47 protein-coding genes are annotated in these 49,820 nt (G+C 73.0%); 28 read left to right on the top strand and 19 right to left on the bottom strand.

The features are described 5' to 3' along the window. Positions 1 to 17: 17 nt before the first annotated feature. Both ACFWJO_RS12630 and ACFWJO_RS12625 read right to left on the bottom strand, forming a co-directional pair. The gene (locus ACFWJO_RS12630) at positions 18 to 1,742 is read right to left on the bottom strand and encodes a bifunctional 3'-5' exonuclease/DNA polymerase (protein ID WP_386864705.1); all 1,725 of its coding nucleotides are present in this window, start codon (positions 1,740 to 1,742) and stop codon (positions 18 to 20) included. 174 nt (positions 1,743 to 1,916) lie between these two features. Next, entirely contained in the window at positions 1,917 to 3,188 is a 1,272-nt protein-coding gene (locus ACFWJO_RS12625; RefSeq protein ID WP_386864704.1) for a LuxR C-terminal-related transcriptional regulator, read from the bottom strand. A 191-nt stretch (positions 3,189 to 3,379) separates the two neighbouring features. Here ACFWJO_RS12625 and ACFWJO_RS12620 point away from each other — a divergent pair, with 191 nt between their 5' ends. Further along, on the top strand, positions 3,380 to 4,303 hold the full coding sequence (locus ACFWJO_RS12620; RefSeq protein WP_386864703.1) for an NADP-dependent oxidoreductase: 924 nt from the start codon (positions 3,380 to 3,382) through the stop codon (positions 4,301 to 4,303). A gap of 257 nt (positions 4,304 to 4,560) precedes the next feature. Beyond that, complete coding sequence (locus ACFWJO_RS12615) at positions 4,561 to 5,016, top strand: DUF4265 domain-containing protein (protein ID WP_386864800.1); 456 nt, start codon at positions 4,561 to 4,563, stop codon at positions 5,014 to 5,016. Between the two features lie 34 nt (positions 5,017 to 5,050). Here ACFWJO_RS12615 and ACFWJO_RS12610 read toward each other — a convergent pair whose 3' ends face one another. From ACFWJO_RS12610 to ACFWJO_RS12595, 4 genes are all read right to left on the bottom strand, one after another. Beyond that, positions 5,051 to 5,539, bottom strand: a complete 489-nt coding sequence (locus ACFWJO_RS12610; RefSeq protein ID WP_386864702.1) for a DUF1877 family protein — start codon at positions 5,537 to 5,539, stop codon at positions 5,051 to 5,053. Between the two features lie 173 nt (positions 5,540 to 5,712). Continuing rightward, positions 5,713 to 7,773 carry an FtsX-like permease family protein gene (locus tag ACFWJO_RS12605; protein ID WP_386864701.1) on the bottom strand — a complete coding sequence of 687 codons (2,061 nt, stop codon included), beginning with the start codon at positions 7,771 to 7,773 and terminating at the stop codon, positions 5,713 to 5,715. Next, entirely contained in the window at positions 7,767 to 8,753 is a 987-nt protein-coding gene (locus ACFWJO_RS12600) for an ABC transporter ATP-binding protein (RefSeq protein WP_386864700.1), read from the bottom strand. Before ACFWJO_RS12600 ends, ACFWJO_RS12605 begins: the two co-directional genes overlap by 7 nt. 131 nt (positions 8,754 to 8,884) lie before the next feature. After that, the gene (locus ACFWJO_RS12595) at positions 8,885 to 9,697 is read right to left on the bottom strand and encodes an NAD(P)H-binding protein (RefSeq protein WP_386864699.1); all 813 of its coding nucleotides are present in this window, start codon (positions 9,695 to 9,697) and stop codon (positions 8,885 to 8,887) included. 94 nt (positions 9,698 to 9,791) lie between these two features. Here ACFWJO_RS12595 and ACFWJO_RS12590 point away from each other — a divergent pair, with 94 nt between their 5' ends. The 7 genes from ACFWJO_RS12590 (at position 9,792) to ACFWJO_RS12560 (ending at position 16,544) form a co-directional block, all read left to right on the top strand. After that, positions 9,792 to 10,196, top strand: a complete 405-nt coding sequence (locus ACFWJO_RS12590) for a winged helix-turn-helix transcriptional regulator (protein ID WP_386864698.1) — start codon at positions 9,792 to 9,794, stop codon at positions 10,194 to 10,196. Then, positions 10,193 to 11,524 carry a DUF2786 domain-containing protein gene (locus ACFWJO_RS12585; RefSeq protein WP_386864697.1) on the top strand — a complete coding sequence of 444 codons (1,332 nt, stop codon included), beginning with the start codon at positions 10,193 to 10,195 and terminating at the stop codon, positions 11,522 to 11,524. Before ACFWJO_RS12590 ends, ACFWJO_RS12585 begins: the two co-directional genes overlap by 4 nt. Positions 11,525 to 11,764: 240 nt before the next feature. Then, positions 11,765 to 13,810, top strand: coding sequence for an FUSC family protein (locus ACFWJO_RS12580; RefSeq protein WP_386864696.1), 2,046 nt, complete (start codon positions 11,765 to 11,767; stop codon positions 13,808 to 13,810). 87 nt (positions 13,811 to 13,897) lie between these two features. Continuing rightward, the gene (locus ACFWJO_RS12575) at positions 13,898 to 14,488 is read left to right on the top strand and encodes a hypothetical protein (RefSeq protein WP_386864695.1); all 591 of its coding nucleotides are present in this window, start codon (positions 13,898 to 13,900) and stop codon (positions 14,486 to 14,488) included. Positions 14,489 to 14,572: 84 nt separating this feature from the next. Then, complete coding sequence (locus tag ACFWJO_RS12570; RefSeq protein WP_386864799.1) at positions 14,573 to 15,187, top strand: SigE family RNA polymerase sigma factor; 615 nt, start codon at positions 14,573 to 14,575, stop codon at positions 15,185 to 15,187. Beyond that, positions 15,184 to 16,125, top strand: coding sequence for a hypothetical protein (locus ACFWJO_RS12565; RefSeq protein ID WP_386864694.1), 942 nt, complete (start codon positions 15,184 to 15,186; stop codon positions 16,123 to 16,125). Before ACFWJO_RS12570 ends, ACFWJO_RS12565 begins: the two co-directional genes overlap by 4 nt. Positions 16,126 to 16,331: 206 nt before the next feature. Then, positions 16,332 to 16,544: a DUF397 domain-containing protein gene (locus ACFWJO_RS12560; protein WP_164986359.1), complete on the top strand. Its 213-nt coding sequence runs from the start codon at positions 16,332 to 16,334 to the stop codon at positions 16,542 to 16,544. A 101-nt stretch (positions 16,545 to 16,645) separates the two neighbouring features. On the opposite strand, the gene ACFWJO_RS12555 is transcribed toward ACFWJO_RS12560, so the two are convergent. Continuing rightward, complete coding sequence (locus ACFWJO_RS12555) at positions 16,646 to 17,161, bottom strand: ATP-binding protein (RefSeq protein WP_384408518.1); 516 nt, start codon at positions 17,159 to 17,161, stop codon at positions 16,646 to 16,648. A 326-nt stretch (positions 17,162 to 17,487) separates the two neighbouring features. Here ACFWJO_RS12555 and ACFWJO_RS12550 point away from each other — a divergent pair, with 326 nt between their 5' ends. The 7 genes from ACFWJO_RS12550 to ACFWJO_RS12520 all read left to right on the top strand — a co-directional run bounded on the left by ACFWJO_RS12550 (position 17,488) and on the right by ACFWJO_RS12520 (position 24,475). Continuing rightward, on the top strand, positions 17,488 to 18,360 hold the full coding sequence (locus tag ACFWJO_RS12550) for a helix-turn-helix domain-containing protein (RefSeq protein ID WP_386864693.1): 873 nt from the start codon (positions 17,488 to 17,490) through the stop codon (positions 18,358 to 18,360). 93 nt (positions 18,361 to 18,453) lie between these two features. Continuing rightward, a complete protein-coding gene (locus ACFWJO_RS12545) occupies positions 18,454 to 19,950 on the top strand; it encodes an aldehyde dehydrogenase family protein (RefSeq protein WP_386864692.1) in 1,497 nt (498 codons plus the stop codon). Positions 19,951 to 20,081: 131 nt separating this feature from the next. Further along, entirely contained in the window at positions 20,082 to 20,645 is a 564-nt protein-coding gene (locus tag ACFWJO_RS12540) for a DinB family protein (protein WP_386864691.1), read from the top strand. Between the two features lie 34 nt (positions 20,646 to 20,679). After that, positions 20,680 to 21,324: a PadR family transcriptional regulator gene (locus ACFWJO_RS12535; RefSeq protein ID WP_386864690.1), complete on the top strand. Its 645-nt coding sequence runs from the start codon at positions 20,680 to 20,682 to the stop codon at positions 21,322 to 21,324. 97 nt (positions 21,325 to 21,421) lie between these two features. After that, complete coding sequence (locus ACFWJO_RS12530) at positions 21,422 to 22,399, top strand: ATP-binding cassette domain-containing protein (protein ID WP_386864689.1); 978 nt, start codon at positions 21,422 to 21,424, stop codon at positions 22,397 to 22,399. Next, positions 22,396 to 23,160, top strand: coding sequence for an ABC transporter permease (locus ACFWJO_RS12525; RefSeq protein ID WP_386864688.1), 765 nt, complete (start codon positions 22,396 to 22,398; stop codon positions 23,158 to 23,160). The genes ACFWJO_RS12530 and ACFWJO_RS12525 overlap by 4 nt, the downstream gene beginning before the upstream one ends. Before the next feature lie 295 nt (positions 23,161 to 23,455). Further along, positions 23,456 to 24,475 carry an exo-alpha-sialidase gene (locus ACFWJO_RS12520; protein WP_386864687.1) on the top strand — a complete coding sequence of 340 codons (1,020 nt, stop codon included), beginning with the start codon at positions 23,456 to 23,458 and terminating at the stop codon, positions 24,473 to 24,475. Positions 24,476 to 24,510: 35 nt separating this feature from the next. Here the strand turns inward: ACFWJO_RS12520 and ACFWJO_RS12515 are convergent, their stop codons facing one another. From ACFWJO_RS12515 to ACFWJO_RS12505, 3 genes are all read right to left on the bottom strand, one after another. Beyond that, positions 24,511 to 25,923, bottom strand: a complete 1,413-nt coding sequence (locus ACFWJO_RS12515) for a glutamate decarboxylase (RefSeq protein WP_386864686.1) — start codon at positions 25,921 to 25,923, stop codon at positions 24,511 to 24,513. 59 nt (positions 25,924 to 25,982) lie between these two features. Beyond that, positions 25,983 to 27,290, bottom strand: a complete 1,308-nt coding sequence (locus ACFWJO_RS12510; RefSeq protein ID WP_386864685.1) for an ion channel protein — start codon at positions 27,288 to 27,290, stop codon at positions 25,983 to 25,985. An 87-nt stretch (positions 27,291 to 27,377) separates the two neighbouring features. Next, positions 27,378 to 27,746 (bottom strand): YbjQ family protein, encoded by a 369-nt coding sequence (locus ACFWJO_RS12505; protein ID WP_384408500.1) that lies wholly within the window; start codon positions 27,744 to 27,746, stop codon positions 27,378 to 27,380. 262 nt (positions 27,747 to 28,008) lie between these two features. On the opposite strand from ACFWJO_RS12505, the gene ACFWJO_RS12500 reads away from it, so the two are divergent. Continuing rightward, positions 28,009 to 28,722, top strand: coding sequence for a DedA family protein (locus ACFWJO_RS12500; protein ID WP_386864684.1), 714 nt, complete (start codon positions 28,009 to 28,011; stop codon positions 28,720 to 28,722). A gap of 48 nt (positions 28,723 to 28,770) precedes the next feature. Here the strand turns inward: ACFWJO_RS12500 and ACFWJO_RS12495 are convergent, their stop codons facing one another. Together ACFWJO_RS12495 and ACFWJO_RS12490 are read right to left on the bottom strand one after the other, a co-directional pair. Further along, positions 28,771 to 30,429, bottom strand: coding sequence for a threonine/serine exporter family protein (locus tag ACFWJO_RS12495; RefSeq protein ID WP_386864798.1), 1,659 nt, complete (start codon positions 30,427 to 30,429; stop codon positions 28,771 to 28,773). Positions 30,430 to 30,582: 153 nt separating this feature from the next. Further along, positions 30,583 to 31,074, bottom strand: a complete 492-nt coding sequence (locus ACFWJO_RS12490; protein ID WP_384408496.1) for an inorganic diphosphatase — start codon at positions 31,072 to 31,074, stop codon at positions 30,583 to 30,585. Positions 31,075 to 31,179: 105 nt separating this feature from the next. Between ACFWJO_RS12490 and dacB the strand changes: the two genes are divergently transcribed. The 6 genes from dacB (at position 31,180) to folE (ending at position 38,729) form a co-directional block, all read left to right on the top strand. After that, on the top strand, positions 31,180 to 32,721 hold the full coding sequence (gene dacB, locus ACFWJO_RS12485) for a D-alanyl-D-alanine carboxypeptidase/D-alanyl-D-alanine-endopeptidase (RefSeq protein WP_386864683.1): 1,542 nt from the start codon (positions 31,180 to 31,182) through the stop codon (positions 32,719 to 32,721). A 94-nt stretch (positions 32,722 to 32,815) separates the two neighbouring features. After that, positions 32,816 to 33,955 (top strand): zinc-dependent metalloprotease, encoded by a 1,140-nt coding sequence (locus tag ACFWJO_RS12480; protein ID WP_386864682.1) that lies wholly within the window; start codon positions 32,816 to 32,818, stop codon positions 33,953 to 33,955. Between the two features lie 197 nt (positions 33,956 to 34,152). Further along, the gene (gene tilS, locus ACFWJO_RS12475) at positions 34,153 to 35,226 is read left to right on the top strand and encodes a tRNA lysidine(34) synthetase TilS (protein WP_386864681.1); all 1,074 of its coding nucleotides are present in this window, start codon (positions 34,153 to 34,155) and stop codon (positions 35,224 to 35,226) included. Between the two features lie 42 nt (positions 35,227 to 35,268). Continuing rightward, positions 35,269 to 35,808, top strand: coding sequence for a hypoxanthine phosphoribosyltransferase (gene hpt / locus ACFWJO_RS12470; protein ID WP_384408871.1), 540 nt, complete (start codon positions 35,269 to 35,271; stop codon positions 35,806 to 35,808). A 189-nt stretch (positions 35,809 to 35,997) separates the two neighbouring features. Continuing rightward, positions 35,998 to 38,022, top strand: a complete 2,025-nt coding sequence (gene ftsH / locus ACFWJO_RS12465) for an ATP-dependent zinc metalloprotease FtsH (RefSeq protein WP_386864680.1) — start codon at positions 35,998 to 36,000, stop codon at positions 38,020 to 38,022. Positions 38,023 to 38,123: 101 nt separating this feature from the next. Then, positions 38,124 to 38,729, top strand: a complete 606-nt coding sequence (gene folE / locus ACFWJO_RS12460) for a GTP cyclohydrolase I FolE (protein ID WP_386864679.1) — start codon at positions 38,124 to 38,126, stop codon at positions 38,727 to 38,729. Between the two features lie 65 nt (positions 38,730 to 38,794). On the opposite strand, the gene ACFWJO_RS12455 is transcribed toward folE, so the two are convergent. From ACFWJO_RS12455 to ACFWJO_RS12430, 6 genes are all read right to left on the bottom strand, one after another. Then, positions 38,795 to 39,280, bottom strand: coding sequence for a DUF3180 domain-containing protein (locus ACFWJO_RS12455; RefSeq protein ID WP_386864678.1), 486 nt, complete (start codon positions 39,278 to 39,280; stop codon positions 38,795 to 38,797). Between the two features lie 91 nt (positions 39,281 to 39,371). Further along, positions 39,372 to 39,971, bottom strand: coding sequence for a 2-amino-4-hydroxy-6-hydroxymethyldihydropteridine diphosphokinase (folK, locus tag ACFWJO_RS12450; protein ID WP_386864677.1), 600 nt, complete (start codon positions 39,969 to 39,971; stop codon positions 39,372 to 39,374). Beyond that, on the bottom strand, positions 39,968 to 40,327 hold the full coding sequence (folB, locus tag ACFWJO_RS12445; protein WP_384408479.1) for a dihydroneopterin aldolase: 360 nt from the start codon (positions 40,325 to 40,327) through the stop codon (positions 39,968 to 39,970). The genes folK and folB overlap by 4 nt, the downstream gene beginning before the upstream one ends. Positions 40,328 to 40,448: 121 nt before the next feature. After that, the gene (locus ACFWJO_RS12440) at positions 40,449 to 40,859 is read right to left on the bottom strand and encodes a nuclear transport factor 2 family protein (RefSeq protein WP_386864797.1); all 411 of its coding nucleotides are present in this window, start codon (positions 40,857 to 40,859) and stop codon (positions 40,449 to 40,451) included. Positions 40,860 to 40,921: 62 nt separating this feature from the next. After that, on the bottom strand, positions 40,922 to 41,782 hold the full coding sequence (gene folP / locus ACFWJO_RS12435) for a dihydropteroate synthase (RefSeq protein ID WP_386864676.1): 861 nt from the start codon (positions 41,780 to 41,782) through the stop codon (positions 40,922 to 40,924). 28 nt (positions 41,783 to 41,810) lie between these two features. Continuing rightward, on the bottom strand, positions 41,811 to 43,652 hold the full coding sequence (locus ACFWJO_RS12430; RefSeq protein WP_386864675.1) for a phosphatidylglycerol lysyltransferase domain-containing protein: 1,842 nt from the start codon (positions 43,650 to 43,652) through the stop codon (positions 41,811 to 41,813). A gap of 175 nt (positions 43,653 to 43,827) precedes the next feature. On the opposite strand from ACFWJO_RS12430, the gene ACFWJO_RS12425 reads away from it, so the two are divergent. Beyond that, positions 43,828 to 44,940: an alpha/beta hydrolase gene (locus tag ACFWJO_RS12425; RefSeq protein ID WP_386864674.1), complete on the top strand. Its 1,113-nt coding sequence runs from the start codon at positions 43,828 to 43,830 to the stop codon at positions 44,938 to 44,940. Here the strand turns inward: ACFWJO_RS12425 and ACFWJO_RS12420 are convergent. Next, positions 44,927 to 45,928, bottom strand: a complete 1,002-nt coding sequence (locus ACFWJO_RS12420) for an ABC transporter ATP-binding protein (protein WP_386864673.1) — start codon at positions 45,926 to 45,928, stop codon at positions 44,927 to 44,929. The two genes, ACFWJO_RS12425 and ACFWJO_RS12420, sit on opposite strands and share 14 nt — an antisense overlap. A gap of 175 nt (positions 45,929 to 46,103) precedes the next feature. Here ACFWJO_RS12420 and ACFWJO_RS12415 point away from each other — a divergent pair, with 175 nt between their 5' ends. From ACFWJO_RS12415 to ACFWJO_RS12400, 4 genes are all read left to right on the top strand, one after another. Further along, positions 46,104 to 46,799 carry an ABC transporter permease gene (locus ACFWJO_RS12415; protein WP_386864672.1) on the top strand — a complete coding sequence of 232 codons (696 nt, stop codon included), beginning with the start codon at positions 46,104 to 46,106 and terminating at the stop codon, positions 46,797 to 46,799. A gap of 1 nt (position 46,800) precedes the next feature. Further along, entirely contained in the window at positions 46,801 to 47,472 is a 672-nt protein-coding gene (locus tag ACFWJO_RS12410; RefSeq protein ID WP_386864671.1) for an ABC transporter permease, read from the top strand. Further along, on the top strand, positions 47,469 to 48,461 hold the full coding sequence (locus ACFWJO_RS12405) for an ABC transporter substrate-binding protein (RefSeq protein ID WP_386864670.1): 993 nt from the start codon (positions 47,469 to 47,471) through the stop codon (positions 48,459 to 48,461). The genes ACFWJO_RS12410 and ACFWJO_RS12405 overlap by 4 nt, the downstream gene beginning before the upstream one ends. 131 nt (positions 48,462 to 48,592) lie before the next feature. Continuing rightward, complete coding sequence (locus ACFWJO_RS12400; protein ID WP_386864669.1) at positions 48,593 to 49,651, top strand: hypothetical protein; 1,059 nt, start codon at positions 48,593 to 48,595, stop codon at positions 49,649 to 49,651. Positions 49,652 to 49,820: the final 169 nt, after the last annotated feature.

Here is a 49,820-nt window from a genome sequence, read left to right as displayed (position 1 = left end):
AGCGCGGGACCGGCCCGTCACTTCGCGTCGGCGTACCGCTCGACCGTCGCCGTCGTGAACGGGAACCGCACCGGCGTGTCCCCGAACGCGATCCTCCCCGCCTCGTCGCCCGCCGCCCTGATCGCCTCCGTGACCGCCGCCGCCTCCTCCGCCGGACAGTGCACGATCACCTCGTCGTGCTGGAAGAACACCAGCTCGGCCCGCATCCCGGCGGTGGCGCGCCGCAGCGCCGCCAGCATCAGCAGCGCCCAGTCGGCGGCGCTGCCCTGGACGACGAAGTTACGGGTGAACCGGCCCCGGGCGCGCGCGTCGCTCGACGCGTACCCGGGGACGTAACCCTCGGAGCTCTCCGCGCCACCCGGCCCGGCCCCGGCGAGGCCGTCCTGCGGGATGCCCGCCTCCCCGTCCTCGTCCGCGCCCACCGCGCGCGGGCTGGTCCGGCCGAGCCAGGTGCGGACCAGCCGGCCCTCCTCGCCCGCCTTCGCCGCCTCGTCCACGTACGCCACCGCGCGCGGGAAGCGGCGGCGCAGAGCGGCCAGGTTCTTCAGGCCGTCGCCGCTGGTCTGCCCGTAGATCGCGCCGAGCAGCGCCAGTTTGGCGTGGGCGCGGTCGCCGGAGAAGGCCCGGTCGGACAGGCGGGTGTAGAGGTCGTCGGGGTGCCCGGCGACCTCCATCAGGCCCGGGTCCCGGGAGATGGCGGCGAGCACCCGCGGCTCCATCTGGTCGGCGTCGGCCACGACGAGCCGCCAGCCCTCGTCGGCGACCACGGCCTGCCGTATGACCTTCGGGATCTGCAGCGCCCCGCCGCCGTTGGTGGTCCAGCGGCCGCTGACCGTGCCCCCCGGCAGGTACTCGGGGCGGAAGCGGCCGTCGCGCACCCAGTCGGCCAGCCAGGACCAGCCGTGCGCGGTCCAGATCCGATAGAGCTTCTTGTACTCGACGAGCGGCGCGACCGCCGGGTGGTCGATCTCCTCCAGCTCCCAGCGGCGGGTCGACCGCACCCGGATCCCGGCCTGGGCGAAGGCCTTCAGCACGTCGGCGGGCAGGTCGGGGCGCACCCGGCGGCCGAACGCCGCCGACACCTCGTCGGCCAGCTCCGCGAGCCGACGCGGCTCGCCGCCGCCCGCGTACCGCTCGCCGAGGAGCTCCCGCAGCAGCTCCCGGTGCACGTCCGCCCGCCAGGGCAGCCCGGCCCGGTGCATCTCGGCGGCGACCAGCATGCCCGCCGACTCGGCGGCGGTGAGCAGCCGCATCCTGCCCGGGTGCTCGGCCCGCTCGTGCCGGCGCTGCTGCTCCGCGTACACCTGGAGCAGCGCGTCGAAGGGCGGTGCGGCGGCGGTGGTGGTCGCCGCCGGTTCGAAGAGGGAGTCCTGCGCGGTCGGCTCCGCGGCCCGCGGCGGCGGGTCGGGCGGCACCGGCGCGTTCCGCAGCCGGGCCCAGGCGGCCGCGGCCGAGCGGGGCTCGCCGAGCCGCCCCTCGTGGCCGAGGAGCAGCTGCTCGGCGTCCTCCACGTCGTAACACCGCTCGACGCGCACCCCGGCCGCGAGCAGCCGCGGATACACCTCGGCGGTCGACCGCCACACCCAGCGGTCGACGTCCGGGCGCGAGCGGACCGCCGCCACCAGGTCCGGCTCGCGCCGCACCTCGCCGGTGGGCAGCCCGTCGGCGCCGAGGGGGACGAGCAGCGCCCCGTCGGCGCCCGGCTCGGGCGCGAGTGCCCACCGGCCACGGCATTCGTTCACGGGTGCGAGTCTGACACCTGCCACTGACAATCGGGCGGTTCGCCCGCTTATGGCGGAGCCGGTCCGTTCTGCGCCGGCCTGGCCTGCGCCTGGTGTCGGTCCGGCGGCGAGCCCCCTGTCGGTCCGGCCGTGGGGGCTCCTGCGTCCGCCCGGCGTGTGCCCGGCGCCCGTCCCTCAGGCCGCCTTGTGGAACAGTGCCGCCGCCTCGCCCCGCGACCCGACACCCAGCTTGTTCAGGATGTTGGCGACGTGGAACTTCACCGTGGACTCGCTGATGTGCAGCTCCTGCGCGATCTGCCGGTTGCGGTGCCCGAGCGCCAGCCGCGTCAGGACCTCCACCTCGCGCTCCCCGAGCCCGCTCAGCGGGTCCATCGCCGCGACCGGGGCCTCCGGGGTGGCGAGCGGGACGACCGCCGTCATCGTCGTGCCCCAGCCCGGCACCGCGTCCATCTCCAGGTGCCCGCCGAGCACCTCGAGGCGGTCGGTGACACTGCCCGCGCCGAGCGGGCAGGCGTCGAGCAGGCCCGGGCCGTCGTCGCGGACCGAGGCGCGCAGCTCGTGCTCGGTCAGCCGCCAGCCGACGTGCACGCGGGTGACCGACTCCTGCTCCAGCATCACCAGGAGCAGCGCCCGCACGATCGCCCGGGCGCCGTGCGCCACGTCGCCCGGCAGGCTTCGGGTGGCGTCCGGCCCTTCCGGCGGGCCGAGTTCGAGCCGTACGGGGCTGTGCCGCAGCATCGGGCGCAGCCCGTCCGCGAGCCGGGCGAAGGCCTCGAAGGCCGGCTCCTCGGCGATCGACCTGTCCCGGTCGGACGCGGCCCGCAGCTCGATCAGGGCCGAGACCGCGAGCTCGGTCGCCGTCGCCCGCGCCGCGGAGTCGTCCAGGGAACGGCTGCGCAGCACCCCGAGCACGCCGGAAAGGGCCGCCGCGTGCGCCGTGCTCAGCTCCGCCGTCACCCGCGCCCGCGTGTCGGCCGCCGCCCGCGAACGGGCGAGCGCGCCCGGCAGCGCCTCGCGCGCGAACCGGTCGAAGTGGCTGGTCACCAGGTCCCACAGGAGCTGCGCGACGGCCAGCTCCGGTTCGCCCGCCGGTGCGGCGCCATCCTCCCGTACGAGCACGAGGACCGAGCCGCGGGCCGTGGCGTCACTGCGCACCGCGACTACCTCCCGCGCCGCCCCGCCGACGACGGCCCGGCCCTGCCAGGGCCGGCCCGGCACGCCCTCGGCGAGCAACGGGGCCAGCTCGGCGGCGGTGATCGGCAGCACGGGCGCGTCGGCGTCTGTCCGCTTGAAGGGCGAGTGGGCGCAGTGCGTGGACAGTTCGGCGGCGACCCGGTGCGGGATCAGCTCGTCGAGCACCTCGGAGAGGCGGGGAAGGATCGCGCCCAGCGGCTGCCGGATGACGTCGTGGGCGGCCAACAGGGCGCCGGTCGCGGTGAGTTCCATGGTCGTCAAGGGTACGGACGCGGGCGTCCGGGTGCCCGTCCTTTCGGCCAGGTGCGACTGGCCGTTCGACCGGCGGGGGAAGGGTGGTGCGGGGCGGAGGCTGGTGATCGACCGGCAGCGGCCGGTCAGCGACCGGAACGGCCGGTCGGCGACCGGCAAAGGCCGGTCACGACTTCTGGGGGAGCGGAACCATGGAAGCAATCGTGTACGAGGAGTTCGGCGGCGCCGAGGTGCTGCGCCACGAGGCGGGCGTCGCGGTGCCGCAGCCCGGCCCGGGCGAGGTGCGGGTGAAGGTGGTGGCCGTCGGCGTCAACCCGCTGGACTGGAAGCGCCGTCACGGCTGGGTGGAGGAGTTCTACCCGACCACCTTCCCGGCCGTCCCGGGCCTGGAGTTCGCGGGTACGGTCGACGCGCTCGGCGAGGGCGTGACCGAACTCGCCGTCGGCGACGAGGTGTTCGGCTGGACGAAGACCGGCGCGTACGCCGAGTACGCCCTCTCCGACACCTCCGCCGTCGTCGCCAAGCCCGCCGCCCTGTCCTGGGAGCTGGCCGCCAGTGTGGTGGTCGCCGGCGAGACGGCCCGGCGCGTGCTCGACCTGCTGGCGGTCCGCGAGGGCGAGACCCTGCTCCTGCACGGCGCCGCCGGAGCCGTGGGCGCGCTCGCCGCGCAGCTGGCCGTCGCGTCCGGCGTGACGGTGCTGGGTACGGCGTCGGAGCGCAACCACGCCTTCCTGCGCGAGCTCGGCGTGCACCCGGTGACGTACGGGGACGGGCTCGGCGACCGGATCCGCGCGACGGCCCCGCAGGGCGTCGACGCGGTCTTCGACGCGGCGGGACGTGACACCCTGCCGCTCTCGATCGAGCTGCTCGGCGGGGAGAAGTCCAGGATCGTCACCATCGCCGCCCCGGACGCCGCCGAGCACGGCATCGTCTTCTCCGGTGTCACCGTGGAGGCGCCGCTCGCCCGCCGCTGGCTGACCGAACTCGCCGACCTCGTCGTCGAGGGCCGGCTGCGGCTGGACATCGCGGAGGTGCTGCCCCTGAAGGAGGCCGCCCGGGCGCAGGAACTGAGCGAGGCGGGCCATGTACGGGGGAAGCTGGTGCTGCTGCCGTAAGCGGGCTCCGGCGGCGTGCGGCGGTGTGCGGCGGTGGCGTTCGGCCTGGCCCGGAGTACGGGGGTTTCCGGGCGGCGACGGCGGAGGTGGGGCACAGCCCTGCGGAGGCGGGCTGCGAAGGCGAGGGCTAACCTCGCGGAGTGAGCGACACACTGGCCAACGCCACCGCCGACGCCACTGCCGACGCCGACTCCGACGGCACCGCCGATACCGCAGCCGTCCCTGGCGACCGCGACCGCGACCGCGACCACGACCGTATCAAGATCTGGTTCCGCTTCGTCCCCCGCGAGGGCTGGCTCCCGCAGGACACCGAGGGCCTGTGGGCCGTCCCGGTCGGCGCGGACACCGCCCGGGTGGTCAACGTGCCGTTCCTCCAGGACGGCGTGGCCGAGGGTGACGTCGTGCGGTACGCGACGGACGCCGAGGGCAGGCACTGGGCGACGGGCCGGGCGGAGGCGTCCGGCAACGTCACGATCCGCGTCCTGCCCGAACGCTTCGGCCCGCTCGGCGCCGACGCCCGCGCGGTGCACGAACGGTTCGCCCGATTCGGACTCGGCGGCGAGTCCTTCAGTGCGGCACTCCCGCTGGTGGCCCTGACGGTGCCGGCCGACGCCCCGATGGCGGAGATCAAGGCGCTCCTCGTACGGGGTACGGAGGACGGCTGGTGGCACTGGGAGACGGGCTGCGCGACGGACACGTGGAACGCGGCCTGAACCCGGGCCCGGCGCGCGCTCGAGCGGGCCGGGCCTAGAACCAGCCGGCCTTGACGACGGCGTGGCCCGCGGCGGCGGCCCGGGCGTAGAAGGCCCGCAGATCCTGGTGGTGGCCCTGGAAGATCCGGCGTATCCGGTCGGGGTCGGCGGACCAGCCGGGCCCGAAGGAGCTCAGGATCCGCGCGCCCGCCCGTGACCAGAGGTCGTCGAACGGGACGGCGGCGAGGAAGGCCGCGGCCCGGCCGGCCTCGGCCGGGTCCATCAGCATGAGCGGCGGGTGGGGGAGCCCTCCGGCCGGCGGGTCCGCCGGCTGACGTCCGCCGAACACCGGCAGCCAGGCGTCGGCGTCCTGGCACTCGGCGTACATCTCGTGGAGCAGGCGGTAGTCCTTCTCGATCGAGTGGGCGATGCCCGCCGCGTACTCGACCTCGTGGTGGTCCCAGGCCACGCCCATGAACGCGGTCAGCCACGCGTAATCGTCCCGGATGTCCGTCTCCGCCGCGGCACGCAGATGCAGATGCACGCCGGCCCCCCTTTGCCCGTCCATGCCTGTGCGGGCACGTTATCCGCCACCACTGACAGCCCGCCGGGCCAGGCCGGACCCGCTGGGAGACGGGGCTTGCGACAGGCGGGACGGGACGAGGACCCGGCTCCGACCCCAGTCCCCGTCCCGTCCCGACTTCCCAGCCTCACCCCTCAGCGCGTCCGGCGCCACGCGGGAAGCACCGCGGCCCCCACCGCGACCACCGCGCACGTTCCCGCCGCGGCGGCCACCGTGGCCCACGGGAGGGTCAGCGCGACCGGGGCGGCGAGCGAGGCGAGTGCTGCCGTGAGGCCGCCCAGACACAGGGCGGCGACGCCCAGCCCGAGGACCGTGCCGATGCCCACCGCGAGCAGCGACTCGCCCGCGACCACGCGGAGGATCTGCGCCCGGGTGGCTCCGGCCAGCCGGAGCGAGCGGAGCTCGGGGCCGCGCACCGAGGTGGCCATGAGGAGGGTGTTGGCGAGCGCGATGACCGTGTAGACGAGCGCGATCCCGAGCACGAGCACCAGCCCGAGCCGCGTCTGCGGCGACCCGGCGGCCCAGATCTCGGCACTGGGCGCGACCGCCGTCTCCGCGACGGCCGCCTTCCCGGCCGGCGTCTTCGCGACGGCCGCCTTTCCGGCCGGCGCCTCCGCGACCGCCCCCGGCGCGTTCGCCCAGGTCACGTACGGTTCGTTGCCGCCGGCGCCCAGGGCGAGGACGGCGGCGACGCGCAGGCGGATAGGGCCCTGGCCGTTCGCGAGCCAGACGTCAACCCGGTCGCCGACCGTGTGCCGCTCGAACTCCTCGTTCACGACGATCGACCGGTCGTCCAGGTCCCGCAGGTCGCCCGCGACCACCGGCAGACGGGCCTCCGCCGCCCAGCGGGCCGGGTCGGGGACCGCCCGGGCCGGGTACTTGACCAGGGCGGCGGCTCCGTCCCGTACGAACACCGAGGTCTCCGCGCTGCCCGTCTGCCGGCCCGCCTCCGTCGCCCGGGCGGCGCTCACCGTCGCCGCCGAGCCGAGCAGCGTGCCCGCCAGGGCGACGGTCACCAGGACCGGGGCGGCGACGGCGGCGGTACGGCGTACGGCGGCCGCGCTGTTCTCGCGCACCAGCAGCGCCGTCGCCGACGCGCCGGGAAGCCGTACCGCCCGGGCCAGCGGGCGCACCAGGGCCGGGGCCAGCAGGGCGACGCCCGTGATCAGGAGCATCGGCTGGGTCGTGTACGTCTTGCGCTTCAGGAGCTCGGAGGGATCCGTCGCGTACGTCCACGCCAGCAGCGCGAGGCCCGTGAGCAGGAGTGCCGCGCCGCACAGCGCCCGGCCGAGCGGCAGCGCGTCGGTGTCGACGTCCGCCTCGCGCAGCGCGGCCGTCGGTCCGACCCGCCCGGCGCGCCGCGAGGCGGCGAGGGCGCCCGCCCCGGCGACGGTCACGCCGGTCCAGAACGCCGCGTGGTACGGCCACGAGACCGCGGAGGTCCCGATCGTGAACCACGACGGGGCCACCTCGCCGTCCACCAGCGCCCGGGCGAGCCGCGGCGCGCCCCACGCCCCGAGCAGACAGCCCGCGGCCGAGGCGAGCACTCCGACGGCCGCGGCCTCGGCGAGCAGCAGCCGCCGCACCTGGCCGGGTGTGGCGCCGGCCGTGCGCAGCAGCCCGTACTCGCGGCGCCGCAGCGCCACGGCGAAGGCGAAGGTGGAGGCGACGACGAAGACCGAGACGAAGGCGGTGACGCCGCCCGAGGTGCCCAGCAGGGCGTTGAGGGTGACGAGGGCGCGGGCGTCGCGGGCGGCGTCGGGGTCGACCGCCCTGCGTTCGGCGCCGGTGAGCACCCGGGCCGCCCGGTCGCCGACCGTCGCGCGGACGACGGCCCGTACCTCGTCGGCGGGCCCGTCGACGCCGACGGCGTCAGGGCCGCCGGAGGTGGTGACGGTCCAGCGGGCGCGCAGCTCGCGCAGCAGTTCGGTGTCCACAGGCTGTGGACGGTCGAGCGGCGCGGTCACGACCGCCGTGTCAGGCCCGCGCCGCACCTCCACGGACAGTCGGTCCTGACCCTGTACGACGACGGGCGAGGACGCGAATCGCACCGGCGCGCGCTCCGGCGCGCCGACGGTGGCGGAGAGCCCGAGACCCATGACGGTCAGGAGCCCCACACCGAGGGCGAGTGCGGTGAAACCGCCGAGGAAGGAGGCCCAACGGGTACGGAGCCCGGCGAGGACGACGGTCAGCACGGGGCACCGCCCGTCAGGGTGGTGGGAGCGGCCGGGGACGCCGGCGCGGACGTTGCCGAGGGTGCGGACACCGGCGCGGGCGTGCCCGCCGTTCCCGCGGCCGTACCCGTGGCCGGCCCCGCCATGGTCTCCAGGCCTGCCATCCGGGCCGCCACCGCCTCGACCGTCGGCGCGGGCAGCTCGCCGTGGATGCGTCCGTCGACAAGGAACACCACGCGGTCGGCGCGGGCCGCCGCGACCGGGTCGTGGGTGACCATGACGATCGTCTGGCCGTCCAGGTCGACGAGTTCGCGCAGCAGGTCCAGGACCGCACGGCCGGTGGTGGAGTCGAGGGCGCCGGTCGGTTCGTCGCCGAAGAGGACGGCGGGCCGGGTGATCAGGGCGCGGGCGAGCGCCACGCGCTGCTGCTGGCCGCCGGACAGCTGGCCGGGCCGGTGCCGCTCGCGACCCGCCAGGCCCACCCGGGCGAGGGCGTCCCGCACCTCCGCCCGGGACGGGCGGCGGCCCGCGAGCCGCAGCGGAAGGGCCACGTTCTGGGCAGCGGTGAGGGCGGGCAGCAGGTTGAACGACTGGAACACGAAACCGATCCGGTCCCGTCGCAGCAGCGTCAGCCGCCGCTCGCTCAGGCCCGCCAGCGGGATGCCGTCGATCTCCACGCTGCCCGCCGTCGGCCGGTCGAGGCCGGCCGCGCACTGGAGCAGCGTGGACTTCCCCGAGCCGGAAGGGCCCATGACGGCGGTGAAGGTCCCGGCGGGGAGGTCGAGGTCGACGCCGTCGAGTGCACGGACGTCCCGGTGGAACCGCCGCAGCCCCCGCAGACGTACGGCGACGCGCACGCCGCTGCCGGCGGCGCCGACGCCGGGGAACGCGCCGGAGCCCGCGACGGGGTGGGAGGCGGGGTCCGAGGAGGAAGCCGGAGCCGGGTCCGAGGAGGAAGCCGGAGCCGGAGCCGGAGCCGCATTCGAGTGCGTGGAAGTCATGCCTCCAGCGAACCGTTTCCGCCCGCCCCGATCACGACCACCAGCGGGCGTCCAAGGGGTAGTGCCAGCCCTACCCTCCGCCTAGGCCTCCAGGCCCCCTAGCCCCCAGGCCCCCGTACCGCTACGCCCCCCTACGCCCCCCGCACCGCCACCACGAACACCTCCAGTGCGTCCAGCGGTTCGCGTCCGAGCAGCGCGCGCAGGTCGCTCTTCACGCCGCTGCCGTCCATGAAGCCGAACGCGATCGCCGAGTACGTGCTCGCCAGCATCGGCACCTGGAACGGCTGCGCCCCCGACGCCGCGATCGCGGTACGGGCCTCCGCGAGCGTCACCGGCTCGTACGTGGCGCCCAGCGCCTCCGCCAGTTCGGCACCGCCCAGCGCGCGTTCGCCGACGAGCTCGTAGACGCGGCCCGCGTGCGGCGCCGGGTCGGTGGCGACGGAGACCGCGATGTCGGCCAGGTCGGCGCGGGCGACGACGGCGAGCCGGCCCTCGCCGAGCGGGCCGGTGATCCGGTTGTCGGCGTCAGGGGTGGCGATCCAGGTCAGGAACTCGGCGTAGAGGCCGTTGCGCAGGATCGTCCAGTTCAGCGTGGACCGCTGGAGCCGCCGCTCGGTCCAGCGGTGCGCCAGCGCGTACGTGACGTGGTCGCCGTCGCCGGAGAGGCTGGTGTAGACGACGTGGCCGACGCCGGCCGCCTCGGCGGCGGATATCGCGGCCTCGTGACGGGCGACGACGACGTCGTCCTCCCCGTAACCGGCCGAGATCAGCAGCAGCGTGTCGATCCCGGCGAAGGCCTCGGGCAGCGTCGAGGGGTCGTCGAAGTCGACGAGCCGGGTGCCCGGCAGCCCGGCCCGGGTGCCGAGGACGACGTCGTCGCGGCCGGCGACCCGCTCCGCGACGAGCGAGCCGAGGGCGCCGGAGACTCCGGTGACGAGCAGCATGGTTTTCCCCCTGAGAACCGAGAATGGGTGGTGCAGGCGAGGTGCCTGGGACCATCGTGTCGGTGCGGGCACGATCTTGGAAGGAGGCACATTGATGTCGGAGGGGCACACCGGTGTAACCGCCACCGGCCCGGCGGAACCGCTCGTCAGCTGCGCCGAGGAGTGCGGCGTACGGGACGTCCAGGACCGGCTCGGCGACCGGTGGACGGTCCACGTGGTCGTCGAACTGGCGGCGGGACCGCGGCGGTTCAAGGAACTGCAGCGCCTCGTCGACGGCGTCTCCCAGCGCATGCTGACCTTCACGCTGCGCCGCCTGGAACGCGACGGGCTCGTCAGGCGGGAGGTGTTCCCGACCACGCCGCCGCAGGTCGAGTACTCGCTCACCGAGACCGGGCACAGCATGACGCACCTGATCAAGCAGCTGATCGACTGGTCGCTCGACCACCGTGCCACCATCGCCCGTGCCCGCGCGGAATGGGACGCGAGGCACCCCGCATGAGCGCCACGGATCCGGCGGGCACGGTGGCGGAGGCGCTGAAGGCGCTGTACGACACCTCCACCCACGCGGAGGACGAGGCCGCCGGCGGCAAGGGCGGCAAGGGCGGCGAGGGCGGCAGGGGCAGTAAGGGCGGCAAGGGCCGCAAAGACGGTAAGGGCCGCAAAGACGGTAAGGGCCGCAAAGACGGTAAGGGCCGCAAAGACGGTAAGGGCCGCAAAGACGGTAAGGGCGCCGGGCGTCGGCGCGGCGACGCCGACCACGGCCTCGACGCCGCCGCCTCCCGCCTCGCCGCCGATCCCGCCGCCGACGCCGAACTGACCCGCCAAGGCGAGGAGTTCGTCCGCACCCTGTGGACGCGCGGCTGGCAGCCGGCCGACCTCGTGCGCATGGCCCGGCGCGAACTCGCCGACGAGCACGCACGGTTGCTGACCACCCTGATCAGGTCCGAGACCGCGAGCTACGAACGCCTTCCGCACCGCTGGCAGGCCCAGCTCGACGCGCTGGACACCGACGAGTGGACGGCGCCCGACCGTTTCTCGTACGCCACGGCCGTCCTGGAGCTGTACCGGCTGCTCGTACGGCTGCCCCGCCTCGACGCCGTCGGCGCCGTGCCCGGCGAGGCGCTGCCGCCCCCGACCGCGGGCGAGCCGAAGCTGCTCACCAGGATCAGGGCGCTGCTCGCGAAGGCCGAGGCCACGACGTACGCGGAGGAGGCCGAGGCCCTGACCGCGAAGGCGCAGGAGCTGATGGCCCGGCACAGCCTCGACGAGGCGAGCCTCGCGGCGGGCGCGCCGGCGCCCGAGACGCCGGGCGCGATCCGGATCGGCGTGGACCCGCCGTACGAGCAGGCGAAGGCGATCCTGCTGGACGCGGTGGCGACCGCGAACCACTGCCGGGCGGTGTGGAACGAGGCGTACGGCTTCTCCACGGTCGTCGGCTTCGAGGCGGACCTCGACCCGGTCGAACTGCTCTACACCTCGCTGCTCGTGCAGGGCACGGCGGCGATGACCCGGGCGGAGGCCGAGCAGCGGGCGGCGGGCCGCAAGCGCACCAAGTCGTTCCGCCAGTCGTTCCTGCTCGCCTACGCGAACCGCCTCGGCGCCCGCCTCGCGGCGACCTCCCGTCGCGTCGCCGCCGAGACGCCGACCCTGCTCCCGGCCCTCGCCTCGCGCGAGGTGGCGGTCTCCGCCCGTACCGACGAGCTCTTCCCGGAGACCCGCACGACCCGCGTACGCGCCGCCTGGGACGAGGCGGGCTGGACCCACGGCACCTCGGCGGCGAACCGCGCGGGCCTGGGCCCCCACCCCAAGGGCGAGATCCGGGACTAGAGCAACCCCCACCCCGTCGCCCGACCGCGCCCCCGCCCGCACCCCGCACCTGCCCGCACCCGCCCCCGCACCCCGCGCCCGCCCGCGCCCGCACCCCGCGCCCGCCCGCGCCCGCACCCCGCGCCCGCCCGCACCCGCACCCCGCACCTGCCCGCACCCCGCGCCCGCCCGCAGCCCCGCCGTAACCTCACGCCGCATCGAAATGACCGTTTCGCCCCTTCCCGCCGTTAGGCTCGGCCCATGAGCTGGCTTCGCGCGCTGAAGGAGACCGCGCGCTCCGGGCTCTCCGTCGAGCGGAGGCGGTTGGAGCCCGCCGTGGCCGGGCGGGGAGCGCTCGGGCTCGCGCTGGTCGTGGGCGTGTCGCTCGCGCTGTTCGGGCCCGCGGTCGCGGCCTCGTCGGCGTTCGGCGCGTTCCAGGCGGCGATCGCCACCTTCCAGCGCTCGTACCGCCCTCGCCCCACCCTCGCCCTCGCCTCCGGCGCGAGCCTCGCCGTGTCCACCTTCCTCGGCTATCTCACCGGCGCCCACCTCGTCCTCTTCCTGCTCCTCCTCGCCCTGTGGACCTTCGTCTCCGGCCTCGCCTGGGCCGTCGGCCCCACCGTCGGCATCATCGCCTCCTCCAACGTGGCGATCATGCTCGTCACCGTCACCCTCCCCACCTCGGTCGCGACCGCCGCCGGCCACGCCGCGATGATCGCCGTCGGCGGCCTGGTCCAGGCGGCCCTCATCGTGCTGATGCCGGTGCGCCGCTGGGGCGCGCAGCGCGACGCGCTCGCCGACGCGCTCGCCGCGGAGGCGGACTACGCCCGCCGGCTGCGGCACGACCCGACCGCCTCCTTCGACCCGGTACCGCTGATGACCGCCCGCAGCGCCGCCGCCGTCACCCCGCGCCAGGCCCGCCGCCGCCCCGCCGAGCTCCACGGCGCCCGCGGCCTCGCCGAGCGGATCCGGCCGGTGCTCGCCTCCCTCGCGGATCCCGCGGTCGGCGCGCCCGCCGAAGGGCCGCAACGGGACCGGGTACGGGAACTGCTCGGCGCGGCCGGCGAGGTCCTGGACGCCTGCGCGCACGCCATCCGCCACGGCGAACCGGTCGAGCTGCCCCCGGCGGCCGTCGCCGCCCTCCGCACGCCCGACACCGGCGCGATCCTGTCCGGCGCGCCCCGCCGGGCCGCGACCCGGCTCGCCGCGCTGCTCGGCGACGTCGTGGAGACGGCGGAACCGCGCACGGAGACGGCGGCCGAGGCGCGCAGCCGCCCGACGCTGCTGCGGCTCCTGCCGGTCGCGCTCGGCAGGATGCGTGCCGAGCTGCGGCACGACTCGCCGGTCCTGCGCCACGCCGTCCGCGTCACCGCCGTCGCGACCGCCGGCTACCTCCTCGGCACCGCCCTGCCCTTCGGCCACGGCTACTGGGCGCCGATGGCCTCGGTGATGGTGATGCGCCCGGACTTCTCGCAGACGTACGCCCGCTCCGTCGCCCGCCTCGGCGGCACCCTCGTGGGCGTGGCCCTGGCGACGGGCATCGTGCAGACGGCCCACCCGGGCACCTGGCTCTCCGCCGGCCTCGCCGTCCTCTGTGCCTTCGGGATGTACCTGCTGATGCGCACGGGCTACGCGGCGAGCCAGGTCTTCGTCGCCGCGTACGTCGTCTTCCTGCTCGGCATGGAGGGCGCGGGCGTCACCCAGACGGTGCGCGACCGCGTGCTCCTCACGCTGCTCGGCGGGCTGCTCGCCATGCTGTCGTACGCCGTCTACCCGGCCTGGGAGACCCCGCGGCTGCGCGGCCGGCTCGCCGACTGGCTCGCGGCGGACGGGCGCTACGCGGCGACCGTCGTCGCCCGTTACGCGGAGCCGGCGGGCCCCGTCTGCCCGGACGTCCGCGAGGCCCTGCTCGCCAACCGGGCCGCCAGGATCGCCTGGCAGGAGGGCGTCGCCCGGGCCACCCACGAGCCGGTGCGGCACCGGGGCCTGTCCCACGCGGCGGCCGGCGAGGCCGAGGACGCGCTCGCCCAGTGCGGGCGGGTCGCGATGCTCCTGGAGGCACACCTCCCGGAGCGCGGCGCCCCGCCCGTACCGGAGGCCGCGGCACTCGCCGAGGCGCTGCGCCGGGCGACGGAGCGAGGCGCGAAGGCCGTACGCGAACGGAGGACGCCGCGCTGGGAGGAGCTGCGCGAGACCGTCGAGGCCTGGGAACGGGGCGAGGGCGCGCCGGACCACTTCCTCCTGCGCAAGGGCGCCGTGCTGCTCCTGGCGGCCCTCGACGAGCTGTCGGCGGTCCTCGCGCACTGAGATTTCTCCTACGGCATGTCATCCGACCGGTATCCGGCGGGAGTTGGAAGGAGTGAGGACCGCTCACCGGAAACCAGGAGCAACCGTATGAAGAAGTACCTGCCGGCCGCGGCCGCCGTGGTGGCCGTGCTCGCGGCCGCGGCCGCGTTCGCGACCCCCGCCGCCGCCACCGCCGCGTCCTCCGCGACCGGCGCACCCCACGTGACCTCCGCGTCCACCGCGTCCACCGCATCCACTGCGTCCACCGCGCTCACGGCCGCCCCGTCCTCCGTCCGCGTCGTCGCCTCCGGCGAGCGCGTGGACGCCGGCGACGGCTGGACGGTGTGGCTCACCGAGGAGGGCAAGTACTGGTCGGGCCCGGACGGTTACGAGAACTTCCGCAGCGTCGTCGACGGCAACGTCGACCTGTCCCGGCCCGGCGTCAGCCACCAGTCGGAGGGCTCCGCGGCCGGCGTGTTCCACTCCGGCCTCTACTACGGCACCAAGAAGGCCGGGAAGGTCGTCCTGACCGGCACCGACGGGACGAAGACCACGGCGACCCTGCTCGAACTGCCCGGCCGGCCCGGCTGGGGCGTCTGGTACGCGCACACGGGTCCGGAGAACGACGGCGGCGCCGCCGTCGCGCTCTACGACCGCAACGGGAGGCTGCTGGCCGAGCTTCCGGGCTGGAACGCCTGACCCGTCGTCGTGCGTGTTCCCCTGCAGGGCCCGGCACGGGGCGGGCCCTGCACCTCTCCCTCCGTGAGCCCGAGGTCGGTCACCGTGTCGTCGTACGAGCCCGCCGAGCCGCAGGAGTCCGTCAGCGAGGACGACGGGTTCGCCGCGTTCGCCGTCGGCGCCTGGCCGCGCCTGGTCCGCACGGCCCAGCTCCTCACGGGCGACTTCCACGAGGCCGAGGACCTGGTGCAGACGACGCTGGCCAAGGTGTACGGCCGCTGGCGCCGGGTCCCGCGCGAGGAGGTCGACCTGTACGTGCGCCGCGCGCTGATCAACAACAACCTCAGCCGGCTGCGCCGCAAGCGCGTGGTCCATCTGCTGACGCCGGTGCTCCCGGAGTCGTTACGCCACGCCTCCGCGGGCCACGCGGACGCGGTCGAGCAGCGCACGGCGCTCCTCGCGGCCCTCGCCGACCTGCCTGCCCGGCAGCGGGCCGTGATGGTGCTGCGGTACTGGGAGGACCTGAGCGAGACGGAGATCGCCGCGGTGCTGGAGTGCTCGATCGGTACGGTCAAGACGCACGCCCGTCGCGGTCTCGCCGCGCTGCGCGCCCATCCCGGCCTCGCCCTGCCCGGCCCCGCGCCGGCGTCCGGCACCGCGCCGGCGCCCGGGCGCTCCCGCCCCACCGCCCCCACGACCTCCGCCGGAGCCCGACGATGACCCCCGCATCAGACTCCGAACCCGCCACCGAACCCGCCACCGAGCCGGAGTCCGCGCCGGACTCCGAGCCCGCCACCGAACCGGACTCGGAGCCCGCCACCGTGCCCGCCTCGGAGCCGGACCCCGCCTCCGAGCCGGACCCCGGGCCCGCCGCCGAGCCCGCCTCCCACCCGGACCCCCTTCAGGACTCCGATCCCGACGTCGACGGTCATCTGCGCGCCGTCTTCGCCGAGGCCGCGCACGACGTCACGCCGAACCCGGTGCCGCTGGCGGCCGTCCGCCGCCAGGGCCGGGCGCACCGGCGTCGCCGCGCGGTGACCCTCGCGGCCCTGGCGGTGCTCTCGGTGTCCGGCGCGGCCACGGTGGCGGAGCTGTCGCTGCCCGCCGACCGCACGGTGTCCCTGGCCCCGCCCGTACCGCCGGCACCGCCCGCGTCGCTTTCGCCCTCGGTCCGTACTCCCGCCGCGGTGGCGCCCAGCCGGGCCGAGGCTCCCGAGGTCACCGAGGTGCGTGTGGTGCGGCCGGGGGAGCGGGTGGACGCGGGGAAGGGCTGGACGGTGTGGCTGACCGCCGAGGGCAAGCACTGGACCGGGCCGGACGGCTACGAGAACTCCCGCAGCGTGACGGACGGGAACATCGACACCGCCCGGCCGGGCGTCTCGTACCAGAAGGAGGGGGACGCCAAGGGCGCCTTCCACTCGGGGCTCTACTACGGCACGCGCTCCGTGGGCCGGGTGGAGCTGCGCGAGGCGGACGGCCGCACGGTCCTCGCGAAGCTCCTGGAGCTGCCGGGGCATCCGGGCTGGGGCGTCTGGTACGTGTACACGGCGGTCGCCCCGGGCTCCGCGGAGCAGGATCCGGGGACCGCGGACCTGTATCTGTACGACCGCTCGGGCAGGCGGCTCGCCGGGCTTCCGGGCACCCACGGCAACCGATAGCGCTCACGAACCGTCAGAGTCCAGGGCGGCTCCGCCACCTACCCGCGAGTAGACGCTGAGTCGCGTAGTCACTACACCACCCCTCGTGCACGTGCATCTGCTCATGCAGGCGCATGTGAACACGGCTATGATCCGAGGAAGTTGACACCTGCACCAATCATCTCGGGGAGCTACCAGTGCATCACGCGCACCACGCGTACAACGGCATGGCGGCCACGGAGCTTCGTGGTGTCGTGTGGCAGAAGAGCCGGCACAGCAACTCCCAGGGCGCCTGCGTGGAGTTCGCCAAGCTGCCCGGAGGGAACGTCGCCGTGCGCAACTCGCGCCACCCCGACGGTCCCGCCCTCGTCTACACGCCCGCCGAGATCGAGGCCATGCTCCTGGGGATCAAGGACGGGGAGTTCGACCACCTGGTGTGACCGCGGCCGTGAACCGCGGAACGGGGAAGGGCCCCGGTGGCTGTCGCCACCGGGGCCCTTCCCGTTCCCGTTCGTCACCGCGTGCCGTACGGCACCGCGCGCTACTCCGGCCCCAGCCGGAACAGCGCCCACACCACCTTGCCCTGGAGCGTGCCCGCGAGCGGATGCCAGCCCCAGCCGTCGCTGAACGACTCCACCAGGAACAGCCCCCGGCCCGACTCCGCGGCGAAGTCCTCCTCGTCCTTGCGCGCCTCCGGGCTCGCCTGGCTCGGGTCGCGCACGGCGCAGACCAGGCGCGAGGCCCAGCGCATGAGGTGCAGCCGGACGGGCGGATTCAGGCCTTCCTCGTGCTCCGTCGCCGCGGCCGGATCCGTCCCCGCCGGCACCGCGTGCCGCAGGGCGTTCGTCACGAGTTCGGAGACGACGAGGGCGACGTCGTCGAAGCGGTCTGCGAGATCCCAGTTGCTGAGCGTCTGACTGGTGAACTTCCGTGCGCCGCGCACCGCTTCGTAGCGGGGCGGAAGGGCGCAGGAGGCCGAGTTGGACACCGTCGCGGGGTCGATCGGCGGAAGCCCCTGCCGTAACGGCTCGAGCATGGTCGATCCATTCGGTCCCATGCGAGGCACTCCCGGGAATCGCGGCGGTGGTGCGACAAAGGCGGTGCGACAACGGCGCGTCAGTCCGCGCGAGTACGCGGCTGTGCGAGCACCATGGTTCCGAATGCAACGGAGGGATGCAAGGGCAGATGCACGTGCACGCGCCGGACCTGTCCGCCCGCGACCCGATTCTGTGCATAAGTCGTCCACCGACCGTCGCGAAGGTGCCCGGAACCCGCCCTCTATCCGTAATCGAATGTGTACGCGCTGAAGCGTTTAGTGGCAGAATCCGGGGCTCGACGGGGGCTCGACAGCGAGAGCAGCACCGTGAAGGGGAGGCTGGAGCCGTGACGGCAGGCGAATCGAGCGGGGCGAGCGGGAGCGTGGTGCGCCGCATCCTGCTGGGCTCCCAGTTGAGGCGACTGCGCGAATCGCGCGGCATCACCCGGGAAGCCGCCGGTTATTCGATCCGGGCGTCCGAATCCAAGATCAGCCGTATGGAGTTGGGAAGGGTGAGCTTCAAGGCCAGGGACGTCGAGGACCTTCTCACGCTCTACGGCGTCAACGACGAGGCCGAGCGCGGTTCGCTGCTCCGCCTGGTCCGCGAGGCCAACCTCGCGGGCTGGTGGCACAGTTACGGAGACGTGCTGCCGGGATGGTTCCAGACGTACATCGGCCTCGAAGGCGCCGCCTCGCTCATCCGCATCTACGAAGTGCAGTTCGTGCACGGCCTCTTGCAGACCGAGGCCTACGCCCACGCGGTCGTCACCCGCGGCATGCCCGGCGCCCCGCACGCCGAGATCGAGCGCCGGGTCGCGCTCCGTCTGGAGCGCCAGAAGGTCCTCGTCTCGGAGAACGCCCCGCATCTCCACGCCGTCCTCGACGAGGCCGCGCTGCGCCGCCCGTACGGCGACCGTGCCGTCATGCAGGGACAGTTGAGGCATCTCATCGAGGTCTCCGAGCACCCCAACATCACGCTCCAGGTGATGCCGTTCAGCTTCGGCGGCCACGCGGGCGAGTCCGGCGCCTTCTCCATGCTCAGCTTCCCCGACGACGACCTTTCCGACGTCGTCTACCTGGAGCAGCTGACCGGCGCCCTCTACCTCGACAAGCGCGAGGAGGTCGGCCAGTACGTGCGCGTGATGGAAAGGCTCCAGAAGGACAGCCCCGATCCCTCGGAAAGCCGCGATCTTCTCCGAGGACTCCTTCAACTCTCCTGATACGTCAGTACGATGACGAGACATCAGTGTGACGGCTGTGACGCGGCAGCTGTCCGTGCCGACGTCCGCCACCGCGGGTAAGGAGTCTCGTCCATGGCTTCCTCGTCTTCGCCGTCCCCGTCGTCCGCCTCCTCGGACTACTTCACCGAACTGGCGCACCAGTACATCGACGGCGAGTGGAAGCCCGGCAGCGGCTCGTGGGACATCATCGACTTCAACCCGTACACCGGAGAGAAGCTGGCGGCCATCACGGTCGCCACCGCCGCCGAGGTGGACCGCGCCTACCGGGCCGCCGAGCGCGCCCAGACCGCGTGGGCCGAGACCAACCCGTACACCCGCCGGCTCGTCTTCGAGCGCGCGCTGCGGATCGTCGAGGAGCGCGAGGAGGAGATCGCCGAGGCGATCGTCGCCGAGCTCGGCGGCACCCGCCTCAAGGCCGCGTTCGAGCTCCACCTGGCCAAGGAGTTCCTGCGCGAGGCGATCCAGCTGGCGCTGCGCCCCGAGGGCAGCATCCTGCCCTCGCCGGTGGACGGCAAGGAGAACCGGGTCTACCGCCTCCCGGTCGGTGTCGTCGGCGTCATCTCGCCCTTCAACTTCCCCTTCCTCCTCTCGATCAAGTCGGTGGCCCCGGCGCTCGCCCTCGGCAACGCCGTCGTCCTCAAGCCGCACCAGAACACCCCGGTCTGCGGCGGCACCCTGGTCGCCAAGGTCCTGGAGGACGCCGGGCTCCCGGCCGGCCTGCTCAACGTCGTCGTCACCGACATCGCCGAGATCGGCGACGCGCTCCTCACCCACCCGGTCCCCAAGGTCATCTCCTTCACCGGCTCCGACCGGACCGGCCGCCACGTCGCCACCGTCTGTGCCGAGCACTTCAAGCACGCCGTCCTCGAGCTCGGCGGCAACAGCGCCCTGATCGTCCTGGACGACGCCGACGTCGACTACGCGGTGGACGCCGCCGTCTTCAGCCGCTTCGTGCACCAGGGGCAGGTCTGCATGGCCGCCAACCGGATCCTGGTGGACCGGACCCTGGAGGCGGAGTTCACCGAGAAGTTCGTCGCGAAGGTGAAGACGCTGCGGGTCGGCGACCCGGCCGACCCGGCCACCCACATCGGCCCGCTCATCAACTCCCAGCAGGCCGAAGCCGTCTCGGCGGTCGTCGAGCAGACGGTCGCGGGCGGCGCGACCGCCCTGCTGCGCGGCCCGGTCGAGGGCAGCCTGGTCTCCCCGACCGTCCTGACCGGCATCGCCGCCGACGCGCCCGTCCTCTCCCAGGAGATCTTCGGCCCGGTGGCCCTGATCGTGCCCTTCGACGGCGAGGACGAGGCCGTACGGATCGCCAACGACACCCCGTACGGCCTGAGCGGCGCCGTCCACACCGCGGACGTCGAGCGGGGCGTGCGGATCGCCAAGCGCGTCCACACCGGCATGATCCACATCAACGACGGCACCGTGCACGACGAGCCGATCGTGCCGTTCGGCGGCGAGAAGCGGTCGGGCGTCGGCCGGCTCAACGGCGAGGCGATGATCGAGGCGTTCACGACGCAGAAGTGGATCTCGATCCAGCACGGGCGCAGCCGCTTCCCGTTCTGATTCCACGGAGGGCGACGCGCTGCCGCATTGCGGACCGTAGCTGTCCGCAAGGGTCCGTAGCGTGGTCGGTGTCGAGAAGGAAGCCCGTCCGACGGCCACGGAGGCCACGGACGCCACGGAAGGCGGCAGTCATGGTTGCTCTTGTTCCCGCGGAGAAGCCCGGCGACGAGCGCGGAGCGTTCCTCAACTTCATCGAGGCCCAGCGCGCCGCGGTCGTCCGGGCGTCCCTCGGGCTCACCGAGGAGCAGGCGGCGAGCCGCCCGAGCGCCAGTGAGCTCAGCCTCTCCGGGCTGATCAAGCACGTCGCGGAGGTCGAGCTCAACTGGCTGCGGCTCGCCCAGCAGCGGCCGAACGAGCGGCAGCGGACCCAGGAGACCTGGGACGAGGCCTTCCGGCTCCTGGACGGCGAGACCGTCGCGGAGACGGTGGCCTTCTGGCAGGGCGTCGCCAAGGAGACGGAGGAGTTCGTCCGGAACGTGCCGAGCCTGGACGACACCTTCCCGCTGCCGCCGGCGCCCTGGTTCCCGAAGGACGGCCGGGTCTCGGTCCGCTGGATGCTGCTGCACCTGGTCCAGGAGATGGGCCGGCACGCGGGCCACGCCGACATCATCCGCGAGTCGCTCGACGGCAAGGGCTCCTTCGAGCTGATCGGGCTGGAGCAGGCCGCGGCGGCAGGCCCCGCGACCGCCTCCTAGTCAAGGTTGACCAGTGCCTCACTAGACTCGGGGCATGTCAGCGATCCGTCTTCTCGTCCTGGGTGCGGTCAAGATGCACGGCCGCGCCCACGGCTACCAGGTGCGCAACGACCTGGAGTACTGGGGCGCGCACGAGTGGTCCAACGCCAAGCCCGGCTCGATCTACCACGCGCTCAAGCAGATGGCGAAGCAGGGACTGCTGGCCGCCGACGAGATCGCGCCGAGCACGGCGGGCGGTCCGCCGCGGGTCGAGTACGAGATCACGGACGCCGGCCGGGAGGAGTACTTCCGGCTGCTGCGCGAGGCGCTGTCCACCTACGACCAGCAGATGGACGTGCTGTCCTCGGCCGTCGGCTTCATCGTGGACCTGCCGCGGGCGGAGGCGGTGGAGCTGCTGCGGGCCCGGGTGCGGGGCCTGGACGCGTGGCGGGCGTCGGTCACCGAGTACTACACGCCGGAGGGCGGGCCCGGGCAGCTCGGTCACATCGGCGAGATCATGCACCTCTGGGTGCACTCGGCCGACGCGGGCCGGGAGTGGACGCTGGGCCTGATCGAGCGGATCGAGGGCGGGGCGTACGTGTTCGCGGGCGAGGGCGAGCCCTTCGTGGGCGTGCTCGCCGAAGGGCAGGAGAACCCGTACGCGACGGGCCCGCATCCGGATGACGAGAAGATGCGCTAATCAAGTTTGACTAGGCGCCCGGGAGGGCATAGCCTCCCCCGTCGCGGCAGTGGTCAAATTTGACTACGGCGCTTTCGGGAGAATGTGGAGGAAACGGATGTCAGTGGACGACGCGATCCTCATGGAGGGCGCGCGGAAGCGGTACGGCGACAAGCCCGCCCTGGACGGCCTCGACCTGGCCGTGCCGCGCGGGACGGTGCACGGCCTGCTCGGCCCCAACGGCGCCGGGAAGACCACGACCGTACGCGTACTCGCCACGCTGCTCCGCCACGACGGGGGCGTGGCGCGGGTGGCGGGCTACGACGTGGGGCGACAGGCCGCCGAGGTGCGGCGGCGGATCGGGCTGCTCGGCCAGCACACGGCGCTCGACGAGGAGCTGTCCGGCCGGCAGAACCTGGAGATGTTCGGACGGCTCTACCACCTGGGCGCGCGGGGCGCGGGGCGGCGCGCGGACGAGCTCCTGGAGCGGTTCGGGCTCGCGGACACCGGCCGTAAGCCGGTACGGCAGTTCAGCGGCGGCATGCGGCGGCGGCTCGACCTGGCCGCCTCGCTCATCGGCAACGGAGACGGCACCGATCCCGAGGTGCTCTTCCTCGACGAGCCGACCACCGGCCTCGACCCGCGGGGGCGGGGCGAGGTGTGGGAGTCCGTCCGCTCCCTGGTCGGCGGCGGCACGACGGTGCTGCTGACCACCCAGTATCTGGAGGAGGCCGACCGGCTGGCCGACCGGATCTCGGTCGTCGACCGGGGCCGGGTGGTCGCCGACGGCACGCCCGACGAACTGAAGAGCCGGGCCGGCCGGGACCGGATCGACGTGGTGGTACGGGACGGGGCGCGGCTCGACGCGGCGCTGGAGGTGCTGCCGTTCGGGCCGGCCGAGGCGGAGGTGGACCGCGACCGGCGGCGGATCAGCGCGCCCGTCGAGGACCGGATGGCCGCGCTGGCACTGACCGTACGGGCCCTGGAGGAGGCGGGCGTGGAAGCGGAGGACATCGCGCTGCGGCGCCCGACCCTGGACGAGGTGTTCCTGCGGCTGACCGGAGCGCCGCAGGAGCGGACGGAGGTGGCCGCATGAGCGCGGCGTACGCGGTGAGCGACTGCTGGACCATGACCCGGCGGGAGCTGGCGCACTGGGCGCGGCAGCCGGTGCAGGTGGTGGTCGGGCTGGTCTTCCCGGTCATGATGCTGCTGATGTTCGGCTACCTGGTCGGCGGCGGCCGGGCGGTCGAGGGCGACTACGTCGACTTCCTCGTGCCCGGGATGCTGACCCTGACCATGGTCTTCGGCCTCGAAGGCACGATGACGGCGGTCACCCAGGACCTGAACAAGGGGGTGATCGACCGTTTCCGCGCCATGCCGATGACCGACGGCGCGGTGCTCGTGGGGCGCGCGGCGGCCGACATGCTCCAGTCCGCGGTGGGGCTGCTGCTGATGGTCGGCGTCGGTCACGCGATGGGCTGGCGGACGCACGGCGGGCCCGGGGCCTTCGCGGGCGCGCTGGGGCTGCTGCTCCTGCTGCGGTTCGCGATGCTGTGGGCGGGGATCTTCCTGGGCCTGGTGGCGGGGCGCGCGGAGCTGGTGCAGGCCGTGCAGATCCTGGTCTGGCCGGTCGGCTTCCTCTCCAACGCCTTCGCCACGCCCGAGGCGATGCCGGGCTGGCTGGGCGCGGCCGTGGAATGGAACCCGATGTCCGCGACCGCCACTGCCGTGCGGGACCTGTTCGGCGGCCCGGGCGGCGAACCGGGCTGGGTGGGCGCGGCGGTGGTGTGGCCGGTGGCGCTGGTGGCGGTCTTCTTCCCGCTGTCCGTACGGAAGTTCGGGCGGCTCGGGAAATAGCGCGCGAATCATGGGAACCCGGAGGCGGCGAGCGGTGTAACAGAAGCAGACGGAGAACAGGGGGAGCGCGATGCGAGGTTCCTGGACTTGGAGGGCGGCCTGTGCCGCTCTGCTTCTGCTGGTGCTCGCGGCCTGCACGGGGTCGCCGGCGCCGAAGTCACCGGCGCCGAGGACACCGGCGCCGAGGACACCGGCGCCGAGGACGTCACCGCCGAAGTCGCCTGCAGTGGACGGGCGGTACGGGGCTCCGGCGCGGATACCGTCCGCGCCGGGGCTGCCCGGCCGGGCGCACAGCGTGGGCTTCGCCGCGGACGGCAGCGGGTTCGTGCTGCTGACGCAGTGCGTGACGGACGAGGCCCGGCCGGCGAACGGCTTCTGCCGCCGGCAGGTCGCCGTGCTGGACCGGGGCGCGCGCTCCTGGGCGCTGCGGTCGACCCCGCTGCCCGAGATACCGGCGACGCTCGGCGAATCGGCAGGGCTGACGGTGCTCGGTTCCGGGCGGGCGCTGATCGAGGACGGCGGCGGGGACGGGCCCGAGCGGACCTGGTTCACGCGCGACGGCGGCCGCAACTGGCGCGCGGTCGACCGCCGGACGGCCGGCACGGCTCCGCGGATACCCGACGGCGGGGTCCTCGCCACCGTGTGCGCGGCGCCCGCGGGGGCCGGTCCGGACGAGTGCGCCCGTGAGCGGCTGGTGGTGCTCTCGCCGGAGGACGGGCGGCGCCGGGCGCTGGCCCGGGTGCCGCAGCTCGGTGCGCACCCGCGCCCGGCGCCCGTGGCGGAGCCGGACGGTTCGTGGTGGGTGTCCGGTGTCGATCCGGGGTCGGGGCGGGTCGCCGTCGCCGTCTCCCGTGACGCGGGCCGGAGCTGGGCCGTCAGCCCGCTGCCGAGCCCCGGCGGCAGGACGTCCGGCCGGCACGTCACGGTCGCGGTCGGGCCGGACGCGGTCTACGCGGCCGAGCTGGGCGAACTGGACGGCGGCGAGCCGGTGAAGAACCCGATGCGGGCCCTGCACCGCTCGCTCGACGGCGGCCGCACCTGGACCCGGATGTGGACCACCGGTCCCGTGCGGGAGCCGCGCACGCTCCAGGGCATGCCGGTGCCCGGCCCGGGCGGCCGGGTGACGGTGCCGGCCGAGCTCTCGGCGTACGCGAGCACGGACGGCGGGCGCAGCTTCCGTGAGACCGGTGACGGCACGTCCTGGGTGCGGCGCACCGGGATCGGGCTGCTGCGGGAGGCGAACAGCTGCCAGTTCCGGTCGAGCCGGGACGGGGTGCGCTGGTCGGAGTTCCTGCTGGCCTGCGAGGACGACTGACGGACCGGTGGCGGCCGACGGCGCTCGGGTGTCGCTCAGTGGTGGAAGGAGGTCGCGGCGTCCTTGTCGCGGGTGAACGGGTGGGGCTGGCGCCGCAGTTCGGGCAGGAGGCGGGCGAGGTCCTCCACGAGGAGGCCGGCCAGGTCGGCGGAGAAGCCGTTGCGGCACACGACGCGCAGGACCGACAGGTCCTCGCGGTGGGCCGGGAAGGTGTAGGCGGGGACGAGCCAGCCGTGTTCCCGCAGCCGGCGCGAGACGTCGAAGACGTCGAAGGAGGTGACGTCGGAGGCGGTGGTGAAGGCGAAGACGGGCAGCTGGTCGCCGCGGGTGAGGAGGCGGAAGTCGCCGAGGGCCTCGATCTTCCCGGCCAGGCTCCGGGCCACGTCGCGGCTGGTCTGCTGGACGGTCCGGTAGCCCTCACGGCCGAGTCTGAGGAACGTGTAGTACTGGGCGACGACCTGGGCGCCGGGCCGGGAGAAGTTGAGGGCGAAGGTCGGCATGTCGCCCCCCAGGTAGTTGACCCGGAAGACGAGTTCCTCGGGCAGTTCGGCGGGTGAGCGCCACAGCGCCCAGCCGACGCCCGGGTAGACGAGACCGTACTTGTGGCCGGAGGTGTTGATCGAGGAGACGCGGGGGAGCCGGAAGTCCCAGACCACGTGCTCGTCGAGGAAGGGAGCGACCATGGCGCCGGAGGCGCCGTCGACGTGGACGGGGATGTCGAGGCCGGTGCGGGCCTGGAGCTCGTCGAGGGCGGCGCAGATGTCGGCGACGGGTTCGTAGGAGCCGTCGAAGGTGGAGCCGAGGACGGCGACGACGCCGATGGTGTTCTCGTCGCAGAGGGCGGCGGCGGAGGCCGCGTCGAGGTGGAAGCGGTCGCCCTCCATGGGCACGAGACGGGGTTCGACCTCCCAGAAGTTGCAGAACTTCTCCCAGCAGACCTGGACGTTGATGCCCATGACCAGGTTGGGCCGGGCGCCGGGGTAGCGGTCGGCGTTGCGGTTCGCCCAGCGGCGCTTGAGGGCCATGCCGGCCAGCATGCAGGCCTCGCTGGAGCCGGTGGTGGAGCAGCCGACGGCGCTCGACGGGTCGGGGGCGTGCCAGAGGTCGGCGAGCATGGCGACGCAGCGGCGCTCGAGTTCGGCGGTGCGCGGGTACTCGTCCTTGTCGATCATGTTCTTGTCGCGGCACTCGCCCATGAGCACGCCGGCCTGGGGCTCCATCCAGGTGGTGACGAAGGTGGCGAGGTTGAGGCGGGAGTTGCCGTCGAGCATCAGCTCGTCGTGGACGAGCTGGTAGGCGCTCATGGGCGGCAGCGGCCCGTCGGGCAGGCGGTGGCGCGGCGGGGCCTCGGTCATGCCGCCGACCGGATTCGCCTCGCCGAAGAAGGGGTTGAAGGCGAGGCGGCGGTGTGCGGTGTCGTGGTCGTCGGGTCCCTTGTGCAGCGGCACGGGGTCTCCTTCGTCTGGGGGCCGGCCGGTTCCCCGTGGGCGGGCGGGGGGTGCCGGGGTCAGCGCAGGGGTTTGCCTTGTTCGTCGAGTTGCAGGAAGGGGCGGCCGGTGACGACCAGCCAGGCGGGCAGGGAGGCGAGGCACAGCAGGGCGAGCATCGCCGGCGAGGCGGCGATCACGGCGGCGACGAAGAGGCTCACCCAGCCCTGCCGGGTGGTGGCGAGCAGCACGCCGAGGACGCCGGAGGAGACGGCGACGGCCGGGTGGATCTCCGGTACGAGCGCCTGGGCGCACAGGCCGAACGCGGCGCCGATGAAGACGGCGGGGAAGACCCGGCCGCCGCGGAAGCCGCAGGCGCCCGCGACGAGCAGGGCGGCCGTCTTCACCACGGCGAGCTTGGCCAGTTCGCCCGAGCCGAGGGTGCCGATGGACCGGACGATCTCCTCGGTCTCGTGGAGTCCCTTGAACAGCGTCAGATGCCCGCCGAGGGCGGCGAGGAGGCCGAGGACGAGACCGCCGGCCGGCAGGGCCAGCATCGGATGGCCCAGACGGGTGAAGGCCCGGTGGAGGTGCGGGAAGACGAAGCAGGCGAGGAGGCCGAAGGCGGCGGCCAGGCTGGCCAGCACGAGGGCGGCGAGCAGGTCCTCGAATCCGGGGGTGTCCAGCGGTGGCAGTCCCATGTCGAAGCTGGGGCTGGAGGCCAGCTGGGCGGTCATCGATCCGGCGCCGGCGGCGAGGAGCGGAGCGAAGAGCTGGTCCCACAGCGAGCCCCGGCTGGGCCTGGAGGCCAGCGCCTCGGAGATGACGAGGGCGGCGGCGATCGGGCTGCCGAACAGGGCGCCGAGGGTGCCGGCGATGCCGAGGGACACCCAGAAGGCGCCCGGCACGGCCGGCAGCAGCCGGTGCCCCACCCAGTACGTGAGGGCGATGACGGAGCCGATCGTCGGACTCTCCGGTCCGAGGCTGACGCCGCCGGCGAGGGCCAGGACGCTGGCGAGGAGCAGGCCGGGTACGACGACCGGCGGCAGCGGCGGGCCGCCCAGCCCCTCCATGGCCGGGTCGTGCCCCGCGTGCCCGGGCGCCTTCCAGACGATCAGCCCGACCGCGATGCCGGTCGCGGTGAGCATGACGATCATCCAGAGGGCGGAGTAGTGACCGATGCCGAGCGCGTCCGGAAGGTCGTTCCACAGCAGCTCCTGGAGCTGGTCGGCCAGCTCGCTGACGCCGAGGAACAGCAGACCGGAGCCGACCCCGACCACGAGGGCGGGAAGGATCTGGGGCAGCAGGACCCTCAGGGGCGCCTCGGGCGCGTGTTTCGCGGGTGTCTCGGTGGCCACCGCCCCACCATAGGTGAGCAAATGCCGCATAACATCCCGACATTCGGGGTGGCGGCTCACGCCGCGTCAGCCCGAGGACAGGGCGGCGCCCGGCCCTCGGGGCGGGCCCGGGCCGGGTCAGCCGAGCGGCTCGATCACCACGGCGGTGCCGTAGGCGCACACCTCCGTGCCCACGTCGGCGGCCTCCGTGACGTCGAAGCGGAACATCAGGACCGCGTTCGCGCCGCGCGCGGCGGCCTGCTCCACCAGACGCTCCATCGCCTGGTTACGGGTCTGCACCAGCGTCTTCGTCAGACCCTTCAGCTCCCCGCCGATCATCGACTTCAGGCCCGCGCCGATCTGACTGCCCAGGTGCCGCGACCGGACGGTCAGCCCGAAGACCTCGCCGATCACCTGCCGGACCCGGTAGCCGGGCACGTCGTTCGTCGTGACGACCAGCACAGCCGCCTGCGCCGGCTGCCCGCCGCCGTACTCGTCGATGCTCATCCGCATCCACCTCCTGGTCCCTCAGCCTGGCGGCGGCCCGGCCCGCCCGCATCCGCTGCGAGGCCGGGCGGGCGCCCGACGGGCCCGGGCGGGCGCCGGACGGGCGCTCGGGCAGGCGCCGGGCGGGCGACGGGCGGCCCGGGGTGGACGCGGGTGGAACCCGGGGGGTTCACTTCGCGTTGATAGCTTGGGGCGGCAGTCCTGTACGACAATCCCCCTTCACGCCCTTCTCACCCCCACCGACCGCAGGAGCCCGGAACCCGTGAACACGCTTGCCCTCGGACCGAGCTGGCTGGACCCGGACTATCTGATCCAGACCTTCGGTCTGATCGGTGTCCTCGTCATCGTCTTCGCCGAGTCCGGACTCCTCATCGGCTTCTTCCTGCCGGGCGACTCGCTGCTCTTCACGACCGGCCTGCTCGTCACCACCGGAAAGCTCGACACCCCCTTGTGGGTGGTGTGCACCCTGGTGGTCGCCGCCGCGATCATCGGCGACCAGGTGGGCTACCTCTTCGGCCGCAAGGTCGGCCCGGCGCTCTTCAAGCGCCCCGACTCCCGGCTCTTCAAGCAGGAGAACGTCGAGAAGGCCCACGAGTTCTTCGAGAAGCACGGCCCGAAGTCGCTCATCCTGGCCCGCTTCGTGCCGATCGTGCGGACCTTCACGCCGATCATCGCCGGCGTCAGCCGGATGAACTACCGCTCCTTCATCACGTTCAACATCATCGGCGGCGTGCTGTGGGGCGCGGGCGTGACGCTGCTCGGCGCCTCCCTCGGCAAGATCGACTTCGTGCACAAGCACATCGAGATGATCCTCGTCGGCATCGTGCTGATCTCGGTGGTCCCGATCGTGATCGAGTACCTGCGGGCCCGCTCCCAGTCCAAGAAGAACGCCGGCAACCACGGCGACCAGGGCGGCCACGACGGCCCCGGCACCCCGAACCCGCCGGCCGAGCGCGGCCGCCACGCCCGGCGCTGATCCGGCACCCGAGGGGCTTGTGACCTGACCGCGCCACGGCGCGACGGGTCAGAAGCCCCTCGTGCGCTTCGCGGCGCGGCGGGCCGCCGCGGCGCCCGGAGCCTGCATGAACAGGCGCGCCAGCTCGCCTCCCAGGTTCACGCCGATCGCGATCGCCAGGGCCAGGGCCGCCGCCTTCGCCAGCGAGCCGAAGCCCTGGTCCAGGTTGTTCTGCGCGATCGCGAGGACCCCGAAGTACGTCGCGGAACCCGGCAGCAGCGGGCCGATCGCCGCCGTCACGTACGGCAGCGACGACGTGTGGTGGTAGCGGGCGGCCAGCTGGCCGAAAAGGCCCACCAGACCCGCCGCCACCGCCGTCGCCATCACGGCGGAGCCGTCTGCGGTGACCGCGATCGACGCGTAGATCACCCAGGCCACCCCGCCGTTCAGCGTCGCGAACAGCACCGTCCCCCGCGACTGCTGCAGCAGGATCGCGAAGGTCGCGCACAGCACCATCGACGCCGCGATCTGCACCCACGGCCGCTCGACCGGGCTCAGCACGCCCTCCGGGTTCAGCTGGGCGCCGAACTGCACCGCCAGGTACAGCACCGACAGCACGCCCACGACGATCGCGACGAAGAAGTACCCGACCTCCAGCAGCCGGGCCGACGCCGTGATGTAGAAGCCGGTCAGACCGTCCTGCACGGCCGCCACCAGCGCCCGCCCCGGAATCAGCGCGAACAGACCACCCGTGATCACCGCCGAGGGCCGCAGATCCGCGTGCAGCAGCGTCAGCGCCACACCCAGCGCCGCCGGCGGCATCGCCGCCACCAGGAACTGGTAGAACTCCGGCAGCCCGCGCCCCGCGAACAGCCACGCGAGCCGGTCGCCCAGCATCGCGCCCAGCGCCGCCACGAAGAACACCGTCGGCCCGCCGCCGAGCAGCACCGAGGCCGCGCCCGCCAGGACGCCCGCCGCAGCCGTCAGCACCCAGCCCGGATACGGGTGCCGGTTGCGCCGGATCTCCGCCAGCCGCCGGTACGCCTCCTCCGGCGACACGTCGTGCTCGGGGTCGTTGATGTCGGCGAGCAGCAGATACACCGCCGCGAGCCGGGTGTAGTCGGTGCCCCGGCGCCGGACCGTACGGTTCGCCGTCACCGGGTCGTCCACCAGCGACGGCTGGTACGTGATCGACAGCAGCGTGAACGTCACCGTGGGCTCGCAGCGGTCGAGCCCGTACGAGCGGCAGATCGCGAACATCGCCGCCTCGACGTCCTCCGCGCCCTCGCCGCCGGCGAGCAGCAGCTCGCCGATGCGCAGCGTCAGGTCGAGCACGCGCGGCACCGGCGGCCCGGCCTCGTCGGCCTTCCGCGGCGCCTCCGGCACGGGCCGCTCGCCGACCGGCAGCCGCAGCATCGTCCGCATCCGGTCCTGCCACGGCGCGTCCTGCGGCAGCTTCGCCAGCGGTATGCCGTACGCCGGGGTGAAGGCGGGCGGAGAGTTCTGCGCGGAGTAGGTGGACGGCGGAGCGAAGGCGGAACCTTCCTGCTCGGCCGGCGGCTCCGGCGCGAGACCCTCCGGCAGGGCGAACTCCGACGTCGGATGCTCCTCCTCCGGCGGCTCCGGCGGCTCCACCCCGGCCGGCGGGACGAACGCGCTGCGCGCCTCGTCGGAAGGCGGCTTCCGGTCCTCCGGTACGTCCTCCGGCCCGTCCGGCTTCGCCACCACTCTCGTCGCCCTCATTCCGGCCTGGTACCCGCACCACCGGACCCCATACGGGCCGGCTGAAGCCCAGTATGAACGCGCGAAGGGCGGCGCACCTCAGCAGGTGCACCGCCCTCGCACAAGACCGGATCAAGCCGATCCCGGGATCAAGCCGCCTCAGTGGCCGCCGGACTCCTTGAAGCGCTTGTACGACTTCTCGATCTCGGCCTCGGCCTCGGCGCGGCCGACCCAGTCGGCGCCCTCGACGGACTTGCCCGGCTCGAGGTCCTTGTAGACCTCGAAGAAGTGCTGGATCTCGAGGCGGTCGAACTCCGGCACGTGGTGGATGTCGCGCAGGTGCTCCATGCGCGGGTCCGTCGCCGGGACGCACAGCAGCTTGTCGTCGCCGCCGGCCTCGTCCGTCATGCGGAACATGCCGATGGCGCGGCACTTGATCAGGCAGCCCGGGAAGGTCGGCTCGTCGAGGATGACGAGCGCGTCCAGCGGGTCGCCGTCCTCACCGAGGGTGTTCTCGACGAAGCCGTAGTCCGTCGGGTAGGCGGTCGAGGTGAAGAGGCGGCGGTCCAGGCGGATCCGACCGGTCTCGTGGTCGACCTCGTACTTGTTCCGCGACCCCTTGGGGATCTCGATGGTGACGTCGAACTCCACGGGTGGATCTCCTCCTGAATCAACACATGTCAATGCTCGCGACGACGCGCGGTGGTTAAGTGTCTCTCACGCACGCTCTTGATCGCGAAAGGGGCTGGTCATCACATGCCGGAGCCGAGAACCTGGCAGCTCGCGGCGGGCTCCGCCGTGCTCGGTCTCGCCCTGGCCGCCGGCGCCGCCGGCGCGGCCGGCCCGTGGGACTCCGGCCAGCGTAAGGCCGAGCGGGCCCGGGCGGTCCTCGCCGACGACCGAGGTGGCGCACATCACGCCGGCCCGCCCGCCGCCCCGCGCCGCCCCGCCCCCGCACCCAGCGCCCCCGGCGTGCTGCGCGCCCTCGACGCCGGCACCCGGCCCGCCGCCCCCGGCACCACGAAGGAGACCACCCGGACGGGCGACCTCGCCGCCGTCCTCGTCCCCCTCCTCGCCGACCCCGGCCTCGGCCCCCTGCGCACCGCGTCCGTCGTCGACACCACCACCGGCCGCCAGCTGTACGGCGAAGGCGCCGCCACGCCCATGACCCCGGCGTCCACCGTCAAGATCGCCACCGCGGCCGCCGCGCTCTCCGCCCTCGGCCCCGACCACCGGATCGCCACCACGACCGTCGCCGCACCCGACGGCCGCACCGTCACCCTCGTCGGCGGCGGCGACCCCACCCTCGACCGCACCCGGCTGAAGGCCCTCGCCGACGCCACCGCCCGCGCCCTCAGGGCCCGCGGCACCACCACGCCCGTCCGCCTCACCTACGACACGAGCCTCTACGAGGGACCCGCGCTCCACCCGATCGGCCCCAACGAGAACCTCGCCCCCGTCACCGCCCTCATGACCGACGAAGGCCGCCTCGACGACAGCCGCAGCGGCCCCGCACCCCGCACCGCCGACCCCGCGGGCGACACCGCCACCGCCTTCGCCGACCTGCTGCGCACCGCCGGCGTCACCGTCCAGGGCACCCCCGCCCCCGGCAAGGCCCCCAAGCTCCCCGTGACCGCCGGCGCCACCGGCACCGCCGACGACAGGACCGGAGGCCACGACCGGGCCACCGGCGACGACAAGGCCACCGCCGCGCCCAGGACCGCCGCCGCACCCGCCGCGCCCCTCGCCCGCACCGAATCCGCGCCCCTCGCCGACCTCGTCGAACGCACCCTCACCCACAGCGACAACGACCTCGCCGAAGCCCTCGCCCGGCAGACCGCCCTCGCCCGCAGACAGCCCGCCAGCTTCGCCGGCGCCGGCAAGGCCGTCCACGACGAGCTCGCCCGGCTCCGCCTCCCGCTCGCCGGAGCCCGCTTCGCCGACGGCAGCGGACTCGACCGCAACGACCGCGTCTCCGCCGCCCTGCTCACCGGCATCCTCACCCGAGCGGCCGACCCCGCCCGCCCCGCCCTGCGCCCCGTCCTCACCGGACTCCCCGTCGGCGGCTTCAGCGGCACCCTCGCCGGACGCTTCGACACCGGCCCCGCCGCCTCCGGCGCCGGCCTCGTCCGCGCCAAGACCGGCACCCTCACCGGCGTCAACACCCTCGCCGGCACCGTCGTCACCGCCGACGGCCGACTCCTCGCCTTCGCCTTCCTCGCCGGCCAGACCACATCCCCCTACACCGCCCAGCCCGCCCTCGACCGGCTCTCCGCCGCCCTCGCCCCACCCCGCTGACCCGCACCGACCATCCCCGCACCAGCCCCGCACCACCCACGCCGAACACGCCCGAACCCTCACCAGACCGGCGCCGAGAACGTACGGTTGACGCATGACGAGCATCGGTGGTGCAGGCACATCGGGGATGGTCGACTGGAATCTCGCCGTCGCGACGGCGACCCGCCTGGTACGCCCGGGCCCCGAGGTGAGCCGCGAGGAGGCCCGCGACGTCGTCGCCGAACTCCGCCGCCACGCCCGGGCCGCCGAGGAACACGTCCGCGGCTACACCCGCATGATCGCCGAAGGCCACACACCCGACGACACACCCGTCCTCGTCGTCGACCGGGCCGGCTGGATCAAGGCCAACGTCGCCGGCTTCCGCGAACTGCTCTCCCCGCTCCTCGACAAGATGAAGGAACGCCGCTCCAGCAGCCCCGGCGGCACCGTCCTCAGCGCCGTCGGCGGCAAGGTCACCGGCGTCGAGCTCGGCATGCTGCTCTCCTTCCTGGCCTCCCGCATCCTCGGCCAGTACGAGACCTTCGCCCCCGCCACCCGCGAACTCCCCGCCGGCACCGACGGCGGCGGCCGCCTCCTCCTCGTCGCCCCCAACATCGTCCACGTCGAGCGCGAGCTCGACGTCGACCCCCACGACTTCCGGCTCTGGGTCTGCCTCCACGAAGAGACCCACCGCACCCAGTTCACCGGCGTCCCCTGGCTCCGCGACCACCTCCAGGGCGAGATCCAGTCATTCCTCGCCGCCACCGACGTCGACCCCGGCACCGTCGTCGAACGCCTCCGCGAAGCCGCCCAGGCCCTCGCCGGCGGCCGCCCCGAAGGCGAACGCGGCGAACCCGCGCCCTCCCTCGTCGAACTCGTCCAGACCCCCGAACAACGCGAGATCCTCGGCCGCCTCACCGCCGTCATGTCCCTGCTCGAAGGCCACGCCGACTACGTCATGGACGGCGTCGGACCCGACGTCGTCCCCACCGTCACCGAGATCCGCGAGAAGTTCCAGCAGCGCCGCGCCCGCGGCGCCTCCCGCCTCGACCTCGCCCTGCGCAAGCTCCTCGGCCTCGACGCCAAACTCCGCCAGTACCGCGACGGCGAACGCTTCGTCCGCGCCGTCGTCGACCAGGTCGGCATGGACGGCTTCAACCGCGTGTGGACCTCGCCCAACACGCTCCCCACCAAAACCGAGATCGCCAGCCCCGCCGACTGGGTCGCGAGGGTGCACCGTAAGGCAGACTCGTGAGACAGGTGCGTCCGATGGCGGAACAACACCCCACCAATCACCCATCCGAGGGACCCTAGACGGCGGGTAAGGCGTGCAATGCTCGGCTCACGGCCAGGTTCTGTCACCATCGACGCACTCTGAGTGACCGAACCCCCACTTCCGACCGTTAAGACTCCGACCGAGGCACTGCACTCTCTCCACGAAGGGCACCGGACATGGGTCCCCATCCTGCGGTCGCGGCGATACGCCTGGCGGTCCGCCGCGTACTCCACGACGTCCTCACCGAGCACTCCACCGCACACTCCGCGCAGCACCACGACACACCGGCCGGCCCCCAGCCCCCCGGCCCCACCCCGGACCGGCCCACCCCACCAGGCTCCCCCCTGGTCCTCGTCGCCTGCTCCGGCGGAGCCGACTCCATGGCACTCGCCTCCGCGCTCGCCTTCGAAGCCCGCAAACTCGACCTCCGCGCCGGCGGCATCACCGTCGACCACGGCCTCCAGGCAGGCTCCGACCAGCGCGCCCGCGAAGTCGCCGACCGCATGACCGCCCTCGGCCTCGACCCCGTCGAAGCCGTCGCCGTCACCGTCGGCCGCGACGGAGGACCCGAAGCCGCCGCCCGCGACGCCCGCTACGCCGCCCTCGACGCCGCCGCACAGCGCCACGGAGCCACCGCCGTCCTGCTCGGACACACCCGCGACGACCAAGCCGAAACCGTCCTCCTCGGCCTCGCCCGCGGCTCCGGCATCCGCTCCCTGTCCGGCATGGCCGCCGTCTCCGGCACCGCCCGCCGCTACCGCCGCCCCTTCCTGGACCTCGACCGCCAGACCGTACGCAAGGCCTGCATCGCCCAGGAACTCGCCGTCTGGGACGACCCCCACAACAGCGACCCCGCCTACACCCGCTCCCGCCTCCGCCACGAAGGCCTCCCCGCCCTCGAAAAGGCCCTCGGCAAGGGAGTCGTCGAAGCACTCGCCCGGACGGCCCAGCTCTCCCGCGACGACGCCGACGCCCTCGACTCCTGGGCCGCCGACGCCGAAGCCTCCGTACGCGACGAAGCCGGCCGCCTCGAATGCGCCAAACTCTTCGGCCTGCCCCCCGCCGTCCGCCGCCGCGTCCTGCGCCGCGCCGTGATCGCCGAAGGCGCACCCGCCGGCTCCCTCTTCGCCCGCCACATCGAGGAAATCGACCGGCTCATCACCGGATGGCGCGGCCAAGGGGCCATCAACCTGCCCGGCCGCGTCGAGGCACTGCGGCAGGGTGGCAGACTGGTCATTCGGCAAGGCTGACGCAAGGCTGCAACGAAAGTGACGCGGGTGAACGAGAAGGACATGGGCGGCGACCTCAAGTCGGTGCTCATCACCAAGGAAGAGATCGACGCGAAGCTGGCCGAGCTGGCCGCGAAGATCGACACGGAGTACGCGGGCAAGGACCTGCTCATCGTCGGCGTCCTCAAAGGCGCCGTGATGGTGATGGCGGACCTGGCACGCGCCCTGTCCACCCCCGTCACCATGGACTGGATGGCCGTCTCCTCCTACGGCGCCGGCACCCAGTCCTCCGGAGTCGTCCGGATCCTCAAGGACCTCGACACCGACATCAAGGGCAAGCACGTCCTGATCGTCGAGGACATCATCGACTCGGGCCTGACCCTGTCCTGGCTCCTGTCCAACCTCGGCTCCCGCGAACCGGCCTCCCTGGAGGTCTGCACCCTCCTGCGCAAGCCGGACGCGGCCAAGGTCGCGATCGACGTCAAATGGATCGGCTTCGACATCCCGAACGAGTTCGTCGTCGGATACGGCCTCGACTACGCCGAGAAGTACCGCAATCTCCCGTTCGTCGGCACCCTCGCCCCCCACGTCTACGGCGGCTGAGGGACCACGTCCCACGGGAACCCGCACCGTCTTCCCTCCGTTGAACCAAGGGAAGACGGCCGCGGGTGACAATGCTGGGGTACCGTCCGAAGAACAGCTTTTTCATACCGCAGCTCCAAACAACCGCAGCTACTCAGCAGCATTCACCTACGGGCAGGAGGGACGGGGCGCCGAGCGCGCCCCGTATGGATGGACGTGAAGCGATACTTCCGCGGGCCGGTCATGTGGATCGTGCTGGCCGTCCTCGCCGTGGTCGTGCTGATGCAGGTCGTCGGCTCGTCCGAGGGCTACAAGACGGTGGACACCGGCAAGGTCGTCCAGGCGATCGACAAGAACCAGGTCAAATCCGCAAGGCTCACCACCGGTGACGAGCAGAACATCAAGATCACGCTCGTCGACGGCCAGAAGATCGACAAGAGCAGCAAGGTCCAGGCCCCGTACATCGGCACCCAGGGCGCCGACCTGGCCGACAAGCTCCAGGAGAAGTTCGAGGCCGGGCAGATCAAGGACGGCTACACCGTCTCCCCGGAGAAGCAGTCCCCGTTCGTCTCGGTCCTGTTCTCCCTGCTGCCCTTCGTCCTCATCGTGGTCGTCTTCCTCTTCCTGATGAACCAGATGCAGGGCGGCGGCTCCCGCGTCATGAACTTCGGGAAGTCCAAGGCCAAGCTCATCACCAAGGACACGCCCAAGACGACCTTCGCGGACGTCGCGGGCTCCGACGAGGCGGTCGAGGAACTCCACGAGATCAAGGAATTCCTCCAGGAACCGGCCAAGTTCCAGGCCGTCGGCGCCAAGATCCCCAAGGGCGTGCTGCTCTACGGCCCGCCCGGAACCGGCAAGACCCTCCTCGCGCGCGCCGTCGCCGGCGAGGCCGGCGTGCCGTTCTACTCGATCTCCGGCTCCGACTTCGTCGAGATGTTCGTCGGCGTCGGCGCCAGCCGCGTCCGCGACCTCTTCGAACAGGCCAAGGCCAACGCCCCGGCCATCGTCTTCGTCGACGAGATCGACGCGGTCGGCCGCCACCGCGGCGCCGGCCTCGGCGGCGGACACGACGAACGCGAGCAGACCCTCAACCAGCTGCTCGTCGAGATGGACGGCTTCGACGTCAAGGGCGGCGTCATCCTCATCGCCGCCACCAACCGCCCCGACATCCTCGACCCGGCACTCCTGCGCCCCGGCCGCTTCGACCGGCAGATCGCCGTCGACCGCCCCGACATGCAGGGCCGACTCGAGATCCTCAAGGTCCACCAGAAGGGCAAGCCGGTCGCTCCGGACGTCGACCTCGGCGCCGTCGCCCGCCGCACCCCCGGCTTCACCGGTGCCGATCTCTCCAACGTCCTGAACGAGGCGGCCCTCCTGACCGCCCGCTCGGACAAGAAGCTGATCGACAACAAGGCCCTCGACGAGGCGATCGACCGCGTGGTCGCCGGCCCGCAGAAGCGGACCCGCATCATGTCGGACAAGGAGAAGAAGATCACCGCGTACCACGAGGGCGGTCACGCCCTGGTCGCGGCGGCCTCACCGAACTCCGACCCGGTCCACAAGATCACCATCCTGTCCCGCGGCCGGGCCCTGGGCTACACCATGGTCCTGCCCGACGAGGACAAGTACTCCACCACGCGCAACGAGATGCTCGACCAGCTCGCCTACATGCTGGGCGGGCGCGCCGCCGAGGAACTGGTCTTCCACGACCCGACCACCGGCGCCGCGAACGACATCGAGAAGGCCACCGCCACCGCCCGCGCGATGGTCACCCAGTACGGCATGACGGAGCGGCTCGGCGCCATCAAGTTCGGCGGCGACAACACCGAGCCCTTCCTCGGCCGTGAGATGGCGCACCAGCGCGACTACTCGGAAGAGGTCGCCGCGCTGGTCGACGAAGAGGTCAAGAAGCTCATCGAGACCGCGCACAACGAGGCGTGGGAGATCCTCGTCGAGAACCGCGACGTCCTCGACAACCTCGTCCTGGCCCTCCTCGAGAAGGAGACCCTGGGCAAGGAGGAGATCGCCGAGATCTTCGCCCCCATCGTCAAGCGCCCGGCCCGCCCGGCCTGGACCGGCTCGGCCCGCCGCACGCCGTCCACCCGCCCGCCGGTCCTCTCCCCGAAGGAGCTGGCCCTGACCAACAGCGCCAACGGCTCCTCGGCGGCGACCACCCCGGTCGACACCACCAAGTCGATCGACATCGCCCCGGAGGACACCCCGGAGTCCTAACGGCTCCGCGGGCCCGGAATGGAAGCCGCGCCCCCACAGGTTCTAGCCTGTGGGGGCGCGGCTCTTTTCGCGCCATGTCAGACAGACGGAACGAGGCACAGATGACCGACCCGGTGACGCTGGACGGCGAGGGCACGATCGGCGAGTTCGACGAGAAGCGCGCCGAGAACGCCGTACGGGAGCTGCTGATCGCGGTCGGAGAGGACCCGGACCGCGAGGGGCTGAGGGAGACGCCGGCGCGGGTGGCGCGGGCGTACAGGGAGCTTTTTGCGGGGTTGTGGCAGAAGCCGGAGGACGTGCTGACGACGACGTTCGACCTCGGACACGACGAAATGGTGCTCGTGAAAGATATCGAACTGGTGTCGCAATGTGAACACCATCTGCTGCCATTCCATGGCGTAGCTCACATTGGGTACATTCCGGCCGAAACGGGCAAAATCACTGGCTTGTCGAAGCTGGCCCGCCTCGTCGACGTCTTCGCTCGCCGCCCGCAGGTACAGGAGCGACTGACGACCCAGATCGCCGATTCGCTGATGAAGATCCTCGACGCGCGTGGTGCGATCGTCGTGATCGAGGCCGAGCACATGTGCATGGCGCTGCGTGGCGTCCGCAAGCCGGGCGCGAAGACGACGACCTCGGCGGTACGCGGCCAGCTTCGGGACGCCACGACGCGAGCCGAGGCCATGTCCCTGATACTGGCCCGCTGACGGCGGCCTGTCCGCCTTGCTCCACACCACCCTCGGTCAGCGAAGCTGACCGCTGATCGAGGGTCTCAGGCCCGGGCCTTGCCCGGGCCGTTGTTGTCCTCGTCTTCCGGGAGTTTGCAGACGTGCTCCAGGAAGAGGGCCGCCGCGATGACGGCGAAGCCGGCCAGGACCGCGAAGGCGGCGTAGATGGCCTGGTCGCGGCGGGCCGGGATGTCGAGGGAGTCGAGGAGGACGACGCCCGTGCCGCCGTACATGCCGGCGACCAGGGCGGCGACGAGGGCGCTGGCCTGGCCGAAGACGACGGCGCGGGCGGCCATCAGGGGTTCGACGCCCTTGGCGTCCGGGCGGCGCTCGCGCTGGGCCTTGAGGCGGGCGCGCAGCGAGAGGGCCGTGGCGAAGAGGACGGCCGCGATGGCCGCGAGGACGATGGGGGCGGCGAGCGGCACGCTGGGCAGCGTGCCGACCGAGTTCCACAGGCGGGCGGCGCCCCAGGAGAGGATTCCGGCGGCGAGGAACAGTCCGGCGAGCACCTTGAGCCGCAGTTGTTTCACCGGGAGTCGTCCTTCGTGTGTGCCGGGCGGGTGGGGCGGGTGCCTGTCCGTCGGGTGTTTCGGAGTCTGGTCTCTCCGAGGAGCCTAACGACTACTCCGGGAGTCGGAGTTCCAGGTCGGTCCGTGCCGCGACGCCCTCGTGGCCGAGTGCGGTGAGGAGGTCGGCGACGGGGCCGTGGCCGGGGATGAGGGCCTCGGGGTCGACGTCGTGCCAGGGGGCGAGGACGAAGGCGCGCTGGTGGGCGCGGGGGTGCGGCAGGGTGAGGACCGGGTCGTCGGAGACCACGTCGGCGTACGTGATGATGTCGACGTCGATGGTGCGGGCGCCCCAGCGCTCCTCGCGGACGCGGTGGAAGGCCTCCTCGACGGCGTGGGCCCGTTCCAGGAGGGAGCTCGGGGGGAGGGTGGTCTTCACGAGGACGACGGCGTTGAGGTACGAGGGCTGGGCGCCGGGGTCGACGCCCCAGGGCTCGGTCTCGTAGACGGGGGAGACGGCCTTGACGCGCAGGCCGGGGGTGTCCTCGAGGGCGTCCACGGCGCCCTGGAGGGTCTCCAGGCGGTTGCCGAGGTTGGCGCCGAGGGCGATGACGGCCCATTTGGGGTTGGAGAGGGTGTGGTCGGCGGCGTCGACGGCGGCGGTGACGGCCGCGGGGACGGGCTGCACGGTGGGGTCGCTGTGCGGGGGCTTCATGCGCGGCTCCGGGTGATGGTGATGGTCACGTCGTCGAAGGGGACGGTGATCGGTGCGTCCGGCTTGTGGACGACGACCTCGACCTCCTGGACGCCGGCGTGCTTGAGGCACTGCTGGGCGATGCGTTCGGCGAGCGTCTCGATGAGGTCCACGGGTTCGCCCTGGACGACGTCGACGACCTCTTCGGCGACGACGCCGTAGTGGACGGTCTTCGTCAGGTCGTCGTCGGCGGCCGCGGCGCGGGTGTCGATGCCGAGGGTGAGGTCGACGATGAAGGTCTGCCCCTCCTCGCGCTCCTTGGGGAAGACGCCGTGGTGTCCTCGGGCCTTGAGGCCGCGCAGCGCGACACGATCCACGCGAATCACTCCTGCTGTCGTAGTTCCGGTGGCCACGCAGCCGGGTGCGGACGGCCGGGTGTCCACCACCGAATCTACCCGCGGGCACCGACAGCGGGACGACGGGCTCCTGAACGGCCGCTCAGTCGGTGGGCCGGTCGGTGGGGTCGTCGCCGTCGTCGGTGTCGGTCTCGGGGATCACGGGGGAGCCGTGGTGGGACCACACCTTCCACCCTTCCGACGTGCGGCGGAACACGTTGGTGGCGACGACGAGCTGTCCTACGAGGGGGCCGAGCTCGGCGCCGTCCTCGGCGGGTCCGCCGCTGAGGATGTTCTCGGTGCACGTGACGACCGCCACGTCGGCGGCGAGGGAGATCTCGACGTCGGTGAGGAAGAACTGGATGTAGTCGGTGTTGGCCATGATCAGCGCGTAGGAGCGCAGGACGTCGCCGCGGCCGGTGAGGACGGGCCAGCCGGGGTGGACGCAGGAGATCTCGGTGGCGCCGTCGTCGAGCCAGAGGTCGGTGATGGTGTCGAAGTCGCCTTGTTCCATCGCTTCGTAGAAGGCGGTGTTGGCGGCTTCGACGGCGGCTCGGTCGGCTTCGCGGGTGCGGGTCACCGGGCTCCTTCGACGGCTCTGGCGACGCGTACGGCGTCGGCGGTGGCGCGGACCTCGTGGACGCGGACGGCCCAGGCGCCTTCGTGGGCGGCGATGGCGGAGACGGCGGCGGTGGCGGCGTCGCGTTCGCGGGCGGGTGGCGGGGCGGCGCCGTCGTGGGCGAGTACGTGGCCGAGGAAGCGCTTGCGGGAGGCGGCGACGAGGAGGGGGCGGCCGAAGGTGCGCAGGTCGGCGAGGTGGGCGACGAGGGCGAGGTCGTGGGGGGCGAGTTTGGCGAAGCCGAGGCCGGGGTCGACGACGATGCGTTCGGGGGCGATGCCGCCGTCGATGACGGCTTCCATGCGGGTGCGGAGTTCGGTGACGACTTCGGTGACGACGTCGTCGTAGACGGCGAGGCTGTTCATGTTGTCGCTGAAGCCGCGCCAGTGCATGACGACGAAGGGGACCTCGGCGGCGGCGACGGCGGGGACCATGTCGGGGTCGGCGAGGCCGCCGCTGACGTCGTTGACGAGGCTGGCGCCGGCGGCGACGGCGCGGGCGGCGACGGTGGCGCGCATGGTGTCGACGGAGACGGTGACGCCTTCGGCGGCGAGGCCGCGGACGACGGGGATGACGCGGCGGAGCTCTTCGTCCTCGTCGACGCGGCTGGCGCCGGGGCGGGTGGACTCGCCGCCGACGTCGATGAGGTCGGCGCCTTCGGCGACGAGGTCGAGGCCGTGTTTGACGGCGGCCGTGGTGTCGAACCAGCGGCCGCCGTCGGAGAAGGAGTCGGGGGTCACGTTGACCACGCCCATGACCGCGCAGCGGTCCCACTCCGGCAGGCCGAGTGCCGTGCCCCGGTCGATCGTCGTACTCATGCGTCCAGCGTAGGGCCCGGGTGCGGGTTCAGGCCGCGCGGATCTCGTGCTCGGCCTTGCCGGGGACGATGTGGGCGCAGGGGCGGGGTGCGGGGGTGTGGGAGCGGCGGCGGAGGGGCCAGGGGAGGGTGACGTTCACGAATCCCTCGGCCTGCATGGCGGCGAAGCCGATGCGGGGGAGGTCGCGGCTTTTGCGGTAGACGACGAAGCGGGGTTCCCAGCGGGGCTGGAATTTGGCGTTGAACTTGTAGAGGGATTCGATCTGGAACCAGCGGGAGAGGAAGACGAGGAGTCCGCGCCAGAGGCGGAGGACGGGGCCGGCGCCGATCTTCTCGCCGCGGGCGAGGGCGGCGCGGAACATGGCGAAGTTGAGGGAGACGCGCTGGATGCCGAGGCGGGGGGCGTTCTGGAGGGCGGCGACGATGAGGAGCTCGTTCATGCCGGGGTCGGCGCTGCGGTCGCGGCGCATGAGTTCGAGGGACATGCCGTCGGGGCCCCAGGGGACGAAGTGGATGATCGCCTTCAGGTCGCCGTAGGGGGAGTCGGCGTCGTCGGGGTCTTCTTTGTGGGCGGTCGCTATGACCGCCTCGCCGTCGCCGGGGTCGCCGATGCGGCCGAGGGCCATGGAGAAGCCGCGTTCGGTGTCGGTGCCGCGCCAGTCTTCGGCGGCGCGGCGGATGCGGGCGAGTTCGCCGTCGCTGAGGTCGGCGACGCGGCGGACCTTGGTGGTGTAGCCGTTGCGTTCGATGCGCTTGACCATCTGGCGGACGTTGCGCATGGCGCGGCCGGAGAGGGAGAAGTCGGCGACGTCGACGACGGCCTCGTCGCCGAGTTCGAGGGCGTCGAGTCCGGTTTCGCGGGTCCAGACCTGGCCGCCGGTCTCGGAGCAGCCCATGACGGCGGGGGTCCAGGAGTGGGCCTTGGCTTCGTCCATGAAGCGTTCGATGGCGCCGGGCCAGGCTTCGACGTCGCCGATGGGGTCGCCGCTGGCGAGCATGACGCCGGAGACGACGCGGTAGCAGACGGCGGCCTTGCCGCTGGGGGAGAAGACGACGCCCTTGTCGCGGCGGAGGGCGAAGTGGCCGAGGGAGTCGCGGGCGCCGTGCTTGTCGAGGAGGGCGCGGAGCTTGGCCTCGTCGTCCTCGGTGAGCCGGGCGGCGGGGTGTTCGGGGCGGAAGGCCAGGTAGATGGTGGTGAGGGCGGTCAGCATGCCGAGGGCGCCGAGGGAGTAGCCGACGGTCCAGTCGACGTTGCCGGTGTAGGCGACGGGGCCTTCGACGCCGAACAGGCCGTAGAGGACGTGTTCGAGGCGGTCGGTGAGGCTGGGGCTGCCGACGACGCGGCGCGGGTGGGCGCTGACGATGACGAGGCCGAGTGCGATGGAGCCGGCGCCCATGAGGACGAAGTTGGCGAGGGCGCGCCAGCGGCTGCGCGGGTCGGGCAGGGCGGCGAACTGGTCGCGGTGGCGGAGGAGGAGGGCGAGCAGCGCGAGGGAGAGCAGGGCGCCGGCGAGTGAGTGGCGCCAGACGAACTGGGCGACGGCGCCGAGCGGCAGCAGGACGACGGCGGCGCGCCAGGCGCGGCGCTTGTTGCGCTTGAGGCCGTGGGCGAGGAGCAGGAGCAGGACGCCGGCGCTGAGGGAGAGGGCCGCGGAGAGCGGTCCGAGGGTGCCGGGGAGGACCTCGGCGACGGCGTGCATGCGGCTGGCGCGGAACCGCGGGAAGACGCCCGCGGCGATGTCGATCAGGCCGATCAGGGTGCAGGCCGTACCGACGAGTGCCGGGACCTTCTCCGGTCGGGGGCCGCGCAGAATCCGGCGTACCCGATCCGGAACCGATCCGGATTTGTCCCCATCTACCGTGACAGACATCGCTTCCCGTGCTTCCCGTGGTTTCGCGAGAGATCGTTGGTCCTCCGGCCGGCCGCGCTGGTCGGGCGGGCCGTTCCGGGGGTTTGCGCCTTCTAGGACGGAGCGGCGATGGGGCGGGTTCACTCGCCGTCAGGGAAATCTCAGGGAAAATTCAGGAAGAAAGCTCGGACGTCTCATGGGTCTCACCAGCAACAAGGTTCTCGCGCTGGCGGTCGTGCTGGCCGTGGTGCTGTTCGTCGCCACGGTCTGGTTCTGGCCGCGGCTCGCGCGCGGTGGCTGGAAGTCCGTCCTGGGGCGGATCGGGCTGCTGCTCGCCACCCAGGTGGCCCTGTTCGCCTCGGTGGGCCTGGCCGCGAACAACTCGTTCCTGTTCTACGGCTCGTGGGCGGACCTCTTCGGCCAGGAGCAGGACCTGGGCGTGGTCGTGGACCACTCGGCCGGCTCCAAGGACGTGAAGGTCGTCGGCACGCAGGCGATGGACGTGCCGGGCGGCGGGCGTCCCTCGGTCGGCGGGCAGATACAGAAGGTCGTCATAGCGGGCGAGAAGTCGAAGATTGACTCGCCGGCGTACGTGTACCTGCCGCCGGAGTACTTCCAGGACCGGTACGCGAAGTCGACGTTCCCGGCCTCGGTGGTGCTGACCGGCTACCCGGGCACGGCCGAGAACCTGCTGAAGGGCCTGAAGTACCCGAAGACGGCCTACCAGCAGGCCAAGGACAAGAAGATGCGGCCGATGATCCTGGTGATGCTGCGGCCGACCGTGGCGCCGCCGCGGGACACCGAGTGCGTGAACGTGCCGGGCGGTCCGCAGACCGAGACCTTCTTCGCGGAGGACCTGCCGAAGGCGATCTCCGAGACCTACCGGGTCGGGACGAAGGCGCGGAACTGGGGCTTCATGGGGAACTCGACCGGCGGCTACTGCGCCCTGAAGATCGCGCTGCACCACCCGGACCGGTTCGCGGCGGGCGCGGGCCTCTCCGCGTACTACAAGGCGGCCGAGGACGTGACGACCGGCGACCTGTTCCACGGCGACGGGGCGGCGCGCAACCGGGCCGACCTGTTGTGGAGCCTGGACCACCTGCCGCAGGGGAACTCGTCGTTCCTGGTGACGTCGTCGCGGCAGGGCGAGGGGAACCTCAAGGGGACGCAGGAGTTCATCAGGAAGGTGAAGGCCCCGGCGAAGGTCTCCTCGATCATGCTCGACAGCGGCGGCCACAACTTCAACACGTGGAACCGGGAGATCCCGCCGGGTCTGGTGTGGATGAGCGAGCGGCTCAGCGCGAGCTGACGTCCGCCGCGGCGGTACGGCGCAGGGCGCGGTGGACGCCCGCCGTGGTGAGCGAGCCGAGCACCCGGCCGGGCTCGCCGGGGGCGTGCACGGCGATGCGTCCGGCGTCGTGCTGGAGGAGGACGGCGAGGGCGTCCTTCAGGGAGGCGCCGAGCGGGACGGCGGGAGCGGGGGCCTCGCCCGGGGCGGCGCCGGGGGCCGGGGCTCCGGCCGGCTTCTCCAGGTCGGCCTCGGTGACCGGGGTGACCGCGAGGCGCTTGAGGCCGCGGTCCGCGCCGACGAAGTCGGCGACGTACGGGGTGGCGGGGGCCGCGAGGACGGTGGCCGGGGTGTCGAACTGCTCGATGCGGCCCTGCCCGTAGACGGCGATGCGGTCGCCGAGCCGGATCGCCTCCTCCAGGTCGTGGGTGACGAACAGCACCGTCTTGCGGACGGTGGCCTGGAGCCTCAGGAACTCGCTCTGCAGCCGCTCGCGCACCACCGGGTCGACCGCGCCGAACGGCTCGTCCATGAGCAGCACCGGCGGGTCGGCGGCGAGCGCCCGGGCCACGCCGACCCGCTGGCGCTGCCCGCCGGAGAGCTGCTCGGGATAGCGGTGGCCGTACGTGCCGGGGTCGAGGCCCACGAGGTCGAGGAGTTCGGCGGCGCGCTCGCGGGCCCTGGCCTTCTTCCAGCCGAGCAGGGCGGGGACGGTGGCCGTGTTGTCGAGGACCGTTCGGTGCGGGAAGAGGCCGACCTGCTGGATCACGTAGCCGATGGTGCGGCGCAGCCGGACCGGGTCGACGGCCGCGATGTCCTCGCCGCCGAGCAGGATCCGGCCCGCGGTCGGCTCGACGAGCCGGTTCACCATCTTCATGGTGGTGGTCTTGCCGCAGCCGGAGGGGCCGACGAGCGTGACCAGTTCGCCCTCGGCGACCTCGAAGGACAGCTCGTCGACGGCGGTCGTGCCGTCCGCGTACCGCTTGGTGACCTGCTCGAACCGGATCATGGTTCCCCATTCTGACCCTTCGCGGCCCGCATTGTGTGAAGGAAGTATTTCCACACCGTGGCGTTCGCCGGTGATTGTCAGTGGGCGGGGTTAGGGTCGCCACGCGGATGTCCGAACGGCGGCGTCCGGAAGGCCGGTGGACCGGCGAGCGCGGGATGACGGGGGGTGTACGCACATGGCCGCGGCGAACTGTCTGGTGACGAACGACTGGATCTGCGGCGAGTATCTGCGCACCCGCTCGCAGGAGTTGACCGACGCCACCCTCCAGCATGTGGGAACCACCGTGGTGTCGGTGCTGCTCGGTCTGGTCGTCGCCGTTCCGCTCGCCCTGCTCGTACGGGCCCGGCCGAAGCTCGCGGGCCCGGTCCTCGGGCTCACCACCCTGCTCTACACGATTCCCTCGCTGGCGATGTTCTCGCTGCTGCTGCCCTTCCTCGGCCTGTCCTCGGCGCTCGTCGTGACCGGCCTGGTGCTGTACTCGCTGACGATCCTGGTCCGCGGTGTCCTGGCCGGCCTCGCGGCCGTGCCCGCCGAGACCCGGGAGGCCGCCAGAGGCATGGGCTACGGGGCGGGGCGGCTGCTCTGGCAGGTCGAACTCCCCCTCGCCCTGCCCCAGCTGATGGCCGGAATACGGATGGCGACCGTGTCGACGATCGCGCTCACCACGGTCGGCTCCATCGTCGGCCGCGGCGGCCTCGGCAATCTCATCGAGGACGCCCTGCCCACCTTCTTCAAGGCCCAGGTGCTCGCCGCCTCCGTGCTGTGCGTGCTGCTCGCGGTCGCCGCCGACCTGCTGCTCCTCGCGCTCCAGCGGCTCCTCACGCCCTGGACGCGGCGAGGCGCCGGCCCGGCCCCGGCGGGAGGCGGCTGAGATGCGCGTGGTCGCGGACACCTGGAGCTGGCTCACCACCGGCGCCCACTGGTCGGGCGAGAGCGGGATCTGGCACCGGCTCGCCGAGCACCTGTACGTGAGCGGGACCGCCCTGCTCCTCGCCTGCGCCCTCGCCCTGCCCCTCGGCCTCTGGCTCGGCCACCTCGGCAGGGGCGGCACGGTCGCGGTCAACGTCTCCAACGCGGGCCGGGCCGTGCCCGTCTTCGCCGTGCTCGCGCTGTTCATGGTCTCGCCGCTGCGCAACGCCGGCTACGTGCCGACCGTCGTCGCGCTCGTGCTGTTCGCGATACCTCCGCTGCTCACCCACGCCTACGTGGGCGTGCGGGAGGTGGACCGCGCGGTCGTCGAGGCCGCCCGGGGCATGGGCATGTCCGGCGGCCAGCTCTTCCGCGGCGTCGAACTTCCCCTGGCCCGCCCCATGCTGATGACCGGTCTGCGCTCGGCGGCCGTGCAGGTCGTCGCTACCGCGACCATCGCCGCCATGGTCGGCCAGGGCGGCCTCGGCCGGATCATCACCGCCGGCTTCAACACGTACGACACACCGCAGGTGGTCGCGGGCGCCGTGCTCGTGGCCCTGCTCGCCCTCCTCATGGAGGTGCTGCTCGTGGCAGCGGACCGGCTCGTCGGCCGCGCCGCACGACTGAAGGGATGATCTTTGTGACCAGGGCGTTGCGTGTCACGGGAGCGGCACTGGGCGCGGCTGTGCTGGCCGTCTCGCTCGCCGCGTGCGGTGGCGGAGACAGCCTGGAGAAGTCCAAGGAGGGCGGCGGCGACACCGGCAGCGGCGGAGGCGGCAAGGGTCGGCTCGTCGTCGGCGCGGCGGCCTTCACCGAGTCGAAGGTGCTCGCGGAGCTCTACGCCCAGGTGCTGGACGACGCCGGATACTCCGCGAGCGTCACCACCGTGAAGAATCGCGAGCTGTACGAACCTTCCCTGGAGAAGGGCGAGATCGACGTCGTACCGGAATACGCGGCGACGCTCGCGGAATTCCTCAACGCGAAGGTGAACGGGCCGAAGGCGCCCGAGGAGAAGCCGGTCGCCTCCGGAGACCCGGCCGCCACGACGGAGGCCCTGAAGAAGCTCGCCGAACCGCGCGGACTGAAGGTGCTGGCGTTCGGCGCGGCCGTCGACCAGAACGCCTTCGCCGTGAGCAAGGAATTCGCGGAGAAGAACAAGCTGAGCACGCTTTCCGATCTCGGCGCGGCCAAGCTGAAGGTGAAGATCGCGGCCGGCGACGAATGCGAGATCCGGCCCTTCTGCGCGCCCGGTCTGAAGAAGACGTACGGGATCGACGTGACCGGCGTCGACCCCAAGGGAGTCGGCACCCCGCAGGCCAAGCAGGCCGTCAAGGACGGCATCGACCAGCTGGTGCTCACCACCACGACGGACGCCACCGTCGAGTCCTTCGGACTCGTCTTCCTCCAGGACGACAAGAAGCTGCAGAACGCCGACAACGTGCTGCCCGTCGTCAATGCGAAGGACGCCGGTTCGCCGGAGATAGCCGCCGCCCTCGACAAGATCACCAAGGTGCTGACCACGGCGGATCTCGCCGAACTCAACCGCAAGGTGGACGCGGAGCGGGCGAAGCCCGAGGACGTCGCCAAGGCCTATCTGGAGTCGAAGGGGCTGCTCAAGAAGTAGGCACCCGGTAAGGGGAGTCGGCCGGGCCCGGCCGGGAATGGCGACGGGCCGGGCCGGCTACGGCGAGAACTCGCCAAGAGATTGCCGGGCCGACGCCCCATACGGCGCCTACGCACGGTAAATTTCAGGCCATGCCACGTGGACGTCACCGTCATTCCCCACCTCTGCACAAGCTCCTGCCGCCCTCCGCGGTCGCCGGGGCTTCGGTCGTCTGTGCCGCGGGCGCCTGGCTGTTCGGTGATCCCGTGGTCCTGCGGCTGCTCGTCGCGGCCGCCGCGGCGGCGGCGGTCACCGGCGCGGTCCTCATGCGCAGTTGGGACCGTGGCGCCGGCCGTCAGGTCGCCGAGCTGACCCGGGCCCGCGCCGCTGACCAGTGGAAGCACGAGGAGCGGATCGCCGAACTGGAGTCCGACCTGGAGGAGTCGCGCGAGCTGCGCACCCGCCTCGACGCCAAGCTGCGCGCCAAGCGCGTCGAGCTGGCCGGCCTCCGCACCGAGCACGCCGACCTGCTGCGCCGGTACGCCACGGCCGAGACCGAGCGGGCCAGCGCGCTGGAGGGCCGCCGGGTGCTCGCCCTGGAGAGCTCCGCCGCGACCCAGGCCAAGGCCCTGCCCGCCGCCGGCTCCACGCCGACGCCGGAGGCCTACCGCCGGGCCGCCGAGGCCCTGCGGAAGCTGGCGTCCAGGTCCGAGCCGGACCCGGACCCGCAGACCACCCGGCAGCCGGAGGACGGGCCGGAGGCGACGGCGAAGACGGCCCCCGCGCCGGAGCCCGAGACGGCTCCCGCGCCGCAGCCGCGCGCCGAGACGGCCCGGAACGGCTCGCAGGACGGCCACGACGCGCACGACGCCCACACCAAGGCGCCCGCGATGCGGCACGTCCCCGCCGCGGCCGCGATCGTCCCGTACGCCTCGCGCCGGCCGGCCCCGCGCCCGTCGGGCGGTTTCGACTACTTCGGCACGCAGGGAACGCACGGCGGTACGCAGGCCGCGCTGGGCGCCAAGAAGGCCGCCGCCGCGATCGAGGCCGTGCAGGACACCGACCTGGCCGACGTCGTCGGCGAGGAGGTCCTGGCGGCCGCCGCGCGGCCCGCGGACCGGCGGGCGATCGGCCAGGTCATCGACCTGACCGCGCACGACGAGACCGAGCAGCTCGACGTGGCGGAGCTGCGCGGAGCGGTCAACTCGTAACGAAGGACCTCGTAACGAAGGACCTCGTGACGAAGGACCTCGTAACGAAGGACACGGCAGAAGACAGAAGGCGGAGGGGGGGGGGGGGGGGGGAAGGGAGGGGTCCCCCCCCTTTCTCCTTCTCCCCCCCCCCCCCTCTCCCCTTTTCCCCCCACAAAAAAAAAACAAA

This window comes from Streptomyces sp. NPDC127092 (assembly GCF_042722475.1).
Classification (GTDB): domain Bacteria; phylum Actinomycetota; class Actinomycetes; order Streptomycetales; family Streptomycetaceae; genus Streptomyces.
The sequence above is the reverse complement of the archived record's forward strand: the minus strand, read 5'-3'. Positions and strand labels throughout refer to the sequence as shown.

Bases quoted from the DNA above. Each gene is read 5' to 3' on its own strand.
- folP (WP_386864676.1), bottom strand. From the start codon at position 41,782: ATGAGTACGACGATCGACCGGGGCACGGCACTCGGCCTGCCGGAGTGG.
- ACFWJO_RS12595 (WP_386864699.1), bottom strand. From the start codon at position 9,697: ATGCTGCTCGTCACCGGAGTCTCCGGCGCCCTCGGCTCGCTCGTCGCG.
- ACFWJO_RS12525 (WP_386864688.1), top strand. From the start codon at position 22,396: ATGAGCGCGGCGTACGCGGTGAGCGACTGCTGGACCATGACCCGGCGG.
- ACFWJO_RS12405 (WP_386864670.1), top strand. From the start codon at position 47,469: ATGATCTTTGTGACCAGGGCGTTGCGTGTCACGGGAGCGGCACTGGGC.
- ACFWJO_RS12560 (WP_164986359.1), top strand. From the start codon at position 16,332: ATGGCGGCCACGGAGCTTCGTGGTGTCGTGTGGCAGAAGAGCCGGCAC.
- ACFWJO_RS12540 (WP_386864691.1), top strand. From the start codon at position 20,082: ATGGTTGCTCTTGTTCCCGCGGAGAAGCCCGGCGACGAGCGCGGAGCG.
- ACFWJO_RS12400 (WP_386864669.1), top strand. From the start codon at position 48,593: ATGCCACGTGGACGTCACCGTCATTCCCCACCTCTGCACAAGCTCCTG.
- ACFWJO_RS12620 (WP_386864703.1), top strand. From the start codon at position 3,380: ATGGAAGCAATCGTGTACGAGGAGTTCGGCGGCGCCGAGGTGCTGCGC.
- hpt (WP_384408871.1), top strand. From the start codon at position 35,269: ATGGGCGGCGACCTCAAGTCGGTGCTCATCACCAAGGAAGAGATCGAC.
- tilS (WP_386864681.1), top strand. From the start codon at position 34,153: ATGGGTCCCCATCCTGCGGTCGCGGCGATACGCCTGGCGGTCCGCCGC.
- ACFWJO_RS12425 (WP_386864674.1), top strand. From the start codon at position 43,828: ATGGGTCTCACCAGCAACAAGGTTCTCGCGCTGGCGGTCGTGCTGGCC.
- ACFWJO_RS12430 (WP_386864675.1), bottom strand. From the start codon at position 43,652: ATGTCTGTCACGGTAGATGGGGACAAATCCGGATCGGTTCCGGATCGG.
- ACFWJO_RS12575 (WP_386864695.1), top strand. From the start codon at position 13,898: ATGAAGAAGTACCTGCCGGCCGCGGCCGCCGTGGTGGCCGTGCTCGCG.
- ACFWJO_RS12415 (WP_386864672.1), top strand. From the start codon at position 46,104: ATGGCCGCGGCGAACTGTCTGGTGACGAACGACTGGATCTGCGGCGAG.
- ACFWJO_RS12530 (WP_386864689.1), top strand. From the start codon at position 21,422: ATGTCAGTGGACGACGCGATCCTCATGGAGGGCGCGCGGAAGCGGTAC.
- ACFWJO_RS12410 (WP_386864671.1), top strand. From the start codon at position 46,801: ATGCGCGTGGTCGCGGACACCTGGAGCTGGCTCACCACCGGCGCCCAC.
- ACFWJO_RS12505 (WP_384408500.1), bottom strand. From the start codon at position 27,746: ATGAGCATCGACGAGTACGGCGGCGGGCAGCCGGCGCAGGCGGCTGTG.
- ftsH (WP_386864680.1), top strand. From the start codon at position 35,998: ATGGACGTGAAGCGATACTTCCGCGGGCCGGTCATGTGGATCGTGCTG.
- ACFWJO_RS12510 (WP_386864685.1), bottom strand. From the start codon at position 27,290: ATGCGGCATTTGCTCACCTATGGTGGGGCGGTGGCCACCGAGACACCC.
- ACFWJO_RS12480 (WP_386864682.1), top strand. From the start codon at position 32,816: ATGACGAGCATCGGTGGTGCAGGCACATCGGGGATGGTCGACTGGAAT.
- ACFWJO_RS12565 (WP_386864694.1), top strand. From the start codon at position 15,184: ATGACCCCCGCATCAGACTCCGAACCCGCCACCGAACCCGCCACCGAG.
- ACFWJO_RS12590 (WP_386864698.1), top strand. From the start codon at position 9,792: ATGTCGGAGGGGCACACCGGTGTAACCGCCACCGGCCCGGCGGAACCG.
- ACFWJO_RS12420 (WP_386864673.1), bottom strand. From the start codon at position 45,928: ATGATCCGGTTCGAGCAGGTCACCAAGCGGTACGCGGACGGCACGACC.
- folE (WP_386864679.1), top strand. From the start codon at position 38,124: ATGACCGACCCGGTGACGCTGGACGGCGAGGGCACGATCGGCGAGTTC.
- ACFWJO_RS12545 (WP_386864692.1), top strand. From the start codon at position 18,454: ATGGCTTCCTCGTCTTCGCCGTCCCCGTCGTCCGCCTCCTCGGACTAC.
- ACFWJO_RS12625 (WP_386864704.1), bottom strand. From the start codon at position 3,188: ATGGAACTCACCGCGACCGGCGCCCTGTTGGCCGCCCACGACGTCATC.
- ACFWJO_RS12580 (WP_386864696.1), top strand. From the start codon at position 11,765: ATGAGCTGGCTTCGCGCGCTGAAGGAGACCGCGCGCTCCGGGCTCTCC.
- ACFWJO_RS12555 (WP_384408518.1), bottom strand. From the start codon at position 17,161: ATGGGACCGAATGGATCGACCATGCTCGAGCCGTTACGGCAGGGGCTT.
- ACFWJO_RS12440 (WP_386864797.1), bottom strand. From the start codon at position 40,859: ATGGAACAAGGCGACTTCGACACCATCACCGACCTCTGGCTCGACGAC.
- ACFWJO_RS12535 (WP_386864690.1), top strand. From the start codon at position 20,680: ATGTCAGCGATCCGTCTTCTCGTCCTGGGTGCGGTCAAGATGCACGGC.
- ACFWJO_RS12600 (WP_386864700.1), bottom strand. From the start codon at position 8,753: ATGACTTCCACGCACTCGAATGCGGCTCCGGCTCCGGCTCCGGCTTCC.
- dacB (WP_386864683.1), top strand. From the start codon at position 31,180: ATGCCGGAGCCGAGAACCTGGCAGCTCGCGGCGGGCTCCGCCGTGCTC.
- folK (WP_386864677.1), bottom strand. From the start codon at position 39,971: ATGAAGCCCCCGCACAGCGACCCCACCGTGCAGCCCGTCCCCGCGGCC.
- ACFWJO_RS12585 (WP_386864697.1), top strand. From the start codon at position 10,193: ATGAGCGCCACGGATCCGGCGGGCACGGTGGCGGAGGCGCTGAAGGCG.